The 45,668-nt window shown below is 57.1% G+C and carries 44 protein-coding genes and 2 pseudogenes (1 of these 46 cut by a window edge); 18 read left to right on the forward strand and 28 right to left on the reverse strand.

Features of this window, described 5'->3' with window-relative positions; genetic code table 11:
• The 4 genes from B3X29_RS06655 to sad all read right to left on the reverse strand — a co-directional run.
• A protein-coding gene (locus B3X29_RS06655) for a GGDEF domain-containing protein (protein WP_159338928.1) crosses the window boundary here: on the reverse strand, window positions 1-830 show its 5' portion. It extends 622 nt beyond the left edge of the window; the window shows 830 of its 1,452 coding nt (coding positions 1-830); it begins with the start codon at window positions 828-830; its stop codon lies off the left edge, out of view.
• A 162-nt stretch (window positions 831-992) separates the two neighbouring features.
• Window positions 993-1,919 (reverse strand): glutaminase B, encoded by a 927-nt coding sequence (gene glsB, locus B3X29_RS06660; protein WP_159338930.1) that lies wholly within the window; start codon window positions 1,917-1,919, stop codon window positions 993-995.
• A gap of 63 nt (window positions 1,920-1,982) precedes the next feature.
• A complete protein-coding gene (locus tag B3X29_RS06665; protein WP_103179573.1) occupies window positions 1,983-3,560 on the reverse strand; it encodes a methyl-accepting chemotaxis protein in 1,578 nt (525 codons plus the stop codon).
• A 367-nt stretch (window positions 3,561-3,927) separates the two neighbouring features.
• Window positions 3,928-5,310 (reverse strand): succinate-semialdehyde dehydrogenase, encoded by a 1,383-nt coding sequence (gene sad / locus B3X29_RS06670; protein WP_159338934.1) that lies wholly within the window; start codon window positions 5,308-5,310, stop codon window positions 3,928-3,930.
• Between the two features lie 99 nt (window positions 5,311-5,409).
• Between sad and ptrR the strand changes: the two genes are divergently transcribed.
• Window positions 5,410-6,288 carry a putrescine utilization regulator PtrR gene (ptrR, locus tag B3X29_RS06675; RefSeq protein WP_103179571.1) on the forward strand — a complete coding sequence of 293 codons (879 nt, stop codon included), beginning with the start codon at window positions 5,410-5,412 and terminating at the stop codon, window positions 6,286-6,288.
• Here the strand turns inward: ptrR and B3X29_RS06680 are convergent.
• Complete coding sequence (locus B3X29_RS06680) at window positions 6,242-6,724, reverse strand: GNAT family N-acetyltransferase (RefSeq protein WP_159338936.1); 483 nt, start codon at window positions 6,722-6,724, stop codon at window positions 6,242-6,244. The two genes, ptrR and B3X29_RS06680, sit on opposite strands and share 47 nt — an antisense overlap.
• A 152-nt stretch (window positions 6,725-6,876) precedes the next feature.
• On the opposite strand from B3X29_RS06680, the gene B3X29_RS06685 reads away from it, so the two are divergent.
• Entirely contained in the window at window positions 6,877-7,821 is a 945-nt protein-coding gene (locus tag B3X29_RS06685) for an L-lactate dehydrogenase (RefSeq protein WP_103179570.1), read from the forward strand.
• A 3-nt stretch (window positions 7,822-7,824) separates the two neighbouring features.
• Here the strand turns inward: B3X29_RS06685 and B3X29_RS06690 are convergent, their stop codons facing one another.
• From B3X29_RS06690 to dtnK, 3 genes are read right to left on the reverse strand one after another with little or no spacing between them, the layout of a single operon-like run.
• A complete protein-coding gene (locus B3X29_RS06690; protein ID WP_103179569.1) occupies window positions 7,825-8,586 on the reverse strand; it encodes a DeoR/GlpR family DNA-binding transcription regulator in 762 nt (253 codons plus the stop codon).
• A 1-nt stretch (window position 8,587) separates the two neighbouring features.
• Complete coding sequence (locus B3X29_RS06695; RefSeq protein WP_103179568.1) at window positions 8,588-9,574, reverse strand: D-threonate 4-phosphate dehydrogenase; 987 nt, start codon at window positions 9,572-9,574, stop codon at window positions 8,588-8,590.
• Window positions 9,567-10,787: a D-threonate kinase gene (dtnK, locus tag B3X29_RS06700; RefSeq protein WP_159338938.1), complete on the reverse strand. Its 1,221-nt coding sequence runs from the start codon at window positions 10,785-10,787 to the stop codon at window positions 9,567-9,569. The genes B3X29_RS06695 and dtnK overlap by 8 nt, the downstream gene beginning before the upstream one ends.
• Window positions 10,788-10,956: 169 nt before the next feature.
• On the opposite strand from dtnK, the gene B3X29_RS06705 reads away from it, so the two are divergent.
• The 6 genes from B3X29_RS06705 (at window position 10,957) to B3X29_RS06730 (ending at window position 16,811) form a co-directional block, all read left to right on the forward strand.
• Window positions 10,957-12,102, forward strand: a complete 1,146-nt coding sequence (locus B3X29_RS06705) for an iron-containing alcohol dehydrogenase (protein WP_103179566.1) — start codon at window positions 10,957-10,959, stop codon at window positions 12,100-12,102.
• Window positions 12,103-12,119: 17 nt separating this feature from the next.
• Window positions 12,120-13,004 (forward strand): dihydrodipicolinate synthase family protein, encoded by an 885-nt coding sequence (locus B3X29_RS06710; protein ID WP_156654460.1) that lies wholly within the window; start codon window positions 12,120-12,122, stop codon window positions 13,002-13,004.
• 77 nt (window positions 13,005-13,081) lie between these two features.
• Window positions 13,082-14,494, forward strand: a complete 1,413-nt coding sequence (locus B3X29_RS06715; protein WP_103179564.1) for a sodium:solute symporter family protein — start codon at window positions 13,082-13,084, stop codon at window positions 14,492-14,494.
• A 1-nt stretch (window position 14,495) separates the two neighbouring features.
• Window positions 14,496-15,665, forward strand: coding sequence for a sialidase family protein (locus B3X29_RS06720; protein ID WP_103179563.1), 1,170 nt, complete (start codon window positions 14,496-14,498; stop codon window positions 15,663-15,665).
• Window positions 15,662-16,132: a YhcH/YjgK/YiaL family protein gene (locus tag B3X29_RS06725; protein ID WP_103179562.1), complete on the forward strand. Its 471-nt coding sequence runs from the start codon at window positions 15,662-15,664 to the stop codon at window positions 16,130-16,132. The genes B3X29_RS06720 and B3X29_RS06725 overlap by 4 nt, the downstream gene beginning before the upstream one ends.
• A 1-nt stretch (window position 16,133) precedes the next feature.
• Entirely contained in the window at window positions 16,134-16,811 is a 678-nt protein-coding gene (locus B3X29_RS06730) for an SDR family NAD(P)-dependent oxidoreductase (protein WP_159338940.1), read from the forward strand.
• A 254-nt stretch (window positions 16,812-17,065) separates the two neighbouring features.
• Here the strand turns inward: B3X29_RS06730 and B3X29_RS06735 are convergent, their stop codons facing one another.
• Window positions 17,066-17,857 carry a PhzF family phenazine biosynthesis protein gene (locus tag B3X29_RS06735; RefSeq protein WP_156654458.1) on the reverse strand — a complete coding sequence of 264 codons (792 nt, stop codon included), beginning with the start codon at window positions 17,855-17,857 and terminating at the stop codon, window positions 17,066-17,068.
• A gap of 17 nt (window positions 17,858-17,874) precedes the next feature.
• Window positions 17,875-18,663, reverse strand: coding sequence for a PhzF family phenazine biosynthesis protein (locus tag B3X29_RS06740; RefSeq protein WP_156654457.1), 789 nt, complete (start codon window positions 18,661-18,663; stop codon window positions 17,875-17,877).
• A gap of 175 nt (window positions 18,664-18,838) precedes the next feature.
• Here B3X29_RS06740 and B3X29_RS06745 point away from each other — a divergent pair, with 175 nt between their 5' ends.
• Window positions 18,839-20,035 carry a sugar transporter gene (locus B3X29_RS06745; RefSeq protein WP_159338942.1) on the forward strand — a complete coding sequence of 399 codons (1,197 nt, stop codon included), beginning with the start codon at window positions 18,839-18,841 and terminating at the stop codon, window positions 20,033-20,035.
• Between the two features lie 39 nt (window positions 20,036-20,074).
• Here B3X29_RS06745 and B3X29_RS06750 read toward each other — a convergent pair whose 3' ends face one another.
• Complete coding sequence (locus B3X29_RS06750) at window positions 20,075-20,740, reverse strand: MarC family NAAT transporter (RefSeq protein ID WP_103179557.1); 666 nt, start codon at window positions 20,738-20,740, stop codon at window positions 20,075-20,077.
• A 257-nt stretch (window positions 20,741-20,997) separates the two neighbouring features.
• On the opposite strand from B3X29_RS06750, the gene marR reads away from it, so the two are divergent.
• Genes marR through marB form a run of 3 tightly spaced genes read left to right on the forward strand, consistent with a single transcriptional unit; the run spans window position 20,998 to window position 22,103 of the window.
• Window positions 20,998-21,432 carry a multiple antibiotic resistance transcriptional regulator MarR gene (gene marR, locus B3X29_RS06755; RefSeq protein ID WP_103179556.1) on the forward strand — a complete coding sequence of 145 codons (435 nt, stop codon included), beginning with the start codon at window positions 20,998-21,000 and terminating at the stop codon, window positions 21,430-21,432.
• 18 nt (window positions 21,433-21,450) lie between these two features.
• Window positions 21,451-21,834: an MDR efflux pump AcrAB transcriptional activator MarA gene (gene marA, locus B3X29_RS06760; protein ID WP_139156372.1), complete on the forward strand. Its 384-nt coding sequence runs from the start codon at window positions 21,451-21,453 to the stop codon at window positions 21,832-21,834.
• A 53-nt stretch (window positions 21,835-21,887) separates the two neighbouring features.
• A complete protein-coding gene (gene marB / locus B3X29_RS06765) occupies window positions 21,888-22,103 on the forward strand; it encodes a multiple antibiotic resistance protein MarB (RefSeq protein ID WP_103179554.1) in 216 nt (71 codons plus the stop codon).
• Window positions 22,104-22,135: 32 nt separating this feature from the next.
• On the opposite strand, the gene eamA is transcribed toward marB, so the two are convergent.
• Window positions 22,136-23,035 carry an O-acetylserine/cysteine exporter gene (gene eamA / locus B3X29_RS06770; protein ID WP_156654455.1) on the reverse strand — a complete coding sequence of 300 codons (900 nt, stop codon included), beginning with the start codon at window positions 23,033-23,035 and terminating at the stop codon, window positions 22,136-22,138.
• A 191-nt stretch (window positions 23,036-23,226) separates the two neighbouring features.
• Here eamA and ydeE point away from each other — a divergent pair, with 191 nt between their 5' ends.
• Window positions 23,227-24,420: an efflux MFS transporter YdeE gene (gene ydeE, locus B3X29_RS06775; RefSeq protein WP_159338944.1), complete on the forward strand. Its 1,194-nt coding sequence runs from the start codon at window positions 23,227-23,229 to the stop codon at window positions 24,418-24,420.
• Between the two features lie 62 nt (window positions 24,421-24,482).
• Here the strand turns inward: ydeE and zinT are convergent, their stop codons facing one another.
• The 11 genes and pseudogenes from zinT to dcp all read right to left on the reverse strand — a co-directional run bounded on the left by zinT (window position 24,483) and on the right by dcp (window position 35,789).
• Window positions 24,483-25,124 (reverse strand): metal-binding protein ZinT, encoded by a 642-nt coding sequence (gene zinT, locus B3X29_RS06780; protein WP_159338946.1) that lies wholly within the window; start codon window positions 25,122-25,124, stop codon window positions 24,483-24,485.
• Window positions 25,125-25,191: 67 nt separating this feature from the next.
• The gene (gene urtE / locus B3X29_RS06785) at window positions 25,192-25,890 is read right to left on the reverse strand and encodes an urea ABC transporter ATP-binding subunit UrtE (RefSeq protein WP_103179547.1); all 699 of its coding nucleotides are present in this window, start codon (window positions 25,888-25,890) and stop codon (window positions 25,192-25,194) included.
• A gap of 9 nt (window positions 25,891-25,899) precedes the next feature.
• A complete protein-coding gene (urtD, locus tag B3X29_RS06790) occupies window positions 25,900-26,697 on the reverse strand; it encodes an urea ABC transporter ATP-binding protein UrtD (protein ID WP_156654451.1) in 798 nt (265 codons plus the stop codon).
• Complete coding sequence (gene urtC, locus B3X29_RS06795) at window positions 26,697-27,770, reverse strand: urea ABC transporter permease subunit UrtC (protein WP_103179545.1); 1,074 nt, start codon at window positions 27,768-27,770, stop codon at window positions 26,697-26,699. The genes urtD and urtC overlap by 1 nt, the downstream gene beginning before the upstream one ends.
• Window positions 27,770-29,344, reverse strand: coding sequence for an urea ABC transporter permease subunit UrtB (urtB, locus tag B3X29_RS06800; protein ID WP_156654449.1), 1,575 nt, complete (start codon window positions 29,342-29,344; stop codon window positions 27,770-27,772). The genes urtC and urtB overlap by 1 nt, the downstream gene beginning before the upstream one ends.
• Before the next feature lie 23 nt (window positions 29,345-29,367).
• Window positions 29,368-30,639, reverse strand: a complete 1,272-nt coding sequence (gene urtA / locus B3X29_RS06805) for an urea ABC transporter substrate-binding protein (protein WP_159338948.1) — start codon at window positions 30,637-30,639, stop codon at window positions 29,368-29,370.
• A gap of 203 nt (window positions 30,640-30,842) precedes the next feature.
• The gene (locus B3X29_RS06810) at window positions 30,843-31,946 is read right to left on the reverse strand and encodes a cobalamin-independent methionine synthase II family protein (protein ID WP_159338950.1); all 1,104 of its coding nucleotides are present in this window, start codon (window positions 31,944-31,946) and stop codon (window positions 30,843-30,845) included.
• Between the two features lie 315 nt (window positions 31,947-32,261).
• Window positions 32,262-32,585: a hypothetical protein gene (locus B3X29_RS06815; RefSeq protein ID WP_103179541.1), complete on the reverse strand. Its 324-nt coding sequence runs from the start codon at window positions 32,583-32,585 to the stop codon at window positions 32,262-32,264.
• A gap of 114 nt (window positions 32,586-32,699) precedes the next feature.
• A complete protein-coding gene (locus B3X29_RS06820; RefSeq protein WP_231736623.1) occupies window positions 32,700-32,834 on the reverse strand; it encodes a hypothetical protein in 135 nt (44 codons plus the stop codon).
• 309 nt (window positions 32,835-33,143) lie between these two features.
• Window positions 33,144-33,262: pseudogene (locus B3X29_RS22570) on the reverse strand (hypothetical protein); the annotation flags it as partial.
• Between the two features lie 481 nt (window positions 33,263-33,743).
• On the reverse strand, window positions 33,744-35,789 hold the full coding sequence (dcp, locus tag B3X29_RS06825; protein WP_159338952.1) for a peptidyl-dipeptidase Dcp: 2,046 nt from the start codon (window positions 35,787-35,789) through the stop codon (window positions 33,744-33,746).
• A gap of 153 nt (window positions 35,790-35,942) precedes the next feature.
• Here dcp and ydfG point away from each other — a divergent pair, with 153 nt between their 5' ends.
• Together ydfG and B3X29_RS06835 are read left to right on the forward strand one after the other, a co-directional pair.
• On the forward strand, window positions 35,943-36,689 hold the full coding sequence (ydfG, locus tag B3X29_RS06830; RefSeq protein WP_103179539.1) for a bifunctional NADP-dependent 3-hydroxy acid dehydrogenase/3-hydroxypropionate dehydrogenase YdfG: 747 nt from the start codon (window positions 35,943-35,945) through the stop codon (window positions 36,687-36,689).
• A 91-nt stretch (window positions 36,690-36,780) separates the two neighbouring features.
• A complete protein-coding gene (locus B3X29_RS06835; protein ID WP_103179538.1) occupies window positions 36,781-37,467 on the forward strand; it encodes a GntR family transcriptional regulator in 687 nt (228 codons plus the stop codon).
• 42 nt (window positions 37,468-37,509) lie between these two features.
• On the opposite strand, the gene B3X29_RS06840 is transcribed toward B3X29_RS06835, so the two are convergent.
• From B3X29_RS06840 to arsH, 5 genes and pseudogenes are all read right to left on the reverse strand, one after another.
• Entirely contained in the window at window positions 37,510-38,970 is a 1,461-nt protein-coding gene (locus tag B3X29_RS06840) for a mannitol dehydrogenase family protein (RefSeq protein ID WP_290513088.1), read from the reverse strand.
• A gap of 321 nt (window positions 38,971-39,291) precedes the next feature.
• Window positions 39,292-40,587 (reverse strand): annotated as a pseudogene (locus B3X29_RS06845) (MFS transporter); the annotation flags it as partial.
• Window positions 40,588-40,903: 316 nt separating this feature from the next.
• Complete coding sequence (locus B3X29_RS06850) at window positions 40,904-41,311, reverse strand: winged helix-turn-helix transcriptional regulator (protein WP_290513090.1); 408 nt, start codon at window positions 41,309-41,311, stop codon at window positions 40,904-40,906.
• A gap of 67 nt (window positions 41,312-41,378) precedes the next feature.
• On the reverse strand, window positions 41,379-42,380 hold the full coding sequence (locus tag B3X29_RS06855) for a YhdH/YhfP family quinone oxidoreductase (RefSeq protein WP_290513092.1): 1,002 nt from the start codon (window positions 42,378-42,380) through the stop codon (window positions 41,379-41,381).
• A gap of 398 nt (window positions 42,381-42,778) precedes the next feature.
• Window positions 42,779-43,477, reverse strand: a complete 699-nt coding sequence (arsH, locus tag B3X29_RS06860; RefSeq protein ID WP_114387384.1) for an arsenical resistance protein ArsH — start codon at window positions 43,475-43,477, stop codon at window positions 42,779-42,781.
• Window positions 43,478-43,562: 85 nt separating this feature from the next.
• Between arsH and B3X29_RS06865 the strand changes: the two genes are divergently transcribed.
• Genes B3X29_RS06865 through arsC form a run of 3 tightly spaced genes read left to right on the forward strand, consistent with a single transcriptional unit; the run spans window position 43,563 to window position 45,655 of the window.
• Window positions 43,563-43,883, forward strand: a complete 321-nt coding sequence (locus B3X29_RS06865) for a transcriptional regulator (protein ID WP_290513097.1) — start codon at window positions 43,563-43,565, stop codon at window positions 43,881-43,883.
• Window positions 43,884-43,927: 44 nt separating this feature from the next.
• On the forward strand, window positions 43,928-45,217 hold the full coding sequence (locus B3X29_RS06870; protein ID WP_290513099.1) for an arsenic transporter: 1,290 nt from the start codon (window positions 43,928-43,930) through the stop codon (window positions 45,215-45,217).
• Window positions 45,218-45,229: 12 nt separating this feature from the next.
• Window positions 45,230-45,655, forward strand: coding sequence for a glutaredoxin-dependent arsenate reductase (arsC, locus tag B3X29_RS06875; protein WP_290513101.1), 426 nt, complete (start codon window positions 45,230-45,232; stop codon window positions 45,653-45,655).
• Window positions 45,656-45,668 lie beyond the last annotated feature (13 nt).

Genomic DNA, 45,668 nt, shown 5'->3' on the forward strand with positions numbered 1-45,668 from the left:
GTAGCGATCCCCAGACGGGCAGAGAACATCATCGGGGTGGTGAGCGGCGTGGTTGCCACGATGGTGATGATGGAGTTGCCAATCAGGGTGATCTCCACTGTCCCGGTGACAAAGGTCAACAGGCAGGTTGCCGGCAGCGAATAGCGCACCGCACACCAGATCAGCGCCGGCAGCGGAAACGCCAGCGCACCGGCCCCGCCGATTGCGACCGAGGCCATCACCGAGATAATCAGCAACACCACCGGCATCAAATGGCTGGCACCTATGGCCCGGTTGAACGTGGGCCAGGTCATGGTCAGCATACAGGGAACAATTAATACCCCGGTAGAAAACTGTTCGCTAAACCAGTCGGCGACCAGCGGCCAGAAGGCGCGACTGTCCACCCCGCCCGCCACCGCCGCTCCGAGCAGGGCGCTCAGCAGCGCAGCCACCAGACAATAGTTAAACAGCCGCAGGGCATTCACCGGATCCGGGGTGCGATTTTTCAGTCGCTTGTCGCGCTGGACCAACAGGGCTACGGTGACAATAAACACCATATTCGAGAGGTTAATACCCAGCGAGGAGATGCCCCAGTCGGTGGTGATGGCGTCGTATACCAGCATGGCGATATAGGACATCACGTAATAGCGAGGCCGGTTCAGGTAAGCGTAGCGGGCAAACACCCCTGCCATCACGCCATTCAGCGGCCAGAACATCGACAGCGACTCCATCAGACGAAGCTGCGCGCCGATAAAATAGAACAGCGTGGTCAATACCACTATTCCCGCCGCGTTTCGGAACGGACTGTGCGGCTGAAAAAGTGTGAATGTTCTGGCGTAAGCAGAAGACATGCAATATCAATCCATAGGGTTGCTTTTAACATTGAATACACATCCACGCGGATGAATGTTAAAAGTTTGGTATTAATGTATATCACATTAAGGGGATAACTATCATCATCCAGTTAGCAGTGCTTATCAGTTGTGCCGTCAGCCAGACGGCACAGGCAGTGCTTAATAGACTGAACGCCCCAGCTGCTGAGTCAGGTGTTCCAGCGCCGTGACGCCCGCCAGGGAGTTCCCCGCGTCGTCCAGTTCAGGGCTCCAGACCGCAATCGCCATCTCGTGAGGCACGATCGCCACTACCCCGCCACCAACCCCCGATTTCGCAGGCAGCCCCACCCGCCAGGCAAACTCACCGGCATTCTGATACATCCCGCTTGTCGCCATCAACGCATTGACCTGCCGGGCCTGCATCGGCGTGACAACGGGCTCGGACAGATGCGGGGCATAACCCTGAGCAGCCAGAAAAAGAAACGTATTTGCCAGTTCGACACAGCTCATCTTCAGGGCGCAGTAGTGGAAATAGTTTTGCAGCACCGTTGACACGTCGTTATGGAAATTGCCGAACGACTTCATCAGCCAGGCGATCGCCGCATTGCGCGCCGAGTGTTCAAACTCCGAGCGGGCAACGGCGGAATCGTAGCCGATATCACTGACGCCGGAGAGCTGACGCACGATCTCCAGCATTCTCTGGCGCGGTGCGCTCAGGCGGCTTTGCAGCATGTCGCATACCACCAGCGCCCCGGCGTTAATAAACGGATTACGCGGTTTGCCCTGTTCGATCTCCAGCTGCAACAGCGAATTGAACGGCTGACCGGAGGGATCTTTCCCCACCCGCTGCCAGATCTCATCCTCGTCATACTGACGCATCGCCGCCACCAGGCTCAGGACTTTCGAAATCGACTGAATGGAGAAACGCTCTGTGGCATCACCGGCCTGAAAGTGCTGCCCGTCCACCGTAGTGATGGCAATGCCGAGTTTGTTGCCATTGACCGAGGCCAGCGCCGGGATGTAATCGGCGACTTTACCCTTGCCCAACAGGGGACGTACTTGCGCCAGAATGGCGTCCAGCATCTGATTATTGATGTTCGCAGCCATCGGTTGCTCCTTGCTCACAGGCCAAAAACGGCCTGCGAGTATAACAGAGGCTGATGGATGGCGTCAGGCAGGCAGTCGGAACCGCGAGACAGCCTGCAACAGCAGGCCCGATTCATCATGGAGCCGTTGGGAGGCTTCGGAGGCGGTGTTGACGAGCGCATCGGTCTGGCGAGCCACCTGGTTCAGCGCCTGGAGCTGGCTGGTCATACGGTGAATACTCTCGCCCTGGCTGAGGGTGGCAACGGAGATCTCATTCAGCAGACTACAGAGATTACCCACCAGGCCAATCACCTGCTGGAGGTTATCCTCCAGCCGGGTGACGGCTTTCGAGCCATCCTCAATGCCCTGCAACGAGTGGTTAATTAACTGCTGGATGGTCTGGGTCGAGTGACTGCTTTTACGCGCCAGCAGCCCCACCTCCCGCGCCACCACGGCGAATCCACGTCCCTGGTTGCCGGCGTGGGCCGCTTCAATGGCCGCGTTCAGCGCCAGAATATTGGTCTGGAACGCCACATTATCGATGATCGCCACAATGCCGCGCATCTCCGAAGAGCGCTCCACGATGGCCGCCATCGAGGCATTGACCGTCTCCATCATCCGGTCTCCCCCTGCCGCCATCTCCCGCGCCTCGTCCGCCCGTGAGCTTGCCAGTTTTGCATAGCCGCTGTTTCCCTCGACGTGGGTTTCCAGCGCGGCAATATGCGCGGTCACCTCTTTCAACTCCTGCGCCTGACGCGCAGACTGCTGATAGAGATCCTGATTGCCCTGCGCCAGCGAGCCAATATTGGTCACCATCGAGGTGGTCGCCTCGCTGACCTGGGTCACCAGCTGTTGCAGGCCCTGTTGCAGCGTCTCCACGCTACCGCCCAGTTGCGCAATCTCGCGGTTAAACCGGGTCACGGTGGGTAGCGGTGAAGAGAGATCCCCCGCCGCCAGCAGATTAATATGAGCGATAAGACGACGCAGCGGGACGATCACCCAGCGGGACATGGCAAACCACACCGCAACCGCAATCCCCAGCAGAACAACCGGGGCCAGCAGAAAGAGTGATTGCAGACCGGAGAGACTGGCCGTCAGCCGCTGCCGCCCCTCCGTGGCGCGCTGGGCGCTGGCCTGCTGATAGCGGGCATAGTTGTCATTAAAATCGGCCTGAAACGCCTGGGCAGGTACGGCAAAGAAGGCATCGATCGATTGACCGTTGACCAGCCCGTCGGCCTGCTCACGAATAGCGTCGAAAAACAACTGGTAGCTGTTGAGCAGTGCTTCATCCCGTGGCGGATGCATCGCCTGCCACGCCTGCCAGGCCTGCTGAGAATCACGTAGCGCCTGTTGCGCCTCATCCATCAGGCTGTGCCAGCTGCCGTCGGATCCGGTCTCTTTATCCTGCATAAAATAAACTCCCGCACGGTTAAGCAGATCGCTTGCTGCCAGCAACGAGATGCGGGCCTGATCGACCTTTGCCTGTTGCAGCCAGGCCATCTGGTTGCGCTGTTCGTTGCGCTGGGCATCGCGCAGGGAGACGGAAAGTAAGACCGATGAAGAGATTTGCAGCGCGGAAAAGAGGCCGATGATACAGAAGATCCCCGCCAGCAAACCAAACTTCCGGGGAGTAATGCGGCGAAAAATTTGCATTAAGTTCATGATTTCTTCATTAACAAGGACTTAGACGTGGGCGAGTCTACGCAGTGAAAATGACAGAACTATTTCAGAATGATGACAGGCGCCCGTCGGCGCTTCGCTTGCGCGGGCCTGCGGGTTTTGTAGGCCGGGTAAGCGCAGCACCACCCGGCAGGAATACGGGCTCAACGTCAAACCTGGCAACGCCCGGCGGCGCTTCGCTTGCGCGGGCCTGCGGGTTTTGTAGGCCGGGTAAGCGCAGCACCACCCGGCAGGAATACGGGCTCAACGTCAAACCTGGCAACGCCCGGCGGCGCTTCGCTTGCACGGGCCTGCGGGTTTTGTAGGCCGGGTAAGCGCAGCGCCACCCGGCGGAACAATGGAAGCAAAGTTAAACCCGGTCTTTCCACACCGTCTGCACATTACAGAACTCATGCAGGCCAAAGTGCGACAGCTCCCGGCCAAATCCGCTTTTCTTCACCCCGCCGAACGCCACGCGGGCGTCGCTGGCACTGTAGCCGTTGATAAACACCCCGCCGCACTCAAGCTGGCGGGCAAAGCGGTCGGCCAGCTCTGGATTGGCGGTAAAGAGTGTCGCCGAAAGCCCAAAATCGCTGTCGTTAGCCAGGGCAAGCGCGTGATCGGCATCGGTTGCTACGCTAATCGCTGCTACCGGGCCAAACAGCTCCTGACGAAACGCGGTCATCGTTGGGGTCACATTCCCCAGCACGGTCGGCGCATAGTAGTTCCCTGCCCCGGCAATCTTCTCGCCGCCCAGCAGCAGGGTCGCCCCTTCGGCCAGCGTCGCCTGCACCTGCTGATGCAGCTCGTCGCGCAGATCGAAACGGGCCATCGGCCCGAGGTAGTTCTCTTCGTTTTCAGGCGCGCCCATCTTAAGGGCCGCGGTGGCCTCGACAAAGCGACGGCTAAACGCATCGGCAACACCCGCCTCGACGATAAAGCGCTTGGCTGCCGCGCACACCTGCCCGGTATTCTGATAGCGTCCGGTCACCGCCGCTTTTACCGCCAGATCCAGGTCGGCATCGTTGAGGACAATAAAGGGATCGGAACCGCCCAGTTCAAGCACGCATTTTTTCAGCGCCGCCCCGGCCTGGGCGCCAATGGCGGCCCCGGCACGCAGGCTGCCGGTCACGGTGACCGCGGCGATGCGCGGATCGGCGATCATCTGGCTTACCCCGTCATTAGTGGCGTTCAACTGACCAAACACCCCCTGCGGGAATCCGGCATCGGTAAAAATTGCCGCGATCAGGTTCGCGGCACCCTGCACGTTCGGAGCATGTTTCAGCAGATAGCTGTTACCCGCCAGAATAATCGGCACCGCACCGCGCAGCACCTGCCACAGCGGGAAGTTCCACGGCATCACCGCCAGCACCGGCCCCAGCGGACGATACTCAATCACCGCGTCCGCTACCTGGGTTGCCTCGGTATTGAGCATGGCCGGGCCATGTTCAGCATACCAGTCGCACAGCCCGGCAGATTTCGCCACCTCCCCACGCGCCTGGGCGATGGGTTTGCCCATCTCCCGGCTGATCATCTGCGCCATCTCTTCGCCACGATTGCGCAGCGCGGCGCCCAGATCGCGTAGCTTTTGCGCACGCGTCGCCACCGGCACGTTGCGCCACAGGCGAAAGGCGGTATCGGTCTGTGCAAGGGCATGTTCAACCTCGGTGACGGTCGCCCACGGCCAGACAGCCAGGGTTTCGCCGTTTGCCGGGTTAATGGACAGGGCATGGGTAGCAGAAGGTGTAGTCATGATCGGCTCCGTGTATTAACAGTTGCTACAGTGTGGCGCGATCTGCTATTTCTTAAAAATGAATAATAATAACCACCTTATTCACGAAACGAGAACGATATGGATCTGACCCAGCTGGAGATGTTTAACGCCGTCGCCCAGACCGGCAGCATTACCCAGGCCGCGCAGAAAGTGCATCGCGTGCCCTCAAACCTGACCACCCGCATCAAACAGCTGGAGGCCGATCTTGGTGTGGCGCTATTCATCCGCGAGAACCAGCGGCTGCGCCTCTCACCCGCAGGGCATAATTTTTTACGCTACAGCCGACAGATCCTCGCCCTGGTGGATGAGGCGCGGATGGTGGTGGCCGGTGATGAACCCCAGGGACTGTTTACCCTCGGGTCGCTGGAGAGCACCGCGGCGGTGCGCATCCCGGCCTCGCTGGCGCAGTTTAACCAGCGTTACCCGCGCATTCAGTTTGCGCTGGCGACCGGCCCTTCCGGGACAATGATTGACGGGGTACTGGAAGGGACGCTGAGCGCGGCCTTTGTGGACGGGCCATTAAACCACCCGGAACTGGAGGGCATGCCGGTCTACCGGGAGGAGATGATGCTGGTGGTGCCTGCCGGTCATCCAGAGGTTGCGCGGGCCGCCGACATCAGCGGGCACGATATCTATGCCTTTCGCGCCAACTGCTCCTATCGCCGCCATTTCGAGAGCTGGTTTCACGCGGATCGCGCCACGCCAGGGCGCATCCACGAAATGGAGTCCTATCACGGGATGCTGGCCTGCGTCATTGCCGGGGCGGGCATTGCGCTGATGCCCCGTTCAATGCTGGAAAGTATGCCCGGACATCACCAGGTGGCTGCCTGGCCGCTGGCGGAAAACTGGCGCTGGCTCACCACCTGGCTGGTATGGCGCCGGGGCGCGATGACCCGGCAACTGGAAGCGTTTATAGCGCTGCTAAACGAAGGTCAGCCACCAGCAGCTTCTCCATAAACAGGCTCAGGGGATCGGGGGCATAGGGAGGAAACGCCTCGCACAGCTGGTAGCCACAGCGTTCATAGAGCCGGATGGCCGGAAGCTGCTTGATCCCCGTCTCCAGCCGCAGGGTGTGGCAGCTCCGGCTTTGCGCTTCATCTTCCAGCGCCGCCAGCAGCGTTTCACCCAGCCGCTGTCCGCGATGGGTCGGATCGATATAGACCCGCTTTATCTCGCCGCTGCCATCGCCGTTCAGCACGATCGCCCCGCAGCCGACGGCGTTAAGCTGGCGATCGCGGATCACCATCATTATCAGGGCGTGGTCGGGCAACCCGGTCAGATCCAGCAGATGGTTGCTCTCTGCCGGATAGAGCGCGCTCTGGTAACGGTCCAGGGCGGCAATCAGGTTAATGATGTCGGGATGGGCGGGGGATTCAGAGGTAATGGAATACATGGCAGGCTCCTTTTGTCGTTTTTCTCCACCATAACGCTGGCCGACAAACGCAACGGCATATTTTTAACTTATAGCTGCGCCTGACCATTGCGCCACCTGCCCCGGCAGCGTTAGTTTGGTGCTTATTGCCGGTTTAAATTTCAGGAAAAACAATGAACACCAAAGCCCGTAAAGTGATGATTATCGGTGCCGGAAATGTCGGTACCTCTGCGGCGTATGCCCTGCTCAATCAAAATATCTGCGAAGAGCTGCTGCTGGTGGATATTAACCACGCCCGCAGTGAAGGCCACGCCTGGGATCTGGCGGATGCTGCCGCTTATATGCCCGGCATGATGAGCATCTCCACCCGCGAGGTGAGCGACTGTGCCGATGTGGATATCGCGGTGATCACCGTCTCCGGCGGCGCCCTGAAGCCAGGACAGACGCGGCTGGATGAATTAACCGCCACGGCCAGCATTGTGAAGAACATTGTCCCGCAGATGATGGCGGGCGGCTTTAACGGCATCTTTCTGATTGCCACCAACCCGTGCGACATCATCACCTGGCAGGTGTGGCAGCTCTCCGGCCTGCCGCGTAATCAGGTAATCGGCACCGGCGTCTGGCTGGATACCACCCGTCTGCGTCGTACCCTCGCGCAGGCGCTGGATATCGGCGCCCAGAGCATCGATGCCTTTATCCTCGGCGAGCATGGCGATACGCAGTTCCCGGTCTGGTCCCATTCGTCGGTATATGGCTCACCCATTGCCGAGGTGTATCAACGCCATACCGGCCAGACGCTGGATTTTGACGAGCTGGCCGAACGCGTGCGCAAACAGGGCTTTGAGATCTACGCCCGCAAGGGCTGCACAGAGTACGGCATCGCCGCCACTATCGCTGAAATCTGCCGCAATATCTTCACCGGCAGCCACCGGGCGCTGGCGATCTCCTGCATTCTGGAGGGTGAGTATGGCGTTGATGGGGTAGCGATTGGCGTGCCCGCGGTGCTGGCCCAGAGCGGCGTCCAGCAAATCATTGAATTAAAACTGGCGGAAGAGGAGCAGCAGAAGTTCCGCCATTCAGTAGAGGTGATTAAGGCCAATATCGCCCGCCTGCCCTGAGCCTTAAGGGGCTAAGGTCAGCGTGGCATCCAGCTGGCTTAGGGTCTGCTGCACATTCTCATCCAGACGTTTATCGGTGACGATATCGGTCAGGGAGTTGAGGTGCGCCACATTAAACAGCGACCAGGCGCCATATTTCGTGCTGTCGGCGAGCAGTACGCGGCGTCGGGCGTTGGCAATCAGATCGCGCTTCAGCGCCGCTTTCTCTTCCGTCGGAGAAGTAATGCCGCGCTCCAGATCCCAGCCGTTACAGCTGACAAAGGCGATATCCGGCCAGATATTTTGCAGCAGGCGGCGGCCATGCTCGCCAATGCAGGACTGGCTGGAATCGTCGATGCGCCCGCCAATGATCGTCACCTCAATCTGCTTAAACTCTGACAGAAACAGGGCGATATGCAGATCGCTGGTGATGACGCGCAGCGGCAGATGGGTCAGCTGGCGCGCGAGTTCAATCATGGTGGTGCCCGCATCGAGCACCACCGCGTCACCGGCTTTAACAAAACTGGCGGCGGCGCAGGCGATGGCGTGTTTCTCCGCCAGGCTGCGCTGCATCTTTTCACTGGTGGTGGGCTGGGAGGGGATAAACCGGTTCAGGGTCACGCCACCATGGGTGCGGCTGATGACCCCCTCCTGATCGAGCTTAATCAGATCCCGGCGAATGGTCGCAGGCGAGGCATCCGTTGCCGCCACCAGCTGATCCACTGTCACCAGATTGTGCCCTTTCAGGTAGTCCATTATCTGTTCTAACCGGCTATATCCCTTCATATTATTCCCGTGTGATTTGCATCGCTAACTGGATAGAAACCGTCATGCTCTCAGACTTCGCTTTACCTGTCCACGCAATGTCAAATGCGGTGCCGTGGTCAGCTGAAGTACGGATAAACGGCAGCCCGGCGGTGATGTTCACCCCGTCATAAAAACCGAGTAATTTTAACGGAATATGGCCCTGATCGTGATACATCGCCACCACTATGTCGTACATGCCTTCGTGGCACTGCATAAACACCGTATCCGGCGGACACGGCCCGAACACATTCAGCCCCTTCGCCTTCATCGCCTCAACGGCCGGGCCGACAATCTTGATCTCTTCGTCACCAAACAGACCGTTCTCCCCGGCGTGCGGGTTAACCCCGGCCACCGCAATACGCGGATTGGTGTAGCCCACCCGCTTAAGGAAGGTATCGGCAATGCCAATCACGGTTTTTACCCGATCCTGGTTGAGGGTATCAAGGAATTTGCGCAACGCGATATGGGTGGTGATGTGGATCACCTTCAGCTGATCGGTATAGAGCACCATCGCGTAATCTTTGCTGTCGGTCAGGTGCGCCAGCAGTTCGGTATGGCCCGGATAGTGGTGGCCCGCCAGATGCAGCGCCTCTTTGTTCAGCGGCGCGGTGGCAATGGCTTTCACTTCCCCCGCCATCGCCAGCTCGGTGGCGCGACGCACGCAGCGGTAGGCCAGATCCCCCGCCTGCGCCTGCACGACGCCTGGCTGTAACGCCTCGGGCTCCGCCAGCGGCTCATCCAGCACGTTAACGATCGCCGGGCCAAACTGCGCCTCGCTGACGCGGGTAATCACACGTAACTCTGCCGGGGCGGTAATGCCTTTCTCCAGCACCCGTTGCAGAGTGCGGGCGCACCCCACCACCACGACGGGCGCACCGGAGAGCTCACCCTCGGTCAGGGATTTGATAATAATTTCCGGGCCGATGCCCGCCGGGTCACCCATCGTTACAGCAATGATATTAGTCACTCATCTTCTCCTCGATAAAATGCAAAACCTCAAGCAGCGTGGTTTCAGTACCAAAACCGCCCGCTTTGGTCATAACCGGCCCCTGCCAGCGACAACCCAAAAAACGACCGAACGGCACGCACTGCGCCACCTGTCCGCGAATGGCAAAACCTTGTGCGTTGAGCGCGCTGGCAACCGCCATCGCCACATCGCCTCCGGAGACATAGAGCGCCGCCGGGCGGCGGGTCTCCAGCGCATTACGCGTCAGCGCACCCAGAAAGGCGCTGATGGTCTCCCCCAGCGCCGCGCGGCTTAATCCGCGCTGCTGGCAGAGCGTCTCTATCTGATGCCGCGCCTGGGTGTCGGCGCAGGTATGCACCACGCAGTGCTGGCCTGCCGCAAGCGCCCGGGCGATCTGCTGCTGGTATCCCGCCATCGTCCCGTTAAACACATCATTGATATCAATTAATACCGTGCTGACATTGTGCTGCCCGCGCACGCGCTGGATCTGCTTTTGCGCAATTTCGCTCATCGAACCGATAACCGCCAGCAGCTGGCGCGGCGTGGCAAGACGGCGCGCCAGGGCATCGCACAGCCCGGCAGAGCCCACCAGCAGCGGCTTTTCATCGCAGGCAAACGCCGTGTTGATAATCTGATCCAGCTCCGCGTCGGTCTGCGCATCCACAATCACCAGACGCGCATCGCTCGTGAGCGCCGTGGCAAGTTCCGCCGGCGTGACCACCCTGCTTTTAAGCCGGGTTTGCTCCGCCAGCACCTTCGCTACCTGCGCGTGGCGCACCGGGGTTTTCGGGTCGCTGGAAAACTCGGTCTCCGTCACCGGCACGCCGTTCACCAGGCAGAGGCCCTCTTCGGTGGTGCGCCCGGCGGCCGGAAATGCCGGGGCGATAATCGCCTGGCCCTTACCGCTAAGCCTCAGCAGCGCTTCCACTTCAGCGCCCGGGTTGCCGCGAAGCGTTGAGTCAATTTTCTTAATCAGCCATTTGGCCGCGTGAACGTCGGTCGCATACCGCGTCAGTTTTTCAGCCGCCTCTGATGCCTTCATCGCCCGGCTATCGCTATTAATAACCAGCGCATCGGTGTCGTCGGTAAAAGGCGTCTGAAACGCCACGCTGACTTTTTTGCCGCTTAGCGCCAGGCTCACCCCCGCATCGTTGGCACCGGTAAAGTCGTCAGCGATCACCACGATCTCTCTGTTCAGGTTGTTCACGTTCATCCCCAAAGGTTCGTCGTTCCTGTTAATGATTATATTCAATCATGATTGATTATATGTGAGCAAGATCAAGTTATTCAGTTTGCGAATAAATTATAAATTTAGAGACACGATGACTGTGATTGCCTGTTTTGAGCGAAATCAATCACAGACACAGCAACAGGAGAGCAATGTGTTAACCATTAACAGTACGATAATCAGCGGTGCGGGTGCGATCCCGGCCCTCGCGCCCCTGCTGGCAGGCAAGTCGCGCCTTTTACTGGTCACCGACGGTAATATCGCCCGTCTGGAGGCCGCCCGAGCTATCCGCGCCCTGCTGGAAGCCGATAACCGCAGCGTCAGCGTGATTGAGCGCGTGCCGCCAGAGCCCACGCATCACGACGTTCACGCTCTGCTGGCTGACATCAACGATACCGCTTTTGATCTGGTGGTGGGCGTAGGCGGCGGCAGCGTACTGGATGTAGCGAAACTGCTCTCCGTGCTGTGCCATCCGGCCTCGCCGGGTCTGGATGCGCTGCTGGCGGGTGAAAAACCCAACACGCGCCTTGCATCGCTGCTGATCCCGGCCAGCGCCGGTACCGGCTCCGAAGCTACGCCGAACGCGATCCTCGCCATACCCGAGCAGAGCACCAAAATCGGCATCATCTCCCCGGTACTGCTGCCCGATTACGTGGCGCTGCTGCCGGAACTGACCACCAGCATGCCGCCGCACATCGCCTCCTCGACCGGGATCGACGCCCTGTGCCACCTGATCGAGTGCTTTACCGCCACCGTCGCGAACCCGGTGAGCGATAACGCAGCGCTGATAGGTCTGCGCAAGCTGGTCAATAACATCGAAACCGCCTGCGCCGAGCCGCACAACCTGGCGGCGAAGCTCGAAATGCTGTGGGCATCCTACTACGGCGGCGTGGCCATCGCCCATGCCGGAACCCATCTGGTGCATGCCCTTTCCTATCCGCTGGGCGGGAAATATCACCTGCCGCATGGGGTGGCGAACGCCATCCTGTTAGCGCCCTGCATGCGCGTGGTGCGCCCGGACGCGGTGGAAAAATTTGCCCAGGTGTGGGATCTGGTGCCTGGCGCCGATACCTCCCTGTCGGTGGAAGCGAAATCCCACGCGCTGGTAGAGTGGTTTGCTGCCCTGGTGCGCCGCCTCAACCTCCCGGACAACCTCGAGACGCTGGGCGTCCCGCGGGATGATATCGCTTCGCTGAGCGATGCCGCCCTGAACGTAAAACGCCTGATGAACAATGCCCCGCGTCAGGTCAGCCATGCCGAGGTGCAGGGTATTTACCAGACCCTGTTCCCCGAACGTTAATATCGAAGGAGTGAACAATGCGTAACAAGATTGAAGGCGTGCTGACGGCGATCGTCACCCCCTTTACCGAGGATGGCGCCCTGCATCTGCCGGGGCTGAAACGCCAGATCCAGCGTCAGCTGGCGGCGGGTAATGGCATTTTCTGTGGCGGCACCAACGGGGAGTTTTTCGTGCTGACCGAAGAGGAAAAAGTGGCCGTCACCCGCGCCTGCGTGGAGGAGGTCGCCGGGCGTGCGCCGGTGGTGGCGCATATCGGGGAGATCTCCACCCGCGCCACTATTCGTCTCGGTAAGCAGATCGAATCCCTGGGGGTGGATGCCGTCTCGGTTATCACCCCGTGGTTTGTACCTTTAACCCAGGCGGAACTGATCGCCCACTACACCGCTATCGCCGATGCCCTGACAGTGCCGGTATTTCTCTACAACATTCCGGCGCGCACCGGCAATACCATTGAGCCGCAGACCGCGCGGGTGCTGGCTTCACACCCGAATATCATCGGCATTAAGGATAGCGCAGGCAGCTACGAGAGCCTGAGCGGATTCCTGAAAGCCGTAGCGGATATCGACGATTTCGACGTGCTCAACGGCCCCGACTCGCTCATCCATCAGGGCTATGTTGAAGGTTGTTCGGCCTGTATTTCCGGGCTGGCGAACGTGGCGCCGGAGGCGATCAACGCCATCTGGACGCGTTTCCATGCGGGCGATGTTGAGGGCTCGCGTAGGGCGCAGGATGGCGTGACCGAACTGCGCACGAATCTGTATAAAGTGGCCTTCTCTCCGGCGGCGGTAAAAAAAGCGCTGCAGGTGATGGGCGAAGAGGTGGGTGAAAGCCGCTACGCGGTGGCTTTCGATGCGCAACAGACTGAACAGATCCGCCAGATAGTGACGAAGTCACTGCAGTAACCGGCGTTTGATTTCGTCCATAAGAATACCGGGCACCAGGTGTGCCCAGGTTTCCTACGCCCTGAAGAGAGGCAAAGATGAACAATTTTACCGCTGAAGATACCCTGATCATCGTAGGCATCGTGATTGTCTACATTCTGTTTACCACCTGGCTGACCTTCCGGTTACGCAGTAAAAACACCGGTGATTTTATGGAAGGCTCCCGGGCGATGCCTGCCTTTATCGTCGGGATCCTGCTGATGTCTGAATATATCGGCGCCAAGTCCACCATCGGGACCGCCCAGGCGGCGTTCGAGGATGGTTTTGCCGCCTCCTGGTCAGTGATTGGCGCAGCCATCGGCTTCCCGCTGTTCGGCCTGCTGCTGGTGAAGCGCATCTATAACACCGGCAAAATCACCATCTCCGGGGCGATTGCCGAGAAGTACGGCACCAGCACCAAAAACATCATCTCCATCATCATGATCTACGCCCTGCTGCTGGTAAACGTCGGCAACTATGTCTCCGGCGCGGCGGCGATCTCCACCGTGTTGAAGGTCAACCTGCCGGTGGCAGCCTTTATTACCGCGGTTGTCAGTACCTTCTACTTCGCCTTTGGCGGCATGAAGGGGGTGGCGTGGGTGACGCTGCTGCACAGCGCCCTGAAATATTTCGGCATCCTGATCATCATGGGCTTCGCGCTCTCTAAAACCGGCGGCTTTACGCCAATGATTGAGCAGATGCCGAGCTACTACTGGACCTGGGACGGCAACATCGGCGCCAGCACCATCTTTGCCTGGCTGATTGGCACCATCGGCTCCATCTTCTGTACCCAGTTTGTTATCCAGGCGATTTCATCCACTAAAGATGTGAAGTCGGCCAAACGCTCCACCTGGGTCGCCTTCTTCTTCTGCCTGCCGATTGCCCTGGCGATTGCGGTGATTGGCGTGGCGGCGAAGTATCTGCACCCGGAGATCGACAGCCTCTACGCCATGCCGATCTTCCTGCAGGATATGAATCCGTGGCTGGCCGGTCTGGTGACAACGTCACTTGTGGCTTCGATTTTCGTCAGCGTAAGTACCGTGGCGCTGGCTATCGCTTCGCTGGTGGTGAAAGATTTCTATGTACCCTACCGCAACCCGACCCCGGAGCAGGAGTTTAAAGCGACCCGCTGGCTGTCGCTGCTGATTGGCTTCCTGCCGCTGATCTTCGTCCTGCTGGTACCGGAAGTGCTGAAGCTGTCGTTCTTCACCCGCGCCATTCGTCTGTCGATTTCGGTGGTGGCGGTGATCGCCTTCTACGCTCCGTTCTTCAAAAGCACCCGCGGTGCCAACGCCGGCCTGATTGGCGCCTGCGTGATGACCTCGCTGTGGTATCTGCTGGGCGACCCGTTTGGTATTAACAATATGTACATCGCGCTGATCACCCCGGCGGTGATTATGGTTCTCGACCGCATCATCCCGAATAAAGCGGATCGCAAAGCGCATGCCCCTGTTCAACATAATGGAGTTTGATATGTCTGTAACCGTAACCCGTGACGGGATTGTTCGCCCGCAGCCAGAGGATGCCCGCGTGGAAACGGCGATGCTGCCCTCTTCCTGCCCGCAGAACCACGCAGCCAATCTGCTGCCGCTGCCGGATGGCACCCTGATGTGCGTCTGGTTCGGCGGCACCCAGGAAGGGATCGCTGATATTTCGGTGTGGGGGTCGCGCCTGGCCCCCGGCAGCAATCAGTGGAGCGCGGCGGTGAAGCTCTCCGACGACGCCAGCCGCTCAGAGCAGAACCCGGTCCTGTTCCTCGCCCCGGACAACGTGCTGTGGCTGCTGTGGACCGCGCAGATCTCCGGCAACCAGGATACCGCCATCGTGCGCTACCGCAAGTCTGAGGATCTGGGCAAAAGCTGGGGGGAGATCGCCACCCTGCTCGATAAGCCCGGCACCTTTATTCGCCAGCCGATCGTGGTGCTGGATAACGGCAATTGGCTGCTGCCGGTCTTTTACTGCCGCACCCGTCCGGGTGAGAAATGGGTGGGTAATGACGACATCAGCGCGGTGAAAATCTCTGAAGATCAGGGGAAAAGCTGGCGCGATGTCGAGGTGCCGGAGAGCCTGGGCTGCGTGCACATGAACATTACGGCGCTGAAAAACGGCAATCTGGTGGCGCTCTACCGCAGCCGCTGGGCAGATAATATCTACATCAGCCAGTCGCTGGACAACGGCGAAAGCTGGTCGGTGCCGGAGCCGACTGAGCTGCCGAACAACAACTCGTCGATTCAGGTCACCACCCTTGCCAGCGGCGAGCTGGCGCTGGTGTTTAACCACATGAGCGCCGCGGGAGCGCTGGAACGCCGCGCCTCGCTGTATGACGAGATCGACGACGGCGACGGGCGTAAAGAGCCGGAAGTGACCGATGGCCGCGCCGCGTTCTGGGGCGCACCGCGCGCGCCGATGACGGTGGCGATCTCCAACGACGGCGGGAAAAGCTGGCCCTGGCAGCGCAATCTCGATGAAGGCGACGGCTACTGCATGACCAACAACTCGCTGGAGAAGCTCAATCGTGAGTTCTCCTATCCCAGCATCAAGCAGAGCTCCGACGGTACGCTGCATATCGCCTACACATATTTCCGTCAGGCGATCAAATATGTACGCGTATCGCCGGAATGGGTGAAGGAGTCGCAACAATGATTATCGGTCACCTTAACGCCCTGCCGCTGGCAGGGCTGCCCTGCGCTCTCAGTGAGATCCTCCGTCGCCCCGAGTGCACCCTGGCGGCACTTGCTGCCCGGGATGATGGACGCTGGCAGCCGGAAGGCTGCCCGTGGTTCTGCCATATCGGCCCGGCGCAGACCCAGCCGCAGGCGCAGCGCCATACCGAATATCACCATCAGTGGGCCGATATTCAGGTGGTGCTGGACGGCGAAGAGATCATTAACGCCGGCATGCAGTCGCTGGCCCAGGCAAACGACGAGGAGCGCAAGCCGGATCTCTTTATCGCTCCCGGTGCGGTGCATCCGGTGAGTATCACCCTGCGCGCCGGTGATTTTGCGGTGTTTCTGCCCGGGGAACCCCATCAGGCGCTGTGTGCCGTGGATGAACCCATGACCGTGCGTAAGGCGGTGTTTAAAGTGCCGCGCGCGCTGCTGGAGGGGTGATATGCGTTCAGCCATCGTCACGGGAGCCAGCTCCGGCATCGGCGAAACGATCGTAAACCGCCTGCTGGCCGAGGGCTGGCAGGTAATGGGGATCAGTCGTCGCGGTGTGGATAACCCCCATCCGCACTTCACCAGCCTGAGTGTCGATATAAGTGACACTGTCACATTTACTGCCGCGCTCAACGCCCTTCCGGTGCCACAGGCGATTGTTCATGCCGCAGGGATGATGGCTGCCGCCCCGCTCGGTGAGCTGGATCCGGCAGTCAGCGCCCGCCTGTGGGGGCTGCATATTCACGCCGCCGAGATCCTGTTCAACCACTTTGCCCCACGGATGAGCGCCGGTGGGCGGCTGGTGGCTATCGGCAGCCGTACCTCACGCGGCGCCGCGGGCCGGTCGCAGTATGTCGCCACCAAAGCGGCGCTGGTAGGCATGGTGCGCAGCTGGGCGGCAGAGCTGGCGCCGCGGGGGATCACCGCCAACGTGGTCGCGCCGGGGGCAACCCAGACGCCGATGCTGAGCGCGCCAGGTCGGGAAGCATCGCCGCCAAAAGTGCCGCCGATGGGGAGGCTGATCGCCCCGGAAGAGGTAGCGGCAATGGTAAGCTATCTGCTGAGCGCCGAGGCTGCGCCCGTCACCGGGCAGGAGCTGGTGCTGTGCGGGGGGGCGTCGCTGGCGTGATTGGTGCGGCCTGTTTGCCGGGTGGCGGCTACGCCTTACCCGGCCTACGGCGAGTGCGGCATGGAATTTGCCGGGTGGCGACTGCGCCTTACCCGGCCTACGGCGAGTGCGGCATGGAATTTGCCGGGTGGCGACTGCGCCTTACCCGGCCTACGGCGAGTGCGGCATGGAATTTGCCGGGTGGCGGCTGCGCCTTACCCGGCCTGCGGGGTTTTGTAGGCCCGTGCAAGCGCAGCGCCGCCGGGCTTATGATGCTAACGCAGGAACACGGTGCCCTTCAGATAGAGCGCCGCCTGGCCACCAATCAATACCCGGTCGCCCTTCAGCTCGCAGCGCAGATCGCCCCCGCGGGCGGAGACCTGGCGAGCCTGCATCGCGGTTTTCCCCAGCTTCTCGCTCCAGTAAGGGATCAACATGCTGTGGGCGGAGCCAGTAACCGGATCTTCCGCCACCCCTTCGCCCGGGCAGAAGAAGCGGCTGACAAAGTCATACTCATCCCCCGGGGCAGTGACGCAGACCATCTTACCCAGCGGCATCATGCCGTCGATATCCGGGGTTAGGGCCTCAACCTGCTGCTGGTTTTCCAGCACTACCATATAATCGCGCCCTGCCCGCACCTCTTTCGCCTCGCGGATACCCAGGGTGCTGAACAGCCGTTCGGGAGGATTTTCCACCGCCTCACAACCCCATGCCGGGAAGTCCAGCGTCAGCCAGTCGCCGCTGCGCTTAACCCGCAGTTCGCCGACAAAGCGGGTGGAGAAGACGATCTCCGTGTGCGGGTAGTCGAGATACTCAAAAATCACGTGGGCGCTGGCAAGCGTGGCGTGACCGCACAGGTTAATTTCATGCAGCGTGGTAAACCAGCGCAGCTCAAAACCGCTATCGGTGCGCACGAAAAAAGCGGTCTCCGACTGGTTATGCTGCTGTGCCATCTTTAACAGAACCTCATCCGGCAGCCACGCCTCCAGAGGGCAAACGGCTGCAGGATTCCCACCAAATGCGCGGTCGCTAAACGCATCGACCAGATAGAATTGTATTTCTTTCATTGGGTTAACCCTTGTTATTAGCGTAAAAACAGATGACCTTTCATGTAGAGCGATGCCTTCCCGCTCATCAGCACCCGGTCGCCCTTCAGTTCACAACGCACATCGCCGCCCCTGGCAGAGACCTGGCGGGCAAACAGCGAGGTTTTGTTCAGCTTTTCACTCCAGTAGGGGATCAGCATGGTATGCGCCGAGCCGGTGACCGGATCTTCCCACAATGCCACGCCCGGCGAGAAAAAGCGGCTGACAAAATCGTATTCGCCCTCGCCCCGGGCGGTAATCGACACTTTGTGCTCGCCGGGAGTCATGGCCTGAATATCAGGCGTAACCGCCTCAACCTGCTGACGGTTTTCCAGCACCAGCACCCAGGCACGTCCCTTACGGGCCTCGACGTAGCGGTCAATCCCCAGCGCATGGAGCATCTCTGGCGGTGGAGTCTGGGCCTCCGTCGGACAGGCCGGAAAATCGAGGGTTAACCAGTCACCGTCGCGGCTGACGGTGAGCCTGCCGGAGGCGGTATCAAAATGGACCCGGGCATCGGGATAGTCCATCTCGTTGAACAACACCCAGGCGGTGGCAAGCGTCGCGTGACCGCAGAGGTTAACCTCGCCGTGGGTGGTAAACCAGCGCAGTTCGATGCCACCTTTATGGCGCACGAAAAAGGCGGTCTCCGACTGGTTATGCTCCTGCGTCATCTTCAGCAGCGTCTCGTCCGGTAACCACTCCGCAAGCGGGCACACTGCCGCCGGATTACCGCCAAATGCGCTATCGCTAAACGCATCAACGAGATAAAACTCAATTTCCTGCATCGCTCTACCTACTGTTAACTTAATGTTGCATCCTATATTCATGGAAATTAACCGATTCCACCAGCGATTACTTTGCCACCATAGTGAGATCTGCATCACAAAATGATTGTATTTCCACCAATGTTGGTTTTAAGATCAAAACACCTCATATACGTAACCAATCCCTGACATTCCTATGACAACCAACACAGTTTCCCGCCGGGTCGCATGGCTACGGGTGGTGACGCTCGCCGTCGCCGCGTTTATCTTTAACACCACTGAGTTCGTTCCGGTCGGGTTGCTCTCGGACATCGCCAGCAGCTTCGGCATGGAGACGGCGCAGGTGGGGATCATGCTCACCATCTACGCCTGGGTGGTGGCGCTGATGTCGCTCCCCTTTATGCTGCTCACCAGCCAGATTGAGCGCCGTGCGTTGCTGATCGGCCTGTTTGTGCTGTTTATCGCCAGCCATGTGCTGTCGTTCCTGGCGTGGAACTTCACGGTGCTGGTGATTAGCCGGATCGGGATTGCCTTTGCCCACGCCATTTTCTGGTCGATTACCGCCTCGCTGGCCATCCGCCTGGCCCCGGCCGGGAAGCGCGCCCAGGCGCTGAGCCTGCTGGCGACCGGCACCGCGCTGGCAATGGTGCTCGGGCTCCCGCTGGGCCGCATCGTCGGGCAATATTTTGGCTGGCGTACCACCTTTTTCATTATCGGCCTCGGGGCGCTGTTCACTCTGCTGTGTCTGATCAAACTGTTGCCGAAACTGCCGAGCGAGCACTCCGGCTCCCTGAAAAGCCTGCCGCTGCTGGTGCGTCGCCCTGCGCTGATGAGCCTCTATCTGCTGACGGTCGTGGTGGTGACGGCCCACTATACCGCCTACAGCTATATCGAGCCGTTTGTGCAGTCGGTTGCCGGATTCAGCGCCCGCTTTGCCACGGTACTGCTGTTGCTGTTGGGTGGCGCGGGCATTATTGGCAGTCTGCTGTTCGGTAAGCTCGGCAATCGTCACGCCTCTACGCTTGTCAGCAGCGCCATTGGCCTGCTGCTGGCGTGTCTGCTGCTTCTGCTTCCCGCCTCCGGGAGTGAAATGCATCTGGCGCTGCTGAGCCTGGTCTGGGGCGTGGCGATCATGATTATTGGTCTTGGGATGCAGGTTAAAGTGCTGGCGCTGGCACCCGATGCCACCGATGTAGCGATGGCGCTCTTTTCCGGCATTTTCAATCTGGGGATTGGCGCAGGTGCGCTGGTGGGGAATCAGATAAGCCTGCATCTGTCGATGGCATCAATTGGCTATCTGGGGGCGATACCGGCGCTGGCGGCGTTAATCTGGTCGGTACTGATTTTCCGCAAATGGCCCGTCACGCTGGAAGAGCAGCCCCATCACGGCTAGCGAGGCGACCGGGTGGCGGAATGCCACCCGGTTCAATGATTAGGGGTAGGTCTGGATAATTTCCAGCACGCCGTTAATGATAAACTGCACGCCCATGCAGACCAGCAGGAAGCCCATCAGACGGGAGATCGCTTCGATACCGTCTTTACCCACCCAGCGCATAATGGCGCCGGAGCTGCGCAGACAGCCCCACAGGATTACGCCGATAAGGGCGAAGATCAGCGGCGGCGCAAGCATAATTACCCACTCCGGGAAGGCGCTGCCACTGCGCACCGTTGAGGCGGAGCTGATGATCATCGCAATGGTCCCCGGCCCTGCGGTGCTTGGCATCGCCAGCGGTACAAAGGCGATATTCGGCACCTCTTTACCCGACCTCTCCTCAAGCGCGTCCTGCGCGTCGGTGGTATCCGTCGCTTTTTGCGCCGGGAACAGCATTCGAAATCCGATAAAAGCAACGATCAGCCCACCCGCGATACGCAGGCCGGGAATAGAGATCCCGAAAGTGTTCATCACCAGTTGCCCGGCGTAGTACGCCACCATCATGATCGCGAAGACATACACGGACGCCATGAGCGACTGGTGATTACGTTGCTCACGGTTCATATCCCCCGCCAGACCCAGGAACAGCGCAACGGTAGTTAACGGGTTAGCCAGCGGCAGCAGTACCACCAGCCCAAGCCCAATTGCTTTAATTAAATCAACCATTTTACTGAGTTGTCCTTATCCAAATATAACCGGGCAAGTATAAGGTTAAACAGCCTGTTTCAGCTACGCACACATCGTAAGTAATATTTTCGTTACGAAATCAATTTATTCTGGTGATAGATAGAAGGGCAAAACGGGCAAAAACGTGAGCTGAATCACTTTAGCAAATCGTGTCATAAGCAAATGCATTCAGTTGACTTATAGTTGCCTGAGCAATAATATCTGCCGTGATTAAACTACTTGCCAGGGCAACCATTGTGAAAAGCACCAGTGACCTCTTCAACGAAATCATTCCGCTGGGTCGCCTTATCTATATGGTTAACCAGAAGAAAGATCGCCTGCTCAATGACTATCTGTCGCCGCTGGATATCACCGCAACGCAGTTTAAAGTGCTCTGCTCTGTGCGCTGCGAAGTGTGTATTACCCCGGTTGAGCTGAAGAAAATCTTATCTGTGGACCTCGGCGCGCTGACACGAATGATCGATCGGCTGGTCTGCAAAGGGTGGATTGAACGCCGCCCGAATCCGAATGACAAACGCGGCGTGCTGTTGCAACTGACCAGCAACGGCGCGGACATGTGTGAACAATGTCATCAATTAGTAGGACAAGAGCTACACCAGGAACTAACAAAAAACTTAACGGCAGACGAAGTGGCAACTCTTGAGCATTTGCTTAAGAAAATCCTGCCGTAAACAGAAAGAGGTATGACGATGTCCAGACGCAATACTGACGCCATCACTATTCATAGCATTTTGGACTGGATCGAAGATAACCTGGAGTCACCGCTCTCGCTTGAAAAAGTGTCTGAGCGCTCAGGTTACTCAAAATGGCACCTGCAACGGATGTTTAAAAAAGAGACCGGCCACTCATTAGGCCAGTACATCCGCAGCCGCAAATTAACGGAAATCGCACAGAAGCTGAAGGAAAGTAACGAGCCGATCCTCTATCTGGCTGAGCGTTACGGGTTTGAATCGCAACAGACCCTGACCCGCACGTTCAAGAACTACTTCGATGTGCCGCCGCATAAATACCGTATTACCAATATGCATGGGGAATCCCGGTATCTGCTTCCGATCAATCACTGTAACTGCTAATCGCCTGTATTAAGAGCCTGGTGGGTTAGGCTCTAAGACGTATCGAGGAAATCATGAAACTATTCGCTTCCGCCGCCTTTACCGCTTTGGTGCTGGTCTCAGGCCAGAGTTTTGCGGAGCAAACGCCATCCGTGCCGCAGCCACACAGCCGTGACACGATGATTCTGCCGACCGCTAACGGTCAGTCGCCCCACGATTTTAACCATATGGGCGCAGGCAGCGACAAATCAGACGAATTAGGGGTGCCGTACTACAATCAGCACAATTAATTCGTTTTGCCCCGCCCCGCGCGGGGCTTTTTTTAGCTTCTCACCCGCGCCGTCCGGCGCACACGAAAACCAAAGACATTAATATAGAGCCCTGCCATCACCAGAACCGCCCCTGCAAGCTGCAATGCGCCGAGCTTTTCATCCAACAGCAGCGCCGCGCTGGCGATCCCCACCACCGGCACTAACAGCGACAGCGGCGCCACCCGCCAGGTTTCGTAGCGTCCGAGCAGCGAGCCCCAGATGCCATAGCCGATAATGGTGGCGACAAAGGCCAGGTAGAAAAGCGACAAAATGGTGGTGACATCGAGAGTGACCAGGCTGTTAAGCATGACCGTCGGGCCATCCATCAGCCAGGAGGCCAGCATAAAGGGGACAATCGGGATGAGCGCGCTCCACACCACCAGCGACATCACCGCCGGACGCGTCTCCAGCTGCATGATCTTTTTGTTGAAAATGTTTCCGCAGGCCCAGCTGAACGCTGCCGCCAGGGTCAGTAAAAAGCCCAGCAGCGCGACGTGCTGCCCGTTGAGGCTGGCTTCGGCAAGCACCAGCACCCCGACCACCGCCAGGACAATACCTGCCAGCTGCTTGCCCTGCAGCCGCTCGCCAAACGCCAGCGCCCCCAGGATAATGGTGAAGAACGCCTGAGCCTGTAACACCAGGGAAGCCAGCCCGGCGGGCATGCCGAAGTTGATGGCGCAAAACAGAAAGGCAAACTGACCAAAGCTGATGGTCAGACCGTAGCCCAGCAACAGACGAAACGGGATTTTCGGGCGCGCGATAAAAAAGAGCGCCGGGAAGGCTACCAGCAGAAAGCGTAAACCGGCCAGCATCAGCGGGGGCATATTGTGCAGCCCGACTTTGATCACTACAAAATTCAGTCCCCAGACCACCACGACCAGCAACGCCAGCAGCCCATCTTTGCGCGTCATACCCTGCCCCTGTTTATTAAATTTTTGTAAACACTTATCAAAGTAACGAAAAAAACGGGCGAGGAACAGATCATTAATTCTGACAGGCAGGCAAAGCACTTAGGGATAAATTGGGTGCTATACAAGATGCTTATGGCGTGATAATCCTGATAGATATTACAAAAATTTACATGCATTTGTCGGGCAGGAAAATGAAACAGTCTCTCAGGCGTTCAACCGCAGCGCTGCTGGCCTCATCGCTATTACTCACCATTGGCCGCGGCGCTACGCTGCCGTTTATGACCATCTATTTAACCCGCGTCTTCAACATGAGCGTGGAGAATATTGGTTATGCCCTGACGGTGGCCCTGACGATTGGCGTGGTCTTCAGCTTAGGGTTTGGCATTCTGGCCGACAAATTCGATAAAAACCGCTATATGCTGATCGCCATTACAGCAGTGGCGTTGGGCTTCCTGGCGATCCCGCTGGTAGATAATGCAGTCATGGTGGTGCTGGCATTCTCGCTGATCAACTGCGCCTATTCGGTCTTTTCCACGGTGCTGAAAGCCTGGTTTTCCGATGTGCTGAGCCCGGCAGAAAAGGCGCGCGTTTTCTCGCTAAACTACAGTTTTCTGAACATTGGCTGGACCATTGGACCGCCGCTGAGCACGCTGCTGGTGATGTACAGCCTGCAACTGCCGTTCTGGGTTGCCGCCTTCTGCGCTGCGCTGCCGCTGGTTTTAGTTCAGCGCTATGTGCAAAAAAGCGTGGCGGCCGACGGTGAAAACGCCCCGGTGCCGTGGCAGCCGTCAGTGCTGCTTCGTGACCGGGCACTGTTCTGGTATACCCTCTCCGGGCTGCTGGCCTCCTATGTGGGCGGCTCATTCGCCAGCTGTATCTCTCAGTATGTACTGGCGGCCGATTACGACAGCGATTTTGCCCAAAAGGTGGTGGCCGTGGTGCTGCCGGTGAATGCCGCGCTGGTGGTCTCCCTGCAATACATCATTGGTCGCAAACTGTCGGCACGTAATATTCGCCCGCTGATGACCCTGGGTACCCTGTTTTTCGTCCTGGGTCTGGCGGGGTTTATGCTCTCCGGCGAGAATCTGGTCTACTGGGGGATTGCCGCGGCGGTGTTTACCATCGGCGAAATTATATATGCGCCAGGTGAATATATGTTGATCGATAATATCGCCCCGCCGGGCATGAAAGCGAGCTACTTCTCCGCCCAGGCGCTCGGCTGGCTGGGTGCGGCGTTTAACCCGATGATCACCGGCCTAATATTGACCCATCTCCCGCACTGGTCGCTGTTTGTGATAATGATGATCGCCATCGTGCTGGCGTGGATGATGATTTTACGCGGGATGCGGGTGAAGGCGTGGGTTGAAACGCCCAATTTAATATAGCGCAGAGCTTTAGTAGGCCGGGTAAGGCGCAGCCGCCACCCGGCACACATATCGCACCGAAATTAATGGTGCAACATCTCCTCAACGACCTGCTCTTTATACATTTCGTTTGGATAGTAGGTTGGCCAGTTGTCCATCTCTTTTAATAACGCCTCGTGGGAGGTGTTGCCCATAAAGATATGGAAATGGCTGGACTGGCGCGGGCCGATAATATGGTCGCTGAACTGGACAAATTTCGGCGCCTGGCTGCTGACGTCCTTACATTCAAACAGGTAGCGCACCCCTTTCTTACCGGAAGCGTAGGTCAGGATCTTGTAGCCGCTAGAGACATATTCGCAGCTGGCGACCTTTTTCCCGCGATGAAATTCCATCACATTATTTTCGATGCCGATGCTCTCTACGTCGGTGGCGTAACCGGTGCGGTAGTAGGCTTTTACCTGATCAAAAGTTTTACTCTTGTCTTTCTCCGCCTTCTTTTTGAATACCGGGTCGAGATCGCCGCTCAGCAGAAACGGATAGACCGACTGCCAGACGCCATCCCAGTTTGAGAGCGGGCGATCCTTTACATCTTTATCGTCAAACACGCCGTTAGCCGCTTTTTGTTCCGCCTCGGTCATCTGATGTCCGTGGGAATGGGCATACAGCTGGCCGCTGACCAGCAGCGCCCCCAGAGTTATTGCAAACTTACCAATATGTCCTGCCAAAATAATATCCTCACTCCGTTTAAGTGAGTGAGGATGTTATAGTATAACATTGCGCAAAACAACCCTGTTAAATTGCGACCAGACCGCGGACACCCTCCTGCTCCATATTCTCCCCGCGCCCGCGCTGGATAATGCTTCCCCGGGACATGAGCAGATAACTGTCAGCCAGCTCGGCGGCAAAATCATAGAACTGTTCCACCAGCAGGATCGCCATATCTCCCCGGCTGGCGAGCTGGCGGATCACCTGGCCGATCTCCTTGATAACTGACGGCTGAATCCCCTCTGTCGGCTCATCCAGAATCAGCAGCTGCGGACGGCTGGCCAGCGCCCGGCCAATTGCCAGCTGTTGCTGCTGTCCGCCTGAAAGATCCCCGCCCCGACGCTGCTTCATCTCCTGTAATACCGGAAACAGCCGCCAGATCTCGTCGGGCACCTGCTTCGCCTCGCGAGCCGGAAAGCGCGATAAGCCGAGCAGCAGGTTCTCCTCCACCGTCAGGCGGGGAAAAATGTCCCGCCCCTGCGGCACATAGGCGACGCCCGCCTGCACCCGCTGGTGCGGTTTTGCCTGGGTGAGATTTTTTCCCTGCCAGAGGATCTCCCCGTTGCGCGCCGGGATCAGCCCCATCAGACACTTCAGCAGCGTAGTTTTACCTACGCCGTTGCGCCCGAGCAGGCAGGTGACTTCGCCGGGCAGCGCCTCAAAGCTGACCCCGCGCAGGATATGGCTCCCGCCGTAATACTGATTGAGTTCATTAACCTTAAGCATCCGCGCTCCTTAGCGTCCAAGATAGACTTCAATCACCTGTTCGTTGGCCTGCACGTCGCGCAGCGACCCCTCCGCCAGCACCCGGCCCTGATGGAGCACCGTCACGTGATCGGCAATGGTTTCAACAAAACCCATGTCATGCTCCACCACCATCAGGGAGTGTTTACCCGCCAGGGTGCGGAACAGCTCGGCGGTATACTCGGTTTCGGCGTCGGTCATCCCCGCGGCCGGCTCATCGAGCAGCAGGAGATGCGGCTCCTGCACCAGCAGCATGCCGATCTCCAGAAACTGCTTCTGGCCGTGGGACAGCAGCCCCGCCCGGCGATGCCGCTCCCCGCCGAGGCGCAGCAGGCTCAGCATCTCGTCGATCCGGTCCCCCTGCTCGCTGCTCAGCCGGGCGCGCAGGCTGGCCCACACCGATTTATCCCCTTTCATCGCCAGCTCAAGGTTTTCCCATACCGTCAGGGCCTCAAACACTGTTGGCTTCTGGAATTTGCGCCCGATGCCCTGGCGGGCAATGGCTATCGGGTCGAGGGTGGTGAGATCCGTTGTCTGATCGTAAATCGCCCGCCCGCTCTGGGGCCGCGTTTTACCGGTGATAACATCCATCAGGGTGGTTTTCCCGGCGCCGTTGGGACCAATCACGCAGCGCAGCTCCCCCACGCCAATATTAAGCGACAGATCGGTAAGTGCTTTAAACCCGTCAAAGCTGACGTTGATCCCCTCCAGCTGCAACACCGGGTCGGTTTGATCGCGGTAACGATCTCCGGGAAGCTGGCGGGTAAATAACGCTTCGGCTGGCTGCATTATTTATCTCCTTTGCGTAACAGGCCCGTGACCCCGCGCGGTAAAAACAGCGTGACGGCAATAAAGATCAGCCCCAGAAACAGCTGCCAGTATTCCGGCATCACCACGGTAAAGAGGCTTTTCGCGCCGTTGACCAATGCCGCGCCAATTACCGGGCCGATCAAGGTTCCGCGTCCGCCGAGGGCCACCCAGATCGCCGCTTCGATGGAGTTGGTAGGCGACATCTCGCCGGGGTTGATAATGCCCACCTGCGGAACGTAGAGCGCCCCGGCCAGTCCGCACAGCACCGCGGACAGGGTCCAGACCAGCAGTTTGAAACCGCGGGGATCGTAGCCGCAGAAGGTGAGCCGGTTTTCCGCATCCCGCACCGCCGTCAGAATGCGACCAAACTTGCTTTTCGCCAGCGCATAGCCCACCGCCAGCGAGGCGGCCAGCAGTAGCACGGTGGCAATAAACAATCCGATACGCGTGGTGGTGGCGGTCACGGAAAAGCCCAGCAGCGTGGTAAATCCGGTAAACCCGTTGTTGCCGCCAAAGCCCGTTTCATTGCGGAAGAACAGCAACATTCCGGCGAAGGTCAGCGCCTGGGTCATGATCGAAAAGTAGACCCCCTTAATCTTCGAGCGGAAGGCAAACCAGCCGAACAGCAGCGCCAGCAGGCCCGGAACCAGCACAATCAGCACCAGCGCCCAGGCGAAATGTTGGGTGCCCCACCAGTACCAGGGCAATTCGCTCCAGGAGAGGAACGACATAAACGCCGGTAATCCGTCGCCTGCGGCCTGACGCATCAGGTACATTCCCATGGCGTAGCCGCCGAGGGCAAAAAAGAGACCGTGGCCGAGCGAGAGCATCCCGGCGTAGCCCCACACCAGATCAAGGGCCACGGCGACAACGGCGTAACAGAGAATTTTGCCTACCAGGGTCAGCATCCAGGTCGAAACGGCCAGCGGATGGCTGGCGGGCAGCAGCGCCAGAAACGGCAGCACCAGCAGTGCCGCCAGAATCACGGCGCCGAGTATCGGTACGCTGCGCGGCGCCTTGCGCGCCAGCGTTAAGGTCAGTGGCTGGCTCATCAGTCAATTACCCTCCCTTTCAGTGCAAATAACCCCTGCGGGCGCTTCTGAATAAACAGAACGATCGCCACCAGAATCACGATTTTGCCGAGAACGGCACCCATCTGCGGCTCAAGGATCTTGTTGAAAATCCCCAATCCAAAGGCGGCCGCCACGCTGCCAGCCAGTTGACCCACACCGCCGAGTACCACCACGAGGAAGGAGTCAATAATGTAGCCCTGACCCAGCTCCGGCCCGACGTTCCCCAGTTGCGACAGCGCCACGCCGCCGAGCCCGGCAATCCCGGAGCCGAGCCCAAAAGCCAGCATATCGACGCGCCCGGTGGGCACTCCGCAGCAGGCGGCCATGCTGCGGTTCTGCGTTACCGCCCGCACGTTCAGCCCCAGACGGGTTTTGTTGAGGATGAGCCAGGTGAAAAACAGCACCAGCAGTACAAAGCCCAGCACCACCAGTCGGTTCCACGGCAGGATCAGGCCGGCATAGACCTGCACGCCGCCGGAGAGCCATGCCGGGTTTGCCACTTCGAGGTTCTGGGCCCCGAAGAGCATGCGCACCAGCTGGATCAGCATCAGGCTGATACCCCAGGTGGCGAGCAGCGTCTCCAGCGGACGGCCATACAGATGACGGATCACCGTGCGCTCAAGGGCCATACCTACCGTCGCCGTCAGCATGAACGCCACCGGCAGCGCCACCAGCGGATAAAAGGTGAGCCATTGCGGGGTAAACTGCGCCATCGCCTGCTGCACCAGCCAGGTGGCGTAAGCCCCGAGCATCAGCATCTCCCCGTGCGCCATATTGATCACCCCCAGCAAGCCATAGGTGATCGCCAGCCCGAGCGCGGCCAGCAGCAGAATGGAACCCAGCGACAGCCCCATAAACGCCTGCCCCAGCAGGTCGCTTATCGTCTGACGATGCTGGATCTGGCGCAGGCTTTCCGCCGCGGCCTCGCGTACTTCACCATCCGGCTCCGTCTGGGCGTGGGTATAGGGCAGCAGGCGGGCCTGCACTTCCGGATCGCTCGATTCTCCCAGCAGCGTCACCGCCTGCTTGCGCACCGCGGCCTGCGGGCTGGTCAGTTGCAGACTGGCGACGGCGAGGCTCAGCACCTCCCGCACCCCATCGTCCTTTTCACTTGCCAGCTGGCGTTGTAAAAACGGCAGCATCTGCGGCTGGGGATCGCGCTGAAGCTGGCGCGCCGCCGCCAGCCTTTCGGTGACACTGTCACCTGTCAGCTGATGAGTCGCGAGCGCGGTGGCGGCCAGCACCCTCAGGCGGTTAGTCAGACGCACCGCTTTAGGTGAGCCCTGCGCCTGAGCCGCATCACCGAGGGCGATTAACCCGCCCGCCTGGCGGGTAAAAGCGTGTTTGTTGTCGTCGACAACGACATTCTCTTGCTTCAGCGCCCGCAGCAGCGGCAGCCTGGCCGGATCCGGCGCGGCGGCCCACTGCTCCAGCAGAACGGCCTGCTGGCTGCGGCTGGCGGCAACAAAGTTATCGGCGTCCGTTGCCTGCGCCATCCCTGGCAGCAGTCCGGCAAGCCATACGAGAGCGAAGATCGTGCGCATGACGTTCATGGCTTTACCTCTCTGATCCGGATTCAGTTGCTGGCGGTTTTAATCGGCGTATCGGGTTTTTTGTCGTTTCCGGCGATGAACGGGCTCCACGGCTGGGCGCGTACCGGCGCTTCGGTCTGCCACACCACGTTAAACTGGCCATTGCCTTCGATTTCACCGATCATCACCGGCTTATGCAGATGGTGGTTGGTGGCATCCATGGTCAGGGTGAAGCCCGACGGGGCTTTAAAGGACTGGCCCGCCATCGCCGCACGCACTTTATCCACGTCGGTGGTGCCCGCTTTTTCTACCGCCTGGGCCCACATGTGGATGCCTACGTAGGTGGCTTCCATCGGATCGTTGGTCACGACCGTATCGGCGTTTGGCAGCTTCTGCGTTTTGGCCCAGTTTTTGTACGCCGCAACGAAGGTCTGGTTGGCCGGGTTATCCACCGATTCGAAGTAGTTCCACGCCGCCAGGTTGCCCACCAGCGGTTTGGTGTCGATGCCGCGCAGCTCCTCTTCCCCCACCGAGAAGGCGACAACCGGTACCTCGGTAGCTTTTACGCCCTGGTTCGCCAGCTCTTTGTAGAACGGCACGTTGGAGTCGCCGTTGATGGTGGAGACCACCGCGGTTTTGCCAGCGGCGGAGAATTTCTTGATGCTGGCGACGATGGTCTGGTAATCGCTGTGGCCGAACGGGGTGTAGACCTCTTCGATATCTTTATCCTGGACCCCTTTAGAGTGCAGGAAGGCGCGCAGAATTTTGTTGGTGGTGCGCGGGTAGACGTAGTCGGTGCCGAGCAGGAAGAAGCGCTTCGCCGACCCGCCGTCTTCACTCATCAGGTACTCCACCGCCGGGATAGCCTGTTGGTTAGGCGCTGCCCCGGTGTAGAAGACGTTCGGCGACATCTCTTCCCCTTCGTACTGCACCGGGTAGAACAGCAGACCGTTCAGCTCCTCAAATACCGGCAGGACCGATTTACGCGACACCGAGGTCCAGCAGCCAAACACCGCCGCCACTTTATCCTGGCTTAACAGCTGGCGAGCCTTCTCGGCAAACAGCGGCCAGTTGGAGGCGGGGTCCACCACCACCGGCTCCAGTTTTTTACCCAGCACGCCGCCTTTGGCGTTGATTTCGTCGATGGTCATCAGCGCCACGTCCTTAAGCGGCGTTTCGGAAATCGCCATCGTTCCGGAGAGGGAGTGCATGATGCCAATTTTAATGGTGTCGGCGGCCTGCACGCTGAAACTCATCCCCATGGCCACCACAGAGGCCGACAAAGCAAAAGCTTTTAACAAGGTACGACGATGCATAATTTTCACTCCTGAAAAGAAACGCTGTGCGAAATCGTCCGTTACGGCGTGGACGCAGAAAAAGCATTCAGGATGAGACAGAGCAAAAAGGATGCCAGATCGAATAGAGAGCAGAATCAGTGGGCTGGAGAGGATTTTTGAAGCAGGCGCGGATCAGAATGGCACAGCGTTGCACTTTATTAATGCAACGCTGTGAGAAGCGGTTACCAGACTTCGCTGGCGATTTGCGTGACCAGACGCACCTTGTCCCACTGCTGCGCTTCGGTCAGGGCGTTCCCCTCTTCGGTGGAGGCAAAGCCGCACTGCGGGCTGAGGCAGATCTGATCTTTCGCGACATACTTCGCCGCCTCTTCCAGACGCGCTTTCACCCCTTCCGGGTTCTCCAGCTCGCCGCTTTTGGTGGTGATCAGACCCAGCACCACCTGCTGCTTGCCCGGACGGATAAAGCGTAACGGGGCAAAATCGCCGCTGCGATCGTTGTCGTATTCCAGGAAGAAAGCATCGACGTTGACGGTACCAAACAGAATCTCGGCCACCGGCTCGTAGCCCCCTTCTGAAATCCAGGTCGAGCGGAAGTTGCCGCGGCAGACGTGCAGCCCGATGGTCAGATCGTCCGGCTTGCCCTCCAGCGCCTTGTTCAGCACACGGGCATAGGTACGCGCCAGCTGGTCCGGGTCATCGCCCCGCTCACGGATCTGACGGCGCTGATCGTCCGAGCAGAGGTAGGCCCAGACGGTGTCGTCCAGCTGTAGATTACGGCAACCCGCGTCGTAGAAGGCGTGGATAGCATCGCGCCAGGTCTGCGCCAGATCGTCGAAGTAGACCTCCAGATCCGGGTAGACCGTAGCGTCGATGACCTTACGCCCACCGCGGAAATGCAGCACGCTCGGGCTTGGGATGGTCATCTTCGGCTGGGCATTACCGCTGATGCTTTGCAGATAGCGGAAGTCGTCGAGCATCGGATGGCTGCCGAAGCCCAGTTTGCCGGTGACGCGCACGCCGTGGGCTTTGGTCTGCACGCCGTTAAACTGAATGCCTTGCTCAGATTCGTAGCGCTCCACCCCCTGCAGGCCGTCGAAGAAATCAAAGTGCCACCAGGCGCGACGAAACTCGCCGTCGGTCACCACCTGCAGGCCGCAGGCGCACTGCTGTTCAACCACGTGGCGAATCGCCTCGTCTTCTACCGCACGCAGCTGCTGCGCGTTAATCTCACTGCTGGCGAACTGGATCCGCGCCTGCTTGATGGCGTCGGGACGTAAGAAGCTGCCTACCACATCGGCACGGTACGGGGCGTGTTGTCGCTGCATGATTTTCTCCTTTAACTGCCGCCAGGTAGTTGCCGACAGTGATAATTCATCTCTTGAAGTTTTAGCCTTCTGGACGGCTAAATGTCTAAAAAAGATGTCACAGTGTCGGACTGGCGGCAAACGAGAAAAATTCACTGGTGTTGAAAAAAATTCATGTTGCGGCTGATAAGCAAAAAAAACCGCCAGAGACTGGCGGTAAATGCTTGCATGGATAGATTTGTATTTTGCTATCTACGGACCCGGTATTCCATACCAGGCTGCGGATCGTAAATAAGCTAGCATGGGGAAGATAAATAAAGACTAAACAACGTTGCGCTATAGCTGCGGGCTGTTTGCTCTTTTAAATTGCCAGGCGCGGGATAAAAGCCAGAGAAGGGTGCAGGCAACCACCGGCACCAGCCAGTCGAGCAGGCTGGCGACGTTCCAGACCTGCCAGTCAAACCCGCCCCACCACGGCATATTGGCGCGCTTGCCGTGACCAAACAGGGCAATCCAGCGGTATTCAGCCTGAGTCTGTTCCCGGGCGACAAACCACAGCGAACCCAACGCCCCGCCCGTGCCCCACCGATTCCATTTCAGACCGCACAGACACTGGACAATAAGTGCCGCTAATGCGTGCATAAAAGGGGAAAAATCCATTACGTCTCCAGCCACTCCCGTTGTGCATTGTTTTCCAGTTTAATCTTTTACCTTTAGACAACATAGCTGTGCACGCTTTACATAAAAAACCGCCCGAAGGCGGTTATTAAATTTTTATAGCGGTCTCCTGGTGATATCAGGGTCATCCTCGACCAGCGGGTCATTCACATCAGGTGTGTCAGGAATATCATCATCAGGAAGCGGTTCATCATCAGGAAGAGGATCAACGTAATCTGGACGATCGGTCATAAAACCTCCGTCAAACTTGGTTATGAGAGTCTACTTAGACTTACCCGGTTTCTGTTTGGACTGGTCATCTTTCGGGTTCTTTTGAGACTGCTTAGATTGATCTCTGTTTGAACCTTGCTCATTGGATTTCATTTTGAACTCCTGTTGGCATATGCGGCAAATCGCCACCTTTAAAATATAAGGCATGCTTATGGTTATATCGAGCGAGGCGGGAGGATAAACAGAAGGTTCAACTGAGCTGGCAGATGCATCTTTCAGGTGAAAAAGCCGGGCACTGCGCCCGGTTCTGTTTTCAGCCTGAAAAAGCGCTTACGCACTCAACCCGCGATTCCCCACCACTGTTCAATCTGCGGATCGTGCCCCCGCCACTGGCGATAAAGTTCAGCTAAATCAGTACGATTCCCGCGGGACAAAGTCGCCCTACGGAATCACAAGCATATTGCTTACCTTCAGACGTTGTCCGGGTGCTGCGTTGCGCTATGCGCTTATAGTCCCAGGTATGGGGATTTCAGATGCGAAAAAGCCCCGGCTAAATGCCGGGGATTAAAGGGGTTGGCCTGACCTCGCGGATAATTCCAACTTACCGCCGTCCATTGGCGACGAGGCCAGTGGCGCGGGATGTTATAGATAACAGTTAATTGGAAATTAGCTCTTAGTGCTCATATTGGTGGTGGTAATGGATCACTGATTACTTTTGCCTCACCGTTGTCGCAAATATCATCGCCCTGGGTCAGATTCCAGATACGAGTAATGATTTGGCCCATTTCCAGACCTTCGGTTTCACCATGGGTATAATAGTCGCCAGCGGGTCAATATCGTGGGCTATCGCGAATCATAACGACGACTGGGTGTAAGTGGACAAAAAAACCGGGCATCGCGCCCGGTTCTGTTTTCAGCCTTAAAAAGCCCTTACGAACTCAACCCGCGATTAACCAGCATCGGTTCAATCTTCGGATCGTGCCCGCGCCACGCGCGATAAAGTTCAGCTAAATCAGTGCTGTTCCCACGGGATAAAATCGCCTCGCGGAATTTTTGCCCGTTTTCGCGGGTCAGTCCACCCTCTTCCACGAACCACTGATAGCCGTCATCGGCCAGCATTTGCGTCCAGAGATAGGCATAGTAGCCCGCCGCGTAGCCGCCACCGAAGATATGGGCGAAATAGCTGCTGCGATAGCGCGGCGGCACGGCCGGGAGATCCAGCTGTTCGCGTTCCAGCGCCGTGGCTTCGAACGCCTCCACATCTGCTGGCGCTTCGCTGGCGGTTATTCCGTGCCAGTTCATGTCCAGCAGCGCGGCGCTGAGCAGCTCGGTCATGTCATAGCCTTTATTAAACTGGGTGGCGCTGACCATTTTCTCCCGCAGGGCGTCGGGCATCGGCTCCCCGGTTTCGTAATGGCGGGCATAGTGGGCAAAGACCTCGGGGTGGCTGGCCCAGTGTTCGTTTATTTGCGACGGGAACTCTACGAAATCCCGCGGCGTATTAGTGCCAGAGAGCGTGGCGTAACGCTGGCTGGCAAACAAACCGTGCAGGGTGTGGCCAAATTCGTGGAACAGGGTGATCACATCATCCCACGAGATTAGCGCTGGCTGGCCTTCAGCTGGTTTTTGATAGTTGCAGACGTTGTAGATTACCGGCCGCGACCCGGCTTCATGGGATTGCTCGATAAAGTTACCCATCCACGCCCCGCCGCCTTTCGAGTCGCGGGCGAAGAAGTCACCGTAAAAGAGCGCCATCCCTTCTCCGTGGTGATCGAAGATCTCCCAGACTCTCACGTCAGGGTGGTAGACAGGGATATCCCTGCGCTCGGCAAACGTAATGCCGAAAAGGCGGGTCGCCGCCCAGAAGACGCCGTCTGTCAGCACCGTATTGAGGGCAAAATAGGGTTTGACCTGCGACTCGTCCAGGGCGTACTTCGCCAGGCGCACACGTTCGGCATAGAAGGCCCAGTCCCAGGCCTGAACCTGAAAATGGCCCTGCTCTTCATCAATCACTTTCTGAATGTCGGCCTGCTCCTGCAGGGCGCGACCGCGCGCGGCAGGAACGATACCCCGCATAAACTGCAGCGCGGCGCCGGGGGTTTTCGCCATCTGATCGGCAATTTTCCAGCTGGCGTAGCTACCATAGCCCAGCAGTTCAGCCTGACGCGCCCGGAGCGCCACCAGACGTGCGACCACCTCGCGGGTATCGTTGGCATCATTTTTTTGCGTGCGCAGCCAGCCCGCTTTGAAGAGGTTTTCTCTGGTCTGACGATCGCGTAGCTGTTGCAGAGCCGGCTGTTGCGTGGTGTTCAGCAGCGGAATGAGCCAGCGATCGCTGAGTCCCTTCTCCGCTGCGGCCTCGGCAGCCGCGGCCTGTTCCGCCGGGCTCAGGCCATCCAGTTGATGCTGATAATCCACCACCAGCCCACCCGCCTTGTCTGCCGCCAGCAGACGCTGGTTAAACTGGCTGGTCAGGCTGGCTGATTCGGTATTGAGCATTTTAAGCTCCTGCTTTTGCGCCTCCTCCAGCCGGGCCCCGGCCAGAATAAAGCGCTGATGAAGCACCTCAATCAGCCGCAGGGACTCGGCATCCGGCGCCATCGCCTGGCGGTCATTATAGATGGCATCCACCCGGGCAAAGAGCGCGTCATTCAGCCAGATATCGTTAGAGAGCGCCGCCAGTTCGGTTGAGATCGCCTCTTCCAGTTGCTGCAGATAATCATTGGTGTGCGCCGAAGTCATGGCAAAGAAGACGCTGCTTACCCGGCTCAGCAGCTCGCCGCTTTTCTCCAGCGCCAGTACGGTATTGGCAAAATCGGGGGCGTCTGCGGAACCGGCAATCGCCGCGATCTCCCTGCGCTTCTGACGAATGGCTTCGTCAAAGGCCGGACGATAGTGTTCCTCGCGGATCAGATCAAAATGTGGCGCCTGGTACGGCAGCAGGCTGCTTGTGAAAAACGGATTAGTGCCAGACATAACAGACTCCTGAATAAGGTGAATTTCACCAGAGTAGGCCAGCCCGGCATGGGCTGCAATCTCTGTGGCCTTGAGGGCACGAAAAGTAACCTTACTCTGCGTCAGATCACATGCTATGGTAGTACTACACAAAAAGCGTTGAGGAACAGTGACATGATTATTTTAGTTACCGGGGCGACAGCAGGATTTGGTGAAAGCATTACGCGTCGCTTCGTCGCAAACGGCCATAAAGTGATTGCCACAGGCCGCCGTCAGGAGCGTCTGCAGGAGCTGAAAGAGGAGCTTGGCGACAGCATTCTGACCGCCCAGCTTGACGTGCGTAACCGTGCATCTATTGAAGAGATGATTGCCAATCTGCCGGCACAATGGCGTGACATCGACGTACTGGTCAACAACGCCGGGCTGGCGCTGGGTCTTGAGCCTGCGCACAAAGCCAGTGTGGAAGACTGGGAAACGATGATCGACACCAACAACAAAGGCCTGATCTATATGACACGCGCCGTGCTGCCTGGCATGGTGGAGCGCAACCGTGGTCACGTGATCAACATCGGCTCGACCGCCGGTAGCTGGCCTTATGCGGGCGGCAACGTCTATGGCGCGACCAAAGCCTTTGTACGTCAGTTCAGCCTGAACCTGCGCACCGATCTGCACGGCACCGCTATCCGCGTGACGGATATCGAGCCGGGTCTGGTCGGCGGAACGGAGTTCTCCAACGTTCGCTTTAAAGGCGATGATGACAAAGCCGGTAAAACCTACGAAAACACCACCGCCCTCACCCCGGATGATGTCACTGAAGCCGTCTGGTGGGTGGCGACGTTGCCGAAGCACGTCAACATCAACACCGTTGAAATGATGCCGGTGACGCAGAGCTTTGCTGGCCTGAGCGTTCATCGCGGATGATCTTTCCCCGCCCGGCTTGCGGGCCGGGTCTGGGATACCGGGTAAAAGAATGGTAGTATTTCCGGGTTAACCCTCTGAGAAATCACATCGAATGGCCGCTGAATCGCAACTTAATCCGACACAACCCGTAAATCAGCAAATTTATCGTATTTTGCGCAGCGATATTGTGCATTGCCTGATCCCGCCGGGCACCCCTTTATCAGAAAAAGAGGTGTCGGTACGCTTTGATGTCTCCCGTCAGCCGGTTCGCGAAGCCTTTATCAAGCTGGCGGAAAATGGCCTGATTCAGATCCGCCCCCAGCGCGGCAGTTACGTTAACAAGATCTCCCTCAGTCAGGTACAGAACGGCTGTTTTGTCCGCCAGGCCATCGAGTGCGCCGTGGTCCGTCGTGCGGCAACCCTGGTCGACGATCATCAGTGCTATCAGCTGGAGCAGAATCTGCATCAGCAGCGTATCGCCATTGAACGTAAACAGCTGAATGACTTCTTCCTGCTCGACGACGAATTTCATCAGAAGCTGGCGCAAATTGCTGGCTGTCAGCTGGCGTGGGATACCATCGAGAACATCAAGGCGACCATGGACCGGGTGCGTTACATGAGCCTTAATCACGTATCACCGCCAGAGATGCTGCTGCGCCAGCATCTGGATATTTTCCATGCCCTGGAAAAGCGTGACGCCGATGCGGTAGAAAAAGCGATGACCCTGCATCTGCAGGAAATTGGCGAGTCAGTGCAGTTAATTCGTCAGGAAAATAGTGACTGGTTTAGCGAAGAGTAACGAAAATGAATGCCGCCATAGCGGCGGCATTCGGCATAATAATTAGCCCGCGATATAGTGGGCCACAGCGGCTTTCGCCCCCTTCTCCAGCAACATTTGATACGCCCCGGTTACCGCCTCGACAAAAGTCGCATCCTGCGGCAGTTCATTACCAAAGATCGCCTCAATACCCATCAGCGCCTTCACGCGGGATACCCCTTCAGCACTGCCGTTTACCGCCGCCTGGATCACCGGCAACAGCGGATCGCACACCTCGATGGCTTCGCCGCGCTCATCCACGCCGCCGACATAGCGCATCCAGCCGGCAATACCCAGCGCCAGTAGCGGGAATGGTTTCTGGTGCACACGGTGCCAGCGCACTGAATCAAGCATACGCTGCGGCAGCTTCTGGCTGCCATCCATCGCGATCTGCCAGGTCCGGTGGCGCAGCGCCGGGTTACTGTAACGGTCGATCAGCAGATCGGCATAACGCTCCAGGTCTACACCGGTCACTTTCAGCGTCGGCGCCTGCTCGTTTAACATCAGCGCACGGGCGGCGCGCTTGTAGTTCGCATCCTCCATGCAGTCGTTGATGTGTTGATAGCCCGCCAGATAGCCCAGATACGCCAGGAAGGAGTGGCTGCCGTTCAGCATGCGCAGCTTCATCTCTTCAAACGGAATAACATCCGCCACCAGTTCGGCCCCGGCTTTTTCCCACGCCGGACGACCCGCAACAAAGTTGTCTTCAATCACCCACTGGCGGAACGGCTCGCAGGCCACACCTGCCGGATCGCGCACACCGGTAATCTCTTCAATTTTATTCAGCGTGTCGGCAGTCACGGCGGGCACGATACGGTCGACCATGGTTGACGGGAAGGTGACGTTGGCTTCGATCCACTCCGCCAGCTCAGCGCTGACCGCGCGGGCATAGGCGCAGGTAACATTGCGCATGACGTGGCCGTTCTCCGGCATATTGTCGCAGGACATCACGGTGAAAGCGGGCAGCCCGGCGTTTTTACGTCGCGCCAGCGCTTCCACCACCACGCCTACAGCCGAAACAGGCTGATGAGGACTCTGCAGATCGGCTGCGATCAATGGATGATCCAGCATCAGCTGCCCGGTCGCCGGGGCGTGACAGTACCCTTTTTCAGTAATGGTTAACGAGACGATCGCCACCTGCGGTTCACAGAGGGCGGACAGCACCGCTTCAAGACCATCCACCTGGGCATGCAGCGCCTTTTTGACCACGCCCACCACCCGCGCTGTCCACGCATCAGCGGACATTTCAGCAACGGTGAAGAGATTATCCTGCACCTTAAGATCGGCTATCTGCTGCTCGCCGCCAATCAGATTGACCTCGCAATAGCCCCAGTCACTGCCATGTTCGGCAGCGAGGATATCGGTATAAACCGCCTGATGCGCGCGGTGGAAGGCGCCAAAGCCCAGATGCACGATGCGCGTTTGCAGAGTATCCCGGTTGTAGTGAGGAAGCGTAGCTTGCGCCTGTAATAACGGATTTTTCATGATAGTACTCGTTAATGTATTTAAGCGATAAATCCGGGCCGGCTTGACTCCGTGACCCGGCTTACTAACCCAACTAGAATGGTAGATGGCATAAAAAAAATCTCTGCCGTTAACCATACTGATTGTTGATATAGCGATATTGATTTACGTTAACTTTTCGCCATCTGGTGTGACATCAATTAAAAGTTGTGTGACAGCATTTGAAAAAAAACGCAATGCTATGAACCATTGATGCGAAGGAGACAGCGGGATAGTCATTAACGCAGGCTTTGACAGGGTTAAAAAAGACTCCCCTGCGTATAACAGAGGAGTCGTCAGCAACTACGAGATGGCGCGGTGTTTACCGTTGATCTTTAGCGCAGCAGCTTTATCGTCCGCAGCATCGTCCAGCGCGCTCAGCTCGCGATCGCAGACCTCAGGCATCAGCAGGGCTGAGATCAGGCTGATGAAGGAGTAAACCATCACCATCACCACGATTGGCCACCAGGAGCCGGTCATGTTGCAGAAGATCCCCGCCAGTACCGGACCAAAACCAACTGCAATCAGACCACCCGCCTCTTTGGAAATCGCCATCCGGGTGAAGCGGTTACGGGAACCAAACATCTCGGCCATGGTGATGTTCTCCAGAGCAAAGAGCCCCAGCACCGCGAAGTTATGGATCACGATAATCGAGGTCATGATCACGCCAGGGGTGTACGATTTGTCGACAATAATCGACAGCATCGGGTAGGCCAGAATAATGGCGGAAATGCTCAGCAAAATATAAGGCAGACGACGACCAAATTTATCTGACAACCAGCCCAACAGCGGGATAGTAATAAAGCCGAGAATAGAGCTTATCATCAGGGCGTCGGTCGGGATGGCCTTATCAAACAAGAGCGTCTGGACCAGATACCCGGCGAGGAACGTCTGGATCAGGCCAGAGTTACCCGCCTGGCCGAAACGCAGACCGGTCGCCAGCCAGAATGATTTGCTTTTCAGCATCCCACCCAGGGTATTTTCTTCAACCGCAGCCTGCACAGACGCCTCGTCGGTATTAACCTGCTCAAATACCGGGCTTTCCTTGAGGTTCAAACGCAGCCAGATGGCAAAGATCATCACCACCACGCTGGCAAGGAAAGGCACACGCCATCCCCAGGCCAGCAGCTGTTCACGGTCGAGGGCAAAGAACATGACTGCCCAGATCGCCGTGGCGCTCAGGGTCCCGCAGTTAGTCCCCATCGCCACCAGAGAAGAGATGATGCCGCGTTTCCCTTTCGGCGCATATTCCGCCAGCATCGTGCCCGCACCGGAGATCTCCGCCCCTGCGCCCAGCCCCTGGATAACACGCAGTGTCACCAGCAGCACCGGCGCGAAAATACCAATTTGCGCATAGGTCGGCAGCGCACCAATCAGCGTGGTACAGATCCCCATCATGGTGATGGTGATAAACAGCACCTTCTTGCGCCCCACGCGGTCGCCCATTTTGCCGAAAACAAAAGCGCCAATGATACGGGCAATATAGCCTGCCCCATAGGTACCCATCGCCAGAATCAGCGCCATTGCCGCGGACTGTTCAGGGAAGAAGATTTCGTGAAAGACTAAGGCCGCGCCCAGCGAATAAAGCTGGAAGTCCATAATTTAAAGCGCTGTTACAGGTCTTTGTGGGATTGTCCTTAATTCCTGAGTATTTAACAGTAACTTGCCGCTGGTGAAATGCATCCATTTGTTCTTTTGCATATCACCTGCGGTACTTTTATGCCCCACCCATGCCCCAAAGAATTTCTTTGCATAAGTCCTTCGAGAAATCCCACCCTTCTTTGACGAGGCGAAACTCCCTGGCAGTATCTTTACCGATCCGTTGTATATTTTCAGGGTGCGCAATACTTCCTTTGCCGCAGACCGCTATGTGCCATGAGCGGACGTTGCCAGGATGAAAATAAATGACTGTAATTCAGTCCTGTCTCTTCTGACGAGAAAGAACTATGGCCGGCAGGTTTTTTTCAATCCATGACACAAGTCCCGACAATTCATCAGTCAGGGACTGCCCTAGTTCCGTGAGGTTATAGATGACATGAGGTGGCACAACGTCGAAGGACGTTCTCTGAATAAACCCGTCTGCTTCAAGGGTACGTAAGGTCTGAGACAACATTTTCTCACTGACTCCAGGGGCTTTCCTGCGAAGCTCACTGTACCGATGCGTACCGCTTCGCAAGGCCATAAGAACCAGTACCCCCCACAGGCTGGTAACGTCTTTCAATACTTCTCTGGAGGGGCATTCAACGGAATGAAGCACTCCTCGCCGTAAACTTTCTTCAAGCCCGATGACCGGAATGTTATCTAGTTTAAACACGTCGCTCATTTGCATACCCAGTCAGTGAGATTTAATGTTGCAGGATCATTATACTCTGTCCTGCAAACACCGATTATCAAGAATTTAATGACACAATGGCCCGGCCTTTCATTTGACCATTCAGAATACGTTTCATATAAGTATCAAGATCGATGAGACTAATCTCTGTAAACATTTCCTCATTAAGGTCTACTTTCCAGTCCGTTGCCAGATGCTGCCATACCGGTAACCGTTCTTCCATTGGGATCCATACTGAATCAATACCATTGACCTGAATCCCACGATTGATGAACGCAAAAATGGTAAGATCCAGTTCAATACCGTTCACAAGGCCGCAGGTTGTGGCAATACCGCCATATTTTAATTTTTTGATCAGTGTTGAAAAGACCTGACCACCAACAGAATCAACTACTGCGCTATATTCAGGCTCAAGGAGCTGAACACCTTTGACCTCAGCATTCTGGAAATCATCAACCAGAAATACCTTTTTGGCACCCAAATTATACAAGTAGTTAGCATGCTGTCTGGTCATACTGACTGCATGTACTTCATAACCCAGTTTAGCCAGGATTTTTACAGCAATAGACCCTACACCACCCGAAGCTCCACTGACAATTACGGGACCATCAGTTGGTACAACGCCTTTTTTAATTAACTGCCAGACAGATAATCCAGCAGTAAATCCGGCGGTACCAATTATCATTGCTTGTTTTAAAGTTAATCCCTCAGGGAGAGGTATGGCCCACTCAGACGGAATTCGAATATATTCAGCATGTCCACCATCGCTGTTCATTCCCAAATCAAACCCGGTAACAATAACTTCATCTCCAGGATTGAAGTGTTTATCTGAGCTGGCCACTACCACTCCGGCAGCGTCAATACCTGTTACATGGGGATAATTTTGTGTAATGAATTTAGCCCCGCTCGCAGACAAGGCATCTTTGTAATTAAGTGAACTGTAAGCAACTTTAATCGTAATACTCCCTGCCGGGAGTTGACTTGCATTTAAAACCTGAACTTCAGAGATAAACTTCCCATCTACTTCTTTAACAACAAATGCTTTATAAGTTGAGTTCATTAATTTAAATCCTGGTATGAATAAAGACGTTGAATCCTAACCCGACTCTAACCAGACCACCAGTACGAACAAAAAAGTTAGTATGCTTTATTTTATAACCATCTGAAAAATTTGGTTTTTAAACACTGACCTTTCATGAGTATTGTGTCACTAAATGACATATTAAAAAACGCTTTTGAGTATACCCAGAAAGAGGCTTCGCATCTTAACAGTTGCCATAACTGTGACTTAAACTGTCATTTGATAATAATATTAATGAACTCAGAGGCTGATGTGATGAGTAAATTTTACTTCCGCTTTTCGCTCATCGCGGACCGTACAGCCGACCAAAACGTCCGCTTTGTGCCAATAGCGGACGTTGTTAAGCTCATGCAGTATAGATTCACGAAGAACAGACGTTATATTTTGTCCTGATTGACACGAGATGAAAGCTCCTGATGGCTCTCTTTTCGCTCGCTGTAACGATCCGCAAGATAACCGGTTTGTCCCTTAAGCAGCAGTGTGATTTTAAACAGCTCCTCGGCTACATCGACGATGCGGTCATACCATGACGAAGGTTTCATTCGGCCGTTTTCGTCGAACTCTTGCCATGCCTTGGCTACGGATGACTGGTTGGGGATCGTAAACATCCGCATCCAGCGGCCCAGAATACGCATCTGGTTCACTGCATTGAAGGACTGGGAACCACCGCAGACCTGCATTACCGCAAGTGTTTTGCCTTGCGAAGGACGAACCGCGCCTTCACTTAAGGGTATCCAGTCAATCTGCGCCTTCATAACTGCGCTCATAGCCCCGTGCCGCTCCGGAGAACTCCACACCATCCCGTCACACCATCTGACCAGACCGCGTAGCTCGGTGACTTTAGGGTGCGTGTCCGGCGCATCATCCGGCAGGGGTAAACCGGAGGGGTTAAAGAGTTTTACCTCCGCGCCCATCGCCGTCAGCAGGCGACCAGCTTCTTCCGCGGCAAAACGGCTGTAGGAGCGCTCTCTTACTGAACCATACAGGATCAGAATCCGTGGCGGCTCCTGCAGGTGCAGGCGTTCAGCAATGTGTTGATCAAAGCATTCAGTATTCAGGGCAGGAAATTGTTCCATTTTTCTCCTCCGGAGAGAACAGGTGATTTTAAAATTATTACATATGATTTAACATATGTGTATTCTAAAGGGAACGGAGAGAAAAATGCTACAACCTGTTCAGCTTTTCAAAATCCTGTCGGATGAAACTCGGCTCGCCATCGTCATGCTTCTCAGGGAGTCCGGAGAACTGTGCGTCTGCGATATCTGTGCGGTCACCTCCGAATCGCAGCCCAAAATCTCGCGACATATGGCTATCCTGCGCGAAGCCGGGCTGGTTCTTGACCGTCGTGAAGGCAAATGGATCCACTATCGCCTGTCACCCCACATACCGGCATGGGCAGCTGAGACAATCACTACGTCCTGGCAGTGTATGCGGGAGGAAGTACGTGAATGGCTGAATAAATCAGCCTGCACCTCCTGCTGAGAAAGAGAAACACATTCACATAAACACATATAAAGGAGTCTGAGATGCTTTTGGCAGGGAGTATATTTTTACTGACGCTGATACTGGTGATCTGGCAACCCAGAGGCCTGAGTATTGGCTGGAGCGCAAGTATCGGGGCTGTGCTGGCGCTGGTAACCGGTGTCATCCATATCGCTGATATTCCCGTTGTCTGGAATATCGTCTGGAACGCGACAGCGGCATTTATTGCGGTCATCATCATCAGCCTGTTGCTCGATGAGTCCGGCTTCTTTGAATGGGCCGCACTGCACGTCTCCCGCTGGGGTAACGGACGTGGCCGCCTTTTGTTTACCTGGATAGTCTTGCTCGGGGCTGCTGTTGCTGCGTTATTTGCCAATGACGGCGCCGCACTAATCCTGACGCCGATTGTAATTGCGATGCTGCTCGCACTGGGGTTCAGCCAGGGCACGACACTGGCCTTTGTCATGGCCGCAGGATTTATTGCAGATACGGCCAGCCTGCCGCTCATTGTTTCTAACCTGGTTAATATCGTCTCGGCAGACTTCTTCGGTCTGGGCTTTACGCAGTACGCCTCCGTTATGATCCCCGTGGATGCGGCAGCGATTGCGGCCACGCTGGTCATGCTGCATCTCTTCTTCCGCAGGGATATTCCGGCAACGTATGACGTTTCGCTGCTGAAGAAGCCTGCCAGTGCAATCAAGGATCCGGCAACCTTCAGGGCGGGCTGGATTGTCCTGTTATTGCTGCTTGTCGGTTTCTTTGTTCTGGAGCCGCTGGGGATCCCGGTCAGTGCGATAGCGGCGGCTGGCGCAGCAGTGTTGTTTGTGGTGGCGAAACGAGGCCATGCCATCAACACCGGGAAAGTCCTGCGCGGTGCGCCATGGCAGATCGTTATTTTCTCGCTGGGCATGTATCTGGTCGTCTACGGTATGCGTAACGCAGGACTAACTGAATATCTTTCTGCCGTACTCAATATGTTGGCAGACAAAGGTTTATGGGCTGCCACGTTTGGTACCGGTTTTATGACTGCGTTTCTGTCGTCTGTGATGAATAATATGCCGACGGTGCTGATTGGTGCGCTGTCGATTGACGGGAGTACGGCGACTGGCGTAGTGAAAGAGGCAATGATTTATGCCAATGTGATTGGCTGCGATTTAGGCCCGAAAATCACCCCGATTGGCAGTCTGGCAACCCTGCTGTGGCTGCATGTGCTTGCCCAGAAAAATATAAAGATTACCTGGGGATATTATTTCCGTACCGGCATTGTCATGACTGTGCCGGTGCTGTTTGTCACTCTGGCCGCGCTGGCGTGGCGGCTCTCTGTCACTTTGTAATGAGATACTGATATGAGCAACATTACCATCTATCACAACCCGGCCTGTGGCACTTCACGCAACACGCTGGAGATGATCCGTAACAGCGGCAACGAACCGACGATAATTTATTATCTTGATACGCCCCCGACCCGCGATGAGCTTATTAAACTTATTTCAGATATGGGAATTACGGTGCGTGCATTGCTGCGTAAGAATGTTGAGCCTTATGAACAATTGGATCTTGATGAAGAGAAATCTAGCGATGAGCAGTTGATTGATTTCATGCTTAAACATCCGATCCTGATTAATAGGCCGATTGACGTTACGCCGCTTTGCACTCGACTTTGCCGCCCTTCAGAAATGGTCATGGATATTCTACCGAAAAGCCATAAAGGAGCGTTTATTAATGAATATGCCGACAAATTCATCGAACACAAAGGCAAGCTGGTTAATTAAACTACCAACTACA

Origin of the sequence: Leclercia sp. UBA5076 (genome assembly GCF_002416465.1) — a bacterium.
Lineage (GTDB): Bacteria > Pseudomonadota > Gammaproteobacteria > Enterobacterales > Enterobacteriaceae > Enterobacter.

What these genes read in the sequence shown, in the direction of transcription:
- urtB (WP_156654449.1), bottom strand. Translation starts at nt 29,344, where the DNA reads ATGAACGTCATGCGCACGATCTTCGCTCTCGTATGGCTTGCCGGACTG.
- B3X29_RS06735 (WP_156654458.1), bottom strand. Translation starts at nt 17,857, where the DNA reads ATGAAAGAAATACAATTCTATCTGGTCGATGCGTTTAGCGACCGCGCA.
- B3X29_RS06665 (WP_103179573.1), bottom strand. Translation starts at nt 3,560, where the DNA reads ATGAACTTAATGCAAATTTTTCGCCGCATTACTCCCCGGAAGTTTGGT.
- urtE (WP_103179547.1), bottom strand. Translation starts at nt 25,890, where the DNA reads ATGCTTAAGGTTAATGAACTCAATCAGTATTACGGCGGGAGCCATATC.
- ydfG (WP_103179539.1), top strand. Translation starts at nt 35,943, where the DNA reads ATGATTATTTTAGTTACCGGGGCGACAGCAGGATTTGGTGAAAGCATT.
- glsB (WP_159338930.1), bottom strand. Translation starts at nt 1,919, where the DNA reads ATGGCTGCGAACATCAATAATCAGATGCTGGACGCCATTCTGGCGCAA.
- B3X29_RS06820 (WP_231736623.1), bottom strand. Translation starts at nt 32,834, where the DNA reads ATGACCGATCGTCCAGATTACGTTGATCCTCTTCCTGATGATGAACCG.
- B3X29_RS06835 (WP_103179538.1), top strand. Translation starts at nt 36,781, where the DNA reads ATGGCCGCTGAATCGCAACTTAATCCGACACAACCCGTAAATCAGCAA.
- marA (WP_139156372.1), top strand. Translation starts at nt 21,451, where the DNA reads ATGTCCAGACGCAATACTGACGCCATCACTATTCATAGCATTTTGGAC.
- urtD (WP_156654451.1), bottom strand. Translation starts at nt 26,697, where the DNA reads ATGCAGCCAGCCGAAGCGTTATTTACCCGCCAGCTTCCCGGAGATCGT.
- urtC (WP_103179545.1), bottom strand. Translation starts at nt 27,770, where the DNA reads ATGAGCCAGCCACTGACCTTAACGCTGGCGCGCAAGGCGCCGCGCAGC.
- B3X29_RS06815 (WP_103179541.1), bottom strand. Translation starts at nt 32,585, where the DNA reads ATGGATTTTTCCCCTTTTATGCACGCATTAGCGGCACTTATTGTCCAG.
- sad (WP_159338934.1), bottom strand. Translation starts at nt 5,310, where the DNA reads ATGACTACACCTTCTGCTACCCATGCCCTGTCCATTAACCCGGCAAAC.
- B3X29_RS06750 (WP_103179557.1), bottom strand. Translation starts at nt 20,740, where the DNA reads ATGGTTGATTTAATTAAAGCAATTGGGCTTGGGCTGGTGGTACTGCTG.
- B3X29_RS06730 (WP_159338940.1), top strand. Translation starts at nt 16,134, where the DNA reads ATGCGTTCAGCCATCGTCACGGGAGCCAGCTCCGGCATCGGCGAAACG.
- B3X29_RS06865 (WP_290513097.1), top strand. Translation starts at nt 43,563, where the DNA reads ATGCTACAACCTGTTCAGCTTTTCAAAATCCTGTCGGATGAAACTCGG.
- dtnK (WP_159338938.1), bottom strand. Translation starts at nt 10,787, where the DNA reads ATGAACGTGAACAACCTGAACAGAGAGATCGTGGTGATCGCTGACGAC.
- B3X29_RS06680 (WP_159338936.1), bottom strand. Translation starts at nt 6,724, where the DNA reads ATGTATTCCATTACCTCTGAATCCCCCGCCCATCCCGACATCATTAAC.
- B3X29_RS06690 (WP_103179569.1), bottom strand. Translation starts at nt 8,586, where the DNA reads ATGAAGGGATATAGCCGGTTAGAACAGATAATGGACTACCTGAAAGGG.
- B3X29_RS06745 (WP_159338942.1), top strand. Translation starts at nt 18,839, where the DNA reads ATGACAACCAACACAGTTTCCCGCCGGGTCGCATGGCTACGGGTGGTG.
- dcp (WP_159338952.1), bottom strand. Translation starts at nt 35,789, where the DNA reads ATGTCTGGCACTAATCCGTTTTTCACAAGCAGCCTGCTGCCGTACCAG.
- urtA (WP_159338948.1), bottom strand. Translation starts at nt 30,639, where the DNA reads ATGCATCGTCGTACCTTGTTAAAAGCTTTTGCTTTGTCGGCCTCTGTG.
- B3X29_RS06715 (WP_103179564.1), top strand. Translation starts at nt 13,082, where the DNA reads ATGAACAATTTTACCGCTGAAGATACCCTGATCATCGTAGGCATCGTG.
- eamA (WP_156654455.1), bottom strand. Translation starts at nt 23,035, where the DNA reads ATGACGCGCAAAGATGGGCTGCTGGCGTTGCTGGTCGTGGTGGTCTGG.
- B3X29_RS06740 (WP_156654457.1), bottom strand. Translation starts at nt 18,663, where the DNA reads ATGCAGGAAATTGAGTTTTATCTCGTTGATGCGTTTAGCGATAGCGCA.
- ptrR (WP_103179571.1), top strand. Translation starts at nt 5,410, where the DNA reads ATGGATCTGACCCAGCTGGAGATGTTTAACGCCGTCGCCCAGACCGGC.
- B3X29_RS06685 (WP_103179570.1), top strand. Translation starts at nt 6,877, where the DNA reads ATGAACACCAAAGCCCGTAAAGTGATGATTATCGGTGCCGGAAATGTC.
- ydeE (WP_159338944.1), top strand. Translation starts at nt 23,227, where the DNA reads ATGAAACAGTCTCTCAGGCGTTCAACCGCAGCGCTGCTGGCCTCATCG.
- arsH (WP_114387384.1), bottom strand. Translation starts at nt 43,477, where the DNA reads ATGGAACAATTTCCTGCCCTGAATACTGAATGCTTTGATCAACACATT.
- B3X29_RS06840 (WP_290513088.1), bottom strand. Translation starts at nt 38,970, where the DNA reads ATGAAAAATCCGTTATTACAGGCGCAAGCTACGCTTCCTCACTACAAC.
- B3X29_RS06725 (WP_103179562.1), top strand. Translation starts at nt 15,662, where the DNA reads ATGATTATCGGTCACCTTAACGCCCTGCCGCTGGCAGGGCTGCCCTGC.
- B3X29_RS06850 (WP_290513090.1), bottom strand. Translation starts at nt 41,311, where the DNA reads ATGAGCGACGTGTTTAAACTAGATAACATTCCGGTCATCGGGCTTGAA.
- B3X29_RS06810 (WP_159338950.1), bottom strand. Translation starts at nt 31,946, where the DNA reads ATGCAGCGACAACACGCCCCGTACCGTGCCGATGTGGTAGGCAGCTTC.
- arsC (WP_290513101.1), top strand. Translation starts at nt 45,230, where the DNA reads ATGAGCAACATTACCATCTATCACAACCCGGCCTGTGGCACTTCACGC.
- B3X29_RS06720 (WP_103179563.1), top strand. Translation starts at nt 14,496, where the DNA reads ATGTCTGTAACCGTAACCCGTGACGGGATTGTTCGCCCGCAGCCAGAG.
- B3X29_RS06710 (WP_156654460.1), top strand. Translation starts at nt 12,120, where the DNA reads ATGCGTAACAAGATTGAAGGCGTGCTGACGGCGATCGTCACCCCCTTT.
- B3X29_RS06855 (WP_290513092.1), bottom strand. Translation starts at nt 42,380, where the DNA reads ATGAACTCAACTTATAAAGCATTTGTTGTTAAAGAAGTAGATGGGAAG.
- marB (WP_103179554.1), top strand. Translation starts at nt 21,888, where the DNA reads ATGAAACTATTCGCTTCCGCCGCCTTTACCGCTTTGGTGCTGGTCTCA.
- B3X29_RS06870 (WP_290513099.1), top strand. Translation starts at nt 43,928, where the DNA reads ATGCTTTTGGCAGGGAGTATATTTTTACTGACGCTGATACTGGTGATC.